The following is a 57671-nucleotide window of genomic DNA, read 5'->3' as shown; positions in this document are numbered from 1 at the left end:
GGCAGCGGAGATCCTTGCGATCGCCCGCTTAGTGGGGGCGGCTGTCACCCGTCACAGTGCCCATACCGGCCTTATCTCCGAGGGAGAACAAGGCCCAATGCTTGCCATTTCAGGAGTGAACCACGCGCAGTTGTCTCAGATCATAGACCAGAGCTGCCACGATATCCCACTGCATGAGCGGCCTCATATCGGGTTGAAAAATTCCCGCGATTCCTTCGTGCTCGTCGGACGCCCCGAGGATAATCAGCGAGTCAGGAACGCTATTATTCAAGAGGCTCAGGCCCAGGCGCAGGCCCGCGACAATAAGGAAACTGGCGGCGCTGTTTTGCAGCCGCAGATCACCGTGCTGCCGATTCTTGCCGGTTTTCACCATCCGCTTTTAGCCCCAGGTGTGGAGGACGTTGCCCAGTGGGCTGCACTTTGTGGCCTCGATGCGCAACGCGCCCGGGACATCGCGAGGCAGATTATGGTCGATCCTATTGATTGGCCCCATGTGGTGCTTGCTGCCTATGACCAGGGTGCGCGTTGGTTTCTCGATATCGGCCCCGATAGCGGCATGGTGCCCATGACCGAGAAAATCCTCGAAGGATTGTCGGCGCGCAGTTTCGCGGTTGCGCCTGTTCACGGTCAAGCTTTACTTTTTGATGCCGGTGCCGATATTCACCTCCCGCAGCCTTATTCCGACTTCGCCCCGCAGCTTGTCGAGCGCAATGGCACGCTGTGTGTGTCCACTAAATTTACTCGTCTTACGGGCTATTCACCCACCCTTCTAGCTGGAATGACACCGACAACAGTCGATCCAGAGATCGTGGCAGCCGCAGCAAATGCGGGTCACTGGGCGGAATGGGCTGGTGGTGGTCAGGTGACCGAGGAGATCTTTGCAAGCAATTTAGCTAAGCTCACAGCGCTCCTAGAGCCTGGGATCAACGCACAATTTAATGCTATGTTCTTGGATCCGAAGCTGTGGCGACTTCATGTGGCAGGTAAGGGGCTCCTTCTCAAGGCCCGTGCCGCCGGCGCTCCGCTCGATGGCATTACCATCTCCGCTGGAATACCAGAACCAGATGAGGCGGTGGAGGTGATCGCACAACTGCGTGCGGCAGGCTTGCCGTGGATTTCCTTCAAGCCAGGAGCCGTCAGGCATATACGCAAGATCCTCCAGATTGCTCGGATGGTCCCGGACACCGATATCATCATGCAAATTGAAGGAGGTAAAGCAGGCGGACACCACTCGTGGGAAGACCTCGATGATTTGCTCATGACAACCTATGCTGAGATCCGCCAGACTCCTAATATCACCCTCTGTGTAGGTGGCGGCATTGGTACTCCGGAACGCGCCGCGGAATACCTGACCGGCTCGTGGGCACGCGCTTATGATCTTCCCCTTATGCCTGTCGACGGTATTCTCATCGGTACCGCTGCGATGGCCACCTTAGAGGCTAAAACCAGCCAAGCGGTCAAGGAACTATTGGTGGCAACCCCTGGTATTTCAGGCTGGGTCGGTGCAGGCGACGCCCGGGACGGTATGGCCTCAGGTCGCTCGCAACTAGGTGCTGATATCCACGAAATTGATAATTCCTTCGCCCGCACCGCCAGGTTGCTCGACGAAGTCGCTGGTAATGAAGAGCTCTGCCAGGAGCGTCGTGAAGAAATTATCGCCGCACTCAACCGAACAGCAAAACCCTATTTCGGCGATGTGGAAGACATGACCTATGCGGCGTGGCTTAATCGATATTGTGATCTATCGGGGCCCTATCAGGGGCGCTGGGTTGACCACACATGGTTTAGCCGTTTCGCGCAGATGCTCAGTCGCACCGAGGCCAGACTCAGCCCCGTCGAGCATGGGGAATTCACCCCAACGATTACTGCAGACGCGGACCAAGACCCGCGAGAACTCATTGAACAACTGCTGAGCACCTACCCAATCGCCACCACCGAACTGCTGCATCCTGCGGACTGTGCATGGTTCTTTGACCTATGCGCTGGGCGCGGAAAGCCAGTAAATTTCGTTCCGCGCATTGACGCGGAGGTGCGACGCTGGTGGCGTTCGGATTCGCTCTGGCAAGCCCAGGATGAACGATACCCAGCCGACCAAGTAGCCATCATTCCAGGTATTAGCTCTGTAGCTGGGATCACCGCACTCAATGAGCCCGTTGCCCGTCTACTTGCCCGCTTTAATGCCACCACCATCGATCAGCTCCAAGCAGCAGGTGTTTTCGCCCAGCCGGATAATACCTGTGTGGTTGAGAAGGTACTGCGAAGCCCTGGTATTTTCTGGGCAGGGCACCACCATATTTCCCTCATCGAGCGCCTTGGCAACCGCGACCAGTGGGTGATGGGAGCAGATAGCGCTTACCACGAACCCTCCGGCGCCCACCTCGTGGCACTCGATCCTGAGCTTGCTCACCTGCGGATCCCCCTGGACACCAGCGGTACGCTGCGCCAAGAACTCGCCATTCGGATCACCGTTCCTAAAAACGCACCAGCGAGCAGCCTTCCCATAGTGGAATATGCTGACGCCGAAGCGGCTATGGAGCACCTCGCCAAGATTGCCTCCGGTGGGTTGTGGGGCGAGAAGATCGGCGAGACCTACCACCACCACGCACGCCTGAGTGCCCTAGACTGTACTGACTACCTCACCATCACCGCAGGGCATATCCGATCGCAGGTGAAATCGGGGGATATCCCAGGCACCATCAGTGGTACCCATCTTAATCCCGATATCCTAGTCGGCCCCGCATGGCCAGCTATTTTCCGGGCTTTGAGTGAAGCTAAAGTCCCAGATCATCCCTTATGGCGGGCAGTCGAGGGGCTGCTCAACCTCGTTCACCTCGACCACCATATTGAACTGCACAGAGAGTTAGTTCCCCCTACTGCAGGAGAGCACGTAGACCTCGATATATCGGCCACAATCCTCTCTGTGTCTGACACCACCAGTGGGCGCGTGATTGAAGTGCGCGCTGAGATTACTGAGCAGGGGCGCATACTTGCGACTCTGAGGGAACGCTTTGCAATTCAGGGCCGCACAGGTTCGCAGCCCCTGAGCCTCTCGCAGCCGGCTTTCCACCCCACCCCCTCTTCCTTCAGGGCCCATGCCCGTATTGTCGCTCCGCACTCTATGGAAGCTTTCGCAAAGGTGACTGGGGACCATAACCCGATCCACCTAAGTGATACCGCCGCCAAGCTCGCAGGCCTTCATAAGGGCGTCATCGTCCACGGTATGTGGACCTCAGCGATTGCGCAGCACATAGCGAGCGCGCAATTTACCGAAGGAAGTATTTCTACGCCCGCAGCAGAGATCCTGGACTACCACGTCTTTATGCAAAGCCCCCTCCTCCCCGGTGAAACCGTAGACTTCACCGTTGTACGCATCGGGGTCGATGAACGCGACGGTTATGGGGAAGTGCGAGAAATTACCGCCAGCGTTAACGATCGCCCCGTGCTCAAAGCTACGGCCACGATGAAGTCGCCGAGCACCTTCTATGCTTTTCCCGGCCAAGGCATCCAGAGCGTTGGTATGGGCATGGTTCAACGGCAAAAATCGGCAGCAGCCCGTCGCATCTGGGATCGCGCGGACCATCATACGCGCACCCAATTAGGGTTCTCGATTCTAGAAATTGTGCGCAATAACCCCCCTGCCATATCAGTGGGTAACGAGGTATTCACCCACCCTGAGGGCGTTCTCTATCTCACGCAGTTCACCCAGGTTGCTATGGCTTGTTTAGCAGTAGCGCAGATCGCAGAGTTGGACGAGGCGCACACCTTAGAAAATAACGCCTATTTTGCTGGGCACTCGGTTGGGGAATACACTGCGCTCGCTGCCTATTCCCATGTCATTACCCTCGAGAATGTTGTCGAGATTGTATATCAACGAGGCCTCACCATGCACCGCCTGGTGGAAAGAGACGAAAAAGGTAATTCCCAGTACGGATTAGCGGCTTTACGGCCTCATAAGATGGGGTTGAGTGAAGAAACGGTCTTTGACTATATCTCCACCCTGTCGCAGTCGTCAGGTGAGTTTCTTGAGATCGTGAACTACAACCTCGCTGGTAAACAATATGCCGTCGCCGGCACCATGAAGGGCTTGCATATCCTGGCAGCGGATGCGGAGCAAAAGGCCCCAGGCCAGCGGGCTCTAATTATCATCCCGGGCATTGATGTCCCCTTCCACTCCACGCATCTTCTCAACGGGGTAGCTGATTTCCGTGAGCATTTAGAGAGCCTCCTGCCTGAGGTGATTAATACTGAGGTGTTGGTAGGCAAATATATTCCCAACCTCGTTGCCCGTCCCTTTGAACTCACTCAAGAATTTGTGGGCGCCATATTAGATGTGGTGGATGCTCCAATTTTGCACACTGTCCTAGAACAGTGGGAGGATCGCATACACAATCCTGGGGCCTTAGCGCGCACCATTCTGGTGGAGCTCTTGGCCTGGCAATTCGCCTCTCCGGTGCGTTGGATTGAAACCCAAGATCTCATTCTGCGCCCCCAAAAGGCCCACGGCCTAGGCATCCAGCGGTTCATCGAAGTTGGAGTTGGCCATGCGCCCACCCTGGCTAATCTCATGGCGCAAACCGCAGCGATGGATAAATATCAGCCCACACACGTTGATATCCTCAACGTCGAACGTGACGCGGCGCAGGTTTTTGCCCGGGAAGAATACCCCGCACCAGCCATATTTACCGATGCTTCAGTAGAGGACAAACCAGAGACAGAAGCACCACAGCCTGCAGTCACCCCCGCGCCGCAAGCAGCCATCCCGGCACATTCCACGCAGCCGCGCCCTGAGGATTTGAATTTCGGTGCCGCAGAAGCAACGAGAACGCTCATTGCCTTATGGGCTAAGGTCCGCCCCGATCAAATGGCAGCAACCGATACCATCGAGCAACTCGTTGAGGGTGTCTCCTCGCGCCGTAACCAGCTTCTTCTCGATCTCGGCCTGGAGTGCAACTTAGGTTCCATTGATGGGGCCGCAGACTCAGAGCTCAGTGACCTCTATGCCACCACAACGAGACTGAGCAAGAATTACCAGCCCTTCGGTCCAGTGCTCTCAACCGCGATCGAGGATGCCCTCAGGCGGCTGACCGGTCCCGCATCCCAGCGTCCAAGCTATATATCCGAGCGGATTACCAAAGTCTGGGAGCTGGGGCCAGGGTGGGTTTACCACGCCACCGCCGCCTTAGTTCTAGGCGCCCGCGACGGTTCATCTATACGCGGCGGAGATCTAGCCACTCTTAAGCCCAGCTCGCCCAATTCCAGCAGCGAACTCGATCAGCTTATCGACGCTGCCGTGCAATCAGTGGCCACAGATCACGGCCTCACCGTGAGCATTGCACAATCGGATAATACCGCTGGGGCAGGAGTTAACCAGGAAGCAGTGCGAGAATTCACCGAGAGTATCACCGGAGATTCCGGGGTACTCGCCGCCACTGCACGCACTATCTTGACGCATCTGGGTCTAGAGGATCATTCCCACAGAGTCGACCTTTCGGCAGACGTGCCTGATCAAGAGCTTTTCGATCTAGTAGCCAGCGAGCTAGGCTCGGATTGGCCGCGCACGGTGGCTCCCCGCTTTGATCCTGCCACCGCCGTGCTCATCGACGACCGCTGGGCATCAGCTCGCGAAGATATAAGCCGCGTTCATTTGGGTCATATATCAGCTGAAGACCTCGATCTTCGGGGCGCCGGCGAGAGCGTTGCGCAGCAAGCCGAATATTTCGGCCTTGATGAGCTCGCTGCTCAAGCGCGCGATATGCGACCCCTACAGTGGGAAACCGACATTGCCGTGGTCACTGGTGCCTCCCCGCAATCAATAGCCGCGCGTGTGCTGGAAGGCCTCTTGCACCACGGGGCCACAGTTATCGCGACGACCTCCTCGCTCGATCACCAGCGCTTGGAGTTTTACAAAGAGTTGTATGCGCGCTCCGCGCGGGGGAGTGCGGCGTTGTGGGTAGTGCCAGCCAACTTGAGTAGTTTCAGCGATATCGACCAATTATCAGAATGGATCGCTACTCAGCGTACCGCCCAAGTCAACGGCGAAACGAAGGTAATCAAACCAGCCTATAAGCCCACCGTGCTCTTCCCCTTCGCTGCCCCGCGGGTGAGCGGAACCGTAGCAGACGCAGGCCCCGAAGCGGAGAAGCAAATGCGTCTCTTATTATGGTCCGTCGAGCGACTGATAGCCACGCTATCGCGCATTGGGATTGACACCCATATCGGTCAGCGCATGCACATTGTGCTGCCAGGATCGCCCAACCGCGGCATCTTCGGAGCTGATGGTGCCTACGGAGAAGCCAAGGCAGCTCTCGATGCACTGGTGAACCGGTGGGTAGTGGAAGATAACTGGAAAAATCACACTTCCCTCGCTCATGTCCTTATTGGCTGGGTACGCGGAACTGGGCTCATGGCACACAACGATCCACTGGTCAGCGAGGTGGAGCGCGCCGGGGTTAGCACATTTAGCACCACCGAAATCGCGTCCATTCTCCTCGACGCGATCAGTACACCAATCCGAGATAAAGCCTGCCACGCTCCCCAAATCATCGACGCGACTGGAGGTTTGAGCGATGCTAACCTGGATCTCGCAGCTCTGGCGCGCGCTCAGCAACGCGAGGACAAGCAGGAGATAAGTGATACGCCCTCCACGATCAAGGCGCTGCCTAGCCCCTATCGACCACTGGGAGCAATCCATCCCGACTTCACCAACCAAGTGAGCCAGAATCTTGATGAGATGGTTGTCATTGTGGGTGCGGGTGAATTAGGGCCCTTGGGCAGTTCCCGAACGCGTTTCGACGCTGAAATTTCCGGTGATCTATCCGCTGCAGGAGTCGTCGAACTAGCGTGGTCACTCGGACTCATCCATTGGGATCACGGCTGGCTTGACCAGGATGATCACGAGGTTGATGAGGCTGAGATCTACGAGCGTTATCACGACGAAGTCCTCGCACGCATTGGCATTCGTCGCTTCTACGACGATTTCGGAATGGTGGATAACCTCGCCCCCGAGCTCACCACCATCCACCTTGACTCCGATGTGAGTTTCCACGTTGCCGATGCTGCTACAGCTAAAACCTACGTTGACTCAGCGCCAGAGACGACCAGTGCAGAATGTGATCCTGAAACAGGGGAGTGGCGCGTTGTTCGCCACTCCGGATCGCCTATCTACGTGCCGCGGCGTATGGCGATGTCACGCTTCGTGGGCGGCCAAATCCCTGAAGGCTTTGATCCTGCCACCTACGGTATCCCCGCAGATATGATCGATAACCTCGATCGCGTGGCGGTGTGGAATCTCGTTGCCACCATTGATGCCTTCTTATCATCTGGATTTAGCCCAGCAGAGCTCCTCGGATCCCTCCACCCAGCTCGAGTCTCTTCCACCCAGGGAACGGGATTGGGCGGAATGCAGGCAATGCGCTCACTCTATATTGATGGGCTCCTAGCACAACCCCGAGCCAACGATATTTTGCAAGAGGCACTGCCCAATGTGATGGCCGCGCATGTGATGCAGGGATATGTTGGCGGGTATGGGCAGATGATCCACCCCGTTGCGGCCTGCGCCACGGCAGCTGTTTCGGTGGAAGAGGGCGTGGACAAGATCAAACTCGGCAAGAGTGATTTCGTTGTTGCTGGCGGATATGATGATCTCTCGATTGAAGGCATCACCGGTTTCGGGGATATGGCAGCCACCGCCAATAGCAAAGACATGGTGGCTCAAGGTATAGAAGAGCGTTTCTTCTCCCGAGCTAATGATCGTCGCCGTGGGGGATTCGTGGAATCCGCAGGAGGCGGCACCATCCTTCTTGCTCGTGCTAGCTTGGCCTATGAGATGGGCCTGCCGGTTCTCGGTGTTGTAGGCTTCGCAGAATCCTTCGCCGATGGTGCTCATACCTCCATCCCCGCTCCAGGACTGGGAGCGCTAGGTGCCGCCCGAGGTTCACAGGAATCTCGTCTGGTTACACAGCTTGCCGCAGTGGGAGTGAGTGCAGATGATATCCGCATTATTTCCAAGCACGATACATCCACCCACGCCAATGATCCGAATGAGTCCGATCTGCATGAAAAAATCGCTCATGCCATCGGCCGCAGTCCAGGCAATCCCCTCTACGTGATCTCGCAGAAGAGTCTCACCGGGCACGCTAAAGGTGGAGCCGCTGCATTCCAAATTATTGGGCTCACCCAGACGCTGCGCACGGGCATTATTCCGGCCAACCGCAGTCTCGACTGCGTAGATCCGGTCCTGCGCCAGCATCAACACCTAGTATGGTTGCGCTCTCCTCTTGATCTCAGCGAGCAGCCTGCTAGGGCAGGACTTGTGACCTCGCTCGGATTCGGGCACGTCTCGGCACTGATCGCTATTGTCCACCCCGCAGCCTTCGTGGAAGCGGTGCGACGACAGTATGGTGAAGATCGAGCAGAGCACTGGCAAGAAATATCCGAGGAACGAGAGATAATGGGCTTACGCCGGATACTCAATGCGATGCACGGAGGCAAGAAGCTCTACGAGAGGCCAGTTGACCGCAATCTAGGCGCCACCGGAGAGCACGCTAAACAGCGTGAGGCAGCGGTTTTGCTGAGTCCAACGGCGCGTCTTGTTAATGGAATTTTGGAGGTCTAGAAATGGGTAGCGGGTTTATTGGAATCGATATGGTGCACATTCCGGGCTTTTCGGAACAGCTGCACACAGTCGGTTCGCAGTTTTCCCGCAGCTTTTCACCGAGGGAATTACGTATTGCCTCCACCAAACCACTACGAGACGCCCATCTGGCGGGGCGGTATGCGGTGAAAGAAGCTTTTATCAAAGCGTGGTCGCAGTCGAATTATGGGCAACCCCCCACCATCGATTCCCTCGACTTCTCAGATATCGAAGTTGTTGTCGATGTTTGGGGGCGGCCTCGTCTCGAGCTGCAAGGCCGAGTCGCTGAGGTTTTCCCCTCTAGTGATATCCAAATCAGTATCAGCCACGATGGAGATTATGCGACGGCAATATGTCTCATTAACTTGTAGCAACCGCAAAGAGGTAGGCCACCGCCATGCGCTTAATCTCCCCTACAGTGCGATCAAAATCGGCTTCGGACACGTGGGGATCGTGGACCGCATAGTTGAGCAGCGATACCAACATATGCATGAGCAGCGCGGCAATGACGTGGCGTTCCTCAGCGGTGGCTGTGGGAGCCAAGGGCTTTAATACGGTTGCTAAAATATCCAAGATGGGCCGCTCCGTTTCAGCTGCGGTCGCACGCGTGGCTGGTGTGGATTGCACGGCGTGCCAAACGGCACGCCGAGAGGGGTCGGCGCGCCATAAATCTGCGAGGTGACCGATGAGCTCATTGAGGATATCGGGCCACTGCAAAGCGGGAATTTGTTCGGCAAATTTCTTTAATTCCACCACGCTTTTGGCGGTATCTTCTCGATCTAATTCGCAGATGAGGACATATTTGTTGGCAAAGAATTGATAGAGCGTACCAATGGGGACCTCGGCGCGCCGGGCAACTTCGTCAAAGGTGAAGGACTCGAAGCCGTATTCCACCAGAACAGTTCGTGCTACCTCCAAAATTCGAGAATATCGCTCCTTGGAGCGTTGCTGAGCCGGCCTTCGTCTAGGCTGCAGGATAGGGCCAGTGGGTGCGGGGGAGGAATCATTCATTGCGTAATTCCTTGAGTACTCGGGCGGCGTGTCCTTTAGCCCGCACATTGTACATGGCCTTTTCAATACGACGATCAGGCCCGATGATCAGGGTGGACCTGATCACGCCTTCGACGATTTTCCCGTAATTATTTTTCTCCCCATAAGCCCCGTATTGGCGCATCACCGTGGTGCTGGGATCCGAGAGGAGAGGGAAGTTGAGATTGTGGGAGGCTTTGAAAGAGCGCAGCTTATCAATGGAATCGGGAGAGACGCCCACCACAACGACGTCATCGAGATCAGCGACGAGATCGCGAAAATCTGTTGCCTCCACTGTGCATCCTGGAGTATCGGCTTTGGGGTAGAAGTAGAGGACCACCCGTAACCCCACAAAGTCAGACAGGCTGATCGTGACGCCTTCGTCGCTGGGGAGGGAAAAATCAGGAGCGAGGTCGCCTTCATTCAAACGGTTGTGGGTATCCATAGTTTTTAAGTTTACCTACTTCTCTGCAAAGCGAATAAGCTTAAAGCACGATATAGTGAGAATATAGTTATTAAATAGCAATAACCCCGATCAACGAGGAGTTTAGAAAAACCGTGGCTCGAAATATTGATGATATCCAGCGGGAAATCGAGCGTAGCCGGCGCCAGCTTGCCGCTACTCTTGACGAAATCGCCAACCGCACCAAGCCCGCCCACTTGGTCGAAGATGCAAAGCAGTCCCTGAGCGCGCGCCTTAATGATCCGCAAGTACAAAAAGTTCTCGGCGTTGCCGGTGCAGTTGTGTGCGGCATCGTCGTTGTGAGCTTTGTTGCAAAACGCCGGCGGAAAGCAGAAATTCGCGAGCTCAAGGAACTCCTTGCCACCCGCTAAAGATTAAAAACCCTGCCGGAACCGGCAGGGTTTTATTTCTTTGCCAGGGAGCACCCCAGGTGATGGCGATGTGCGGCAATAAAACGATATCCCGCCCCGGCGAAAGGGGTGTGGTCGACCACAGGGGCGAGATGCGGCCACGGGAAAACCATATGGCGCATCAACGCGGCGATAGCGTGGTTTTCTACTAGTTCGGCACCACCAGGCTCGGCTATATAAATGGCGGTCTGGCTGGGATCAGCGTTGAGGGGGTGGGGCCACGTGGTAGCAGGGATGAGAGCCATATCGTTTCTTGCGATGCGCTGGCGGGCGAAGTGAGCGAGCCGAGTGCACAATCTGCAGTCGGGATCATATAAAAAGCTAGCGGTCATTACACTAACTGAGCCCCGCGCGAGAGCATTTCTTTATAGGCGGCTGCCCCAGATTCTTCGCTCACAGGGGCACAGAGATCACTCAGGACGCGCACCTCGAAGTCGTGCGATAGAGCATCTAAGACCGTCGCTTTAACGCAGTAATCGGTGGCAATGCCGCAAATATCGAGGATCTCAATTTCGCGCTCGCGCAACCACTGCGCTAATGGCTGAGAGGTATCATGAGATTGGCCCTCAAAACCGGAATAAGCAGGCTCATACTGGCCCTTGAGAAAAACCTCATGAAGGTAGATCAGTACCGAATCGAGAGCCGGGTGAAATTCCGCTCCCTCGGTACCAGCCAAGCAGTGCACCGGCCACGTTTGCTCAAAATCGGGCTCGGCGGCGAAGTGTCCCGCGGGTTCAATATGCCAATCTTTGGTGGCAACCACCGCATCGTAAGTGCGGTGGCGCTCAGCGAGATGATCTGCAATGGCTTCTGCTACCAGCTCCCCCCGGGCGGTAGCTAAACTACCACCGGGGCAGAAGTCATTTTGAACGTCAACAATAATGAGGGCTCGTTTCATATCCCCCACTCTAGGTCAAAAGTCCCAGCTGGGGGTTAAAAAAACTAAGGAAGTTGGCAGAGAGGGGTAGTATCGGCTCGCCCGTTGATCGTCGGGGTAGTCAGGAATGCACACGACCACCAACCACGCTGCTCAATCAATTGACGAACCTCACGCCACTTCTCATCACTGATATGGGGGGTGCGCGAAAGAACGAAGCCAGAACTACGGTTCGGGCTACCGACAATAGCCATAGAATAATCAGGGGCTAAATAGGTTATCCGGTAATTCCCGGGACGATTGGGCCGCTGGAAGGGGATGCCACGGAAATCCACCCGGAGGGTGGCGTCGCTACGAATTTCGGCAGAGCCATCAACAATCGAGGGCCCGAAAACGGTCGAGCAGCGATTAACCACACTGACGGCATCCTCACGGATACGCTCATATGTGGCCGTGGTATCAGTCAGGCACATGATCGTATACGGCTGTGGAATGGCGGCTAGCTGATACCACGTTCCCTGATAGCGGTCGAGATCTACAGTGCCTCCAAATTCCGGTAGCGGGGGGCCGGGTGCGGGGAAGAGCTGCGCATAGAGATCGGAGGAGCCACCGGCGAAACGGCCCCCATTAAAAATGTCTTGAGCATGAGTTGGTGTGATTAGACCTGCGCTCATCACGAGGGCGGCACAGATACTCAGTAGGCGACGCTTCATAGAAAATCCTTTCGAAGGGAAAAGCTTATAAACCTTAAGCTTACACAAGATATGAGAGAAGACTCGTGCGTTAAACTGGCCACATGACTGTGACAATAGCGAGTGTGAACGTCAACGGAATCCGTGCAGCGAGTAAAAAACGCAATGAGTCCAATCACGGCATCAACCCATGGTTGAATGACACTGAGGCCGATATCGTCCTCATCCAAGAAGTACGCGCAACCGAGGCTCAAACCCGTGCGGCTCTCGCCCCAGCCCTCGAATCGGGATGGAATCTAGTTATGGCGGAATCCCTCCTACCCGGCACCAAGGGGCGCGCTGGGGTGGGTATACTCTCCCGCGGCGAGCTTACTAATACCTCGATCGGATTCGGAAACTTTAGTGAGGCGGGTCGCTGGATCGAGGCCGATACTCTGGGCATTCATATTGCTTCGCTCTATCTCCCATCCGGCGAAACCAACTCCCCGAAATTAGATGAGAAATACACTTTCCTTGATGAGTTTGCCGATATTCTCAGCGAGCGGGCCAAGAGCCACCCAAATATGGTGATCGGTGGGGACTGGAATATCTGCCACCGTTCAGAAGATCTCAGAAATAATAAGCCCAATGAGAAAGTATCCGGCCACCTCCCCGAGGAGCGCGCTTTTCTTGATCATGTATTTGGTTCCTTCCCCGATGCCACCCCTCAAAATAAAGAGCGACTATGGCAATGGCAAGGAACTGTGAATTACAGCGCAAAAACTATGTGGCAACCAGCACAGGATCCGCAATGGTTTGATATCAGTCGCCGCCTGGCTCCTGAGGTGCCAGGCCCATATACCTGGTGGACATACCGCGGCCAAGCGTTTAATAACGACGCCGGGTGGCGCATCGACTACCAAGCAGCAACGAAGGCAATGCTCGACCGAGCAGAAAAATGTTGGGTAGAGAAGGCCCCCAGCGTTGAGCAACGTTGGTCCGATCACGCACCCTTGCTGGTGCGATACGCATAAGGGCGGCATAAAGAAGTCCGCTCGGGCTCCAACCCAGCGGACTGTTTCTTTGGTGCGCCATCAGGGACTTGAACCCCGAACCCACTGATTAAGAGTCAGTTGCTCTGCCAATTGAGCTAATGGCGCAAGAGTGCGTAATTAATCACGCAACGAAGAAAGACGCTACACCACATATTTTTAATTAGGCAAATCCTCAAGATCGTCTCGGGCTGAATATAATGAAGACCTCGTTGGATTCATACCCAACGAGGTCTTGACGTATCTGGTGCGCCATCAGGGACTTGAACCCCGAACCCACTGATTAAGAGTCAGTTGCTCTGCCAATTGAGCTAATGGCGCAAGGTTGCGCTAAGCAACGAAGAAAAATATAACAGTTTCTTCCATTCCGCGCAAAAGTGCTCGTCAGAGGCGGTATTAGAGATAAGAGCGATAGCGGCTGGAAATGGGCCAGGGACTTAGAAGCTGCTATCGCCTCAACCTCGGTGTGCTTGTCCATCTTCACACCAGAGTAGTGGATAATAATAAAGTGCAGTTCATTGTTTAGGATGGATATCTAAATCAATAATCCACCTATAAACGCACTCTATTCGTCCAGTAAGTCCCACGTCGTCGAAGGAATCCCGCATTTTTATGGCTTTTACGCGCGCAATTTCCACCCTCTTGTTAGCAGGATTGGTGATGGTTCAGATCACTGCGTGCACCATTGATCAAAAGACCGATGGTGCAGCCCAGTCCGTCGCGCCCACCACGTCTGTCGTTGTCGCCCAAGCGCCCCAAGCGAGCGTTAAGGACGGAGCGAGTAAGGTCCCGCCCAATAAGCCCGTGTTGGTGAAATCACTCGGTGACGGACTCTCGTCGGTAACTATGACCAATGAAGAGGGGTATCAGGTCAAAGGCGAGATGGATGCAGATATGATGGGGTGGACCACAGCCGAAGATCTCGGATTCAACCGCGAATATACACTGGTTGCTACTGATAAAAATGGAGAAAAAACAACAGCTGCTTTCTCCACCATCAAACCCAACTCCCTGGTGAACACCTCTCTGGCCCCGCTCGACGGCGCCGAGGTGGGCGTGGGGCAAACAATCGCCGTCATTTTTGATTCCTACGTGGAAAACCGCAAGGCTGTGCAGGACGCTATTCGTATTACGACCGAGCCAAAGGTTGACGGGGCATTTTATTGGATCTCTAATCAACAAGTGCGCTGGCGACCCGAAACATTCTGGGAACCAGGAACCAAAGTGTCGGTGGATGCAAATCTCTACGGTATTGAGCTTGCCGATGGTGTCTATGCCAATAATGGCAATAAGGCTGACTTCACCATTGGTTCCCGAGTCGAAGCCATTGTCGATGATTCAACGAAGGCGATGACCATTTTCAAGGACGGTGAGGCTGTAAAGACGATGCCCGTCTCCTTGGGCTCCGATAAATGGCCGACCCCCAATGGCATCTATATCATCGGAGATCAGTATGAATCCTTGTTAATGGATTCATCAACGTTCGGATTATCAGTCGCAGACGGGGGATACCGCACCCCGGTATCCTATGCCACCCAAATGTCCTATTCGGGTATCTTCGTCCACGCCGCCCCCTGGTCACTTGGGGCTCAGGGAAATTCCAATGTTTCTCACGGCTGCGTGAATGTCAGTACCGAGAACGCTGCGTGGTTCCAGAACTTTGTTAAGCGTGGCGATATAGTCACGGTGAAAAATACCAAAGGCGGTATCCTCTCCGTCTACGACGGTCTGGGTGATTGGAATATCGAGTGGGAGCAGTGGAAGGCTGGCAACGCCTCCATCTCCTAGTACAAAACTCCCCCTTTAGAGATGAGGGGGAGTACAAAAGTGGCCCCCGTGCATATACGGAGGCCACTTCTATCTATTGGGGGTGGCTGACGGGGCTCGAACCCGCGACACCCAGGATCACAACCTGGTGCTCTACCAGCTGAACTACAGCCACCACGCTACCGTTTAAAGCAGCGAGGACTATATTAACCCGAGCCTTCTATTTTTCCAAAAATGACTGGTAGCGTGCGGTGGCAGCCTCCTGTGCGGCTGAAATATCCGGTGACGATAGATCGGTGCTCATCAAGCTGCGGCGGTAGTAATCTAGTTCTCGAATAGACTCCACGATATCGGCCAACGCGCGGTGCGCGAGCCCCTTTTTCGGCTGATGAAAATATACCGGCGGGGCCCAGCGACGGGAGAGCTCTTTGAGAGTTGAGACATCAATCATCCGGTAGTGCAGAGCTTTATCTAAGCGCGGCATATAGGCGCGAATAAAACTGCGATCGGTGGCAATCGAGTTTCCCGCAAGAGGTGCTGGGTGCTCTGGATCGCAGTGCTGAGCAATAAGGTCGAGGATGGCCTCCTCAGCTTCGGCCATCGTCACAGGGGAGTCCATGATGTCCTGAAGCAGCCCCGACTCGGTATGCATAGTGCGTACAAAATCATCCATATGCGCCAGTTGAGCGGAATCGGCGTGAACAACGATATCGACGCCGTCGCCGATGATATTGAGCTCGGCATCGGTGATGATCGCTCCAACTTCAACAATAGTGTGAAGGTTAGGGTCGAGCCCGGTCATCTCCAGATCGATCCACACCAAGCGGTTATTTTTCGCAGCTATTTCACTCATACTTTTCTACCTTAGTAACTTTGCCAGACAACAATGACATAGACAGCCGTTTCTTCGGCAACGAAGCAGGTAGGCTTAGGCAATGAGATTCCCATTGGCAAGAACCAAAAACCAAGAATCTAGAACCAAGAGCCAAGAACTCTGACACGTAGCGACACGTAGCTACACGTAGTGACAAATAGCCGAGACACCATATCAAGACCTCAAGGAGAATATAATGAGCTTACCTGCACCCACCTTAGAATCTCGGGCGCTCATCACCGGCGCAAGCCAAGGGATTGGGCGTCAGATGGCCAAAGATCTGGCCGCGCGGGGCTATAATCTCATCTTGGTTGCCCGGCGCTCAGATGTTCTGGAAGAACTAGCGGAATCTTTGCGTAAACAACACGCGATTACTGCAGAGGTCTATCCCTGCGATCTCTCCGATACCGCCCAGCGCGCCCAGATGATCGAAGACGTATTCACCCAGCCTATATCTATCGTGATTAACTCTGCTGGCATCGCCAGTTTTGGCCCTTTTATCTACCAGGATTGGGAATACGAGACTGCGCAATTTGAGCTCAACGCCCGAGCAGTATTCGAGATCACTAAGGCCGCCGTAGACAATATGCTCAAGCGCGGATCCGGAGCTATCTGCAATGTAGGCTCCGCGGCCGGCAATATCGCCATTCCCAATAATGCCACCTACGTATTCACTAAAGCGGGTGTGAATGCATTCACCGAGGCTCTTCACTATGAGCTTAAACCTCTTGGCATAAGCTGCACACTTCTTGCCCCTGGGCCGGTGCGGGAGGCCACTATTGATCCTAGTGAGCAGTCGATTGTGGACAAGGTCGTCCCCGATTTTCTGTGGACCACCTATGAATCGTGTTCGGAGGAGACCTTGGAGGCAATGGCGAACAATAAGCGTCGCGTTGTCCCGGGACCGCTATCTAAGGCTATGAATACGCTGTCTCAGATTATCCCGGGGGCAGTTCTTAGCCCCGTAATGGGATGGTTCTATTCCAAGATGGCTTAGCTTGAGACAAAAAATCCCGTGGGCTGAACCCACGGGATTTTTCTATGGTGCCCCCAGAGGGACTCGAACCCCCGACCAATCGGGTAGAAGCCGACCGCTCTAATCCACTGAGCTATGGAGGCAAACTCTGCTAGCTAGACTAACCCACAACCCGTGCGGAACAAAAACTTCCCAGCCCTAGATACCTAAAGCCACTCATTGAGATTAGGGTGTTAAGCATGCAGGAACAGAAATCGGGGGCACAGGTGCGCCCCATGTGGCCACTGTATGTGTTGTGCTTCTCTGTGGCGGGCCTCATTGGGGCGGTAATCGCTTGGGGGTTTCTTTCGGAATCGCTCGCGGCCCTCGGCATTCCGGATCCAGGCCCCGCCACCACAGCAGGATTTCCTTTCTTAAGGGCAGCGGCATGGTTTCTCGCGGCCCTAAGCTCTGGATCCTTCCTTTTCTCGGCCTTTTTACTCAGTCCCAGAAAGCACGATCTCTACCAAGCTCCGCTTACTGTAGACGGTGTAATCGCAGCCCGTACCGGCATGGTGGCGGCGTGGTGTTTTAGCGCTGTTGCTTTAGTGATGGTGCCCATGGTGCTCTCCGATATTTCGGGGCAACCCTTTATTGAGGCGCTGCGCCCTGCTAACTGGCCAGTGGCAATTTCCCAAGTAGCGGAATCCCAAGCGTGGTTGGGTTCAGCCGTTATTGCAGCGCTGGTGGGGATAGCAGCATTCTTCTCCAAGAATTGGCGCTCTCAACCGCTTTTATGCGCCGGAGCTCTCTTGATTGTCTTGCCACTCGGTTTGGAAGGGCACTCGGCCGCGGGCGGAGATCATGACTACGGTACTAACTCATTGCTGTGGCATTTGCTTTTTATGCAGCTCTGGGTGGGCGGGCTCATGGCACTCATAGCCCACGGCCGCAGACTGGGGCCCCAGATGGTCCAAGTAGTAGGTCGCTATTCCCATATCGCCCTCGTCTCGGTGATCATGTTGGCACTATCAGGCTTTATCAATGCCGCTATCCGGGTACGCCCTGAGCACCTTCTCACCACCGGCTATGGGCGTGTCATAGTAGCTAAGGCGGTATTAATAATCGCCCTCGCACTGTTCGGTTTCTGGCATCGTCAGCGCACCATACCTGCTTTAAGAAGTGGGGATCACACCCCGTTTCTGCGTGTGGCTATCGGTGAGGCAGTAGTCATGGCGGCCACCATCGGGGTGGCAATCTCACTAGGCCGAACGCCACCCCCGCCACCACGTGTTTTCGATCTCAGCCCTATGGCCTTGGAGATGGGCTACGACCTCACCGTCAAACCCACCATCATCTCCATCTGGACGGTCTGGCGTTTCGATATTATGTTCTCCTTCTTCGGCCTGGTGCTCATTGGCCTCTACCTCTGGGGTCTGGTTCGAGCCAAAAAGAAGCAGATTCGATGGTCAAAATTCCGCACCATGTGGTGGATGCTGGGCGCAGGAGCTCTGGTGATCTGCATGAGTTCTGGAATAGGGCTCTATATGCCGGCGCTCTTCTCCATGCATATGGTGACCCATATGTTGTTGTCCATGGTGATTCCTGTATGTCTAGTTCTGGGCGCTCCTTTGCGCCTGTTAATGAGTGTCACCGAGCCAGGGCACGGGGGAGTGCGAGAATGGGTTGAAGCGTTACTGCAATCACGTATTCTCACCGTAATCATGTACCCAGCCGTCAATACCATTCAGTTCACTGGATTCTTCTACGTGCTTTATATCACCCCGTGGTACGACTATGTGGTATCCGAACACGCCGGCCACCTATTGATGAACTGGGTCTTTCTCATCTCTGGCTATATTTTCTACTGGGAGATGATCGGTGAGGATCCCAAGCCGCGTGAAAATTCTGTGCTCTCGCGGCTCTTGTGGCTGGTTTTTGCGATGCCCTTCGATCTCTACTTCGGGGTATACCTCATGCAGCTATCGACCATTCTGGCCGAGGACTTTTATGCATCACTTAATCTTCCTTGGGGCGTGGACTTGATGCACGATCAGAATGTAGGTGGCGGTATCGCGTGGGGTTCCGGTGCCTTCCCGCTCATTATTGTTTTCGGAGCATTGTTTAGACAATGGCTCAAAGAAGACCGCAAGCAGCAGCATATCTACGACGAAAAGGCGGATCAAGATGATGACGCTGATTTAGAGGCCTATAACCAGATGCTGGCGTCGATACGCACGAACGACGGGAAACCCCAAGGCTAGGAAAATCTCAAGCTGGCATATTATCCACAGGATCCAGTCACACCTACTGACTCGCCGCGACGTGGGGATCACAATCAACGACACTGAGGGTATCGAAAACTCTGCTCAATCAGCAGCTCACGCAAGGGATGGCGCTGGGCAGTGTGGAAACGGGCAGGGACGGTGATCCACTATTCGTATCCCATGAAAGGGGATTAGATCCTTATGCTCAGCACAACCACTATCGTTGGAAATCTCACCAGCGATCCCACTGTCTATCATTTCCCGTCCGGCGCAATGCTCACCAAATTCCGCATTGCTTCCTCTCGGTATCGTCGCGACCCACACCACGCCGATACCGGCAACTCCGAGACCGCTAGAGATTCTGCTCAATCCGATCACAGCCGGGTCGAGAATTCTGGGTTTATCAGCTATAACCAGCTCTATATTGATGTAGAGTGCTGGGGGAACTTGGCCCATAACGCTCATCTCGCCCTAGGGGAGGGTGGTAAGGGCACTCAGGTGATTGTACTCGGGGATCTCATCCACAAAGAATGGGAGCGGGAAGGCAAGACCGAATCTCGGATTGTGGTTCGAGCAACGCATATCGGGGTGGATATGCGCAAATATGCCTGTCGCTATCACCGCAGTGAGTTGGATAAAGCCCGGAGAGCCGAAACCGTGAGCATTGAGCCAGAGAGCGAACAGATTGTGCGCGACGTCATTCAGCTCGATGAGGTTAACGCTAAGGAAATCACAACCCCTACGAGTAAAGGGAGAGCTCATACGCCAACCGTTGTGAGTGCCTAGGCATTGCCCATCTATAAGACCGACATGAGGTATCGGTCTTATAGATGATGTGGTGCGCTTTTTTGGGTAGTGATGTACTGTTTTGGGTGATCTGATAGTTATAAAACGATTGACATATAAGGGGCAGATAACGTGGGTGAATTCATCTATACGATGAAGAATGTGCGCAAAGCCATTGGCGATAAAGTCATCTTGGACAATGTGACCATGGCTTTCTACCCAGGCGCAAAGATCGGTGTGGTAGGACCTAATGGTGCCGGTAAATCCTCCATCTTAAAAATCATGGCCGGGCTCGACCAGCCCTCCAATGGTGAGGCATTCCTCGACCCAGGTGCGACCGTTGGTATCCTCCTGCAGGAACCACCCCTGAACGAAGAAAAGACCGTCCGCGAGAATGTGGAAGAGGGTCTGGGCGAGATCTTTGAAAAGAAAAATCGTTTCGAGGCCATCGCCGAAGAAATGGCCACTAATTACACTGATGAGCTCATGGAAGAGATGGGTAAACTCCAGGAAGCTCTCGACGCTGCCGATGCCTGGGAAATCGATTCTAAAATCGAGCAAGCTATGGAAGCTCTGCGCTGTCCTCCCTCTGATGCGCCCGTCACCCACCTCTCCGGTGGTGAAAGGCGCCGTGTTGCTCTAGCCAAGCTGCTCCTCTCTGAGCCAGACCTGCTGCTTCTCGACGAGCCCACTAACCACCTCGACGCTGAATCCGTTCTGTGGCTCGAGCAGCATTTGGCCAAATACCCAGGGGCCGTTTTGGCGGTTACCCACGATCGGTACTTCCTAGATCACGTAGCTGGGTGGATTTGTGAGGTCGACCGCGGCAAGCTCTACCCCTATGAAGGTAACTATTCCACTTACCTCGAGAAGAAAGCTGAGCGCTTAGAAGTTGCTGGTCAAAAGGACCGTAAGCTGCAAAAGCGCCTGAAAGAAGAGCTTGCTTGGGTACGTTCTGGTGCGAAAGCTCGTCAGGCGAAGAATAAAGCGCGTTTGGCTCGCTATGAGGAAATGGCTGCTGAGGCCGAGCAATATAAGAAGCTCGACTTTGAAGAGATTCAGATTCCTACTCCACCCCGCCTGGGTGCCCAGGTGGTGGAGGTCAAGGACCTAGTCAAGGGCTTCGATGGTCGCACCTTGATTAAGGATCTCTCTTTCACGCTTCCGCGCAACGGTATCGTGGGTGTTATCGGCCCCAATGGTGTGGGTAAGACTACTCTCTTTAAAACTATCGTGGGCCTCGAGAGCCCCGATGCTGGTGAAGTAAACGTGGGCTCCACCGTGCAGCTGTCCTATGTGGACCAGGGACGTGAAAATATCGATCCAGAGAAAACCGTATGGGAAGTAGTCTCGGATGGTTTGGACTATATCCACGTAGGCCAAAACGAGATGCCCTCGCGAGCCTATCTCTCCGCATTTGGTTTCAAGGGCGCCGACCAGCAAAAACTTTCTAAGGTTCTCTCCGGCGGTGAGCGCAACCGTCTCAATCTAGCGTTGACTCTTAAGCAGGGCGGCAACCTGATTCTGCTCGACGAGCCCACCAACGACCTCGACGTTGAAACCCTATCCTCTCTGGAAAATGCTCTCCAGCAATTCCCAGGCTGCGCCGTGGTGATTTCGCACGACCGCTGGTTCCTAGATCGCACCTGTACCCACATTCTTGCCTGGGAAGGCAATGTTGCCGAAGGCCAGTGGTTCTGGTTCGAAGGTAACTTCGAAGACTACGAAAAGAATAAGGTGGAACGCCTCGGCCCCGAGGCCGCCCGCCCTTCGCGGGTAACGCACCGCAAGCTTACCCGCTAATGGATAACCGCCGTGAACACCCACGGCGGTTCTTTTTAAACCCAATCAGCCTCAACACTGTTAGCCTAGAGAGAGATTAATAACAGATGAGAAAGGCTCCACCTACGTTATGACGAGTGATAGTCACCACGGTGTACATATTGAAAAAATACCCACAAGATGGGGCGATTTTGATCAATTCCACCACATCACAAACTCTGCCTATATTGAATTGGCTCAAGAGGCTCGCCTCATTTACGCACAACGCGAATTTGGCAAGCGCGGACTCGATATTCCAGCTGCATTTGTGCGCAAGATTGAAGCTGAATACCTCCGACCCATCCTTTCCAATACCAAAGAGGTGACAGTAGAAACTCAGGTCATCGAGATTGGGAATACCTCCTTTTGTACTCGGCAAGTCATTAGAGATGCCGATGGGACAGTGGCATGCACCATCGACGTTGTTCAAGTGGCCGTCGATATTGTCACGGGGAGCCCGCGTCAGCTTAAAGATAGCGAAGTTAAGGTTCTTTCTCTTGCATAACAGCAATATATCCCTCGTTGTTACCGGAGGTTTAGGGGGACTTCGGTCCCTCATTGAGCGAGCGATACTTTTTGATGAGCACACATTCGTACGTCTTCAGCAAGTTGAATCAGGTGTCGAAGCTTTTGTACCCACGGGTTTTGGGGTACTTATCTCCAGAAGGGTGTCGGGCAGTATTAGCCGGAGTGGGGCGGTGCTGCGCGCTGCTGACCTTTTCGGGCAAGGACCATACCCTACTCACGATGCCTCCTGGTCCGCGGGTGCGCTGCCTCGCGTCGAGGATTTTCAGCTGATCGACGAGATCCCCGCCGCTGCGGTTTATCAGCTCGCTACTCAAGGAAGCGCGCTGGCCCGACAATTCTCTGGTCCGCTTGGGCCACCACAATCGCTGATGAATCAAACCGTTATCACTGTGAGCAATGCCCACACCCAGGTAGAGATACCAATGCGAATGATTTTTGCTCTCCAAGCATTCGGACTCATTCCCACTGATAGCGCACCTATTGATATTCCGCGACACCTTCGCGTCTCCGGCTTAGGGGTGTGGATACGAGTAGACGCCCCCTATGGGAGCGCCTACTATACCTCTGCCGCAAATCTGTTGGGCCTTTAACGTTGGTTGATCAGCATATATGCTACCCGTGTCATATGAGAGTCGATAGCTTCACGAAGAGTGGGATCCAAATTTTCTTCTTCGTTAAGAGCCTTCGTCATCATCTCTAACCAACGTTTAGCCTCGACCTCTCCTATAGCAAAAGGTGCGTGACGCATCCGCAGCCTGGGATGTCCGCGGTTATCGCTATAGGTAGTGGGCCCACCCCAGTATTGTGCAAGGAAGGTCCTCAGACGCTCCTCGGCGCCCTCGAAATCGTCTGCAGGATACATTGGTCCGATGAGATCGTCAGTGCAAACCTGTTGGTAGAAGCGGCGCACAACACGGGTGAAAAACTCATTCCCACCCACTGCCTCGTAGAGAGTGCGGGGGTCTGTGTGGCTTGAGGGAGTATCGAGAGGAGAGGACATATTATTCATCTTCGATCTGATAGAAGTGACGGTAGGGTAGGGCAATATTGGCGGACCTTAGATTATTGAGTACACGTTGGTGAATATAGCGTTCGACGGTCCACTGCTTATCGGGGAGGGTGCGTACCCGGATGCGTAACTGGATATAATCCGCACCAATTTCGTTGACACCATCGATAAGCGGCTTATCCAAAATGAAACCCTTTAATTTCTCGGACTCGATGGCCTCGAGGGTGGTAGCCGCGAAGATCTCCATAGCACGCTCGATATCGGCGCGGTAGCTTATCGGCGCTGTGAGGTGAGCGATGGAATAATCTTGGCTGTAATTACCTATTCTCTGAATTTCACCGTTACGGATAAACCACAGTGTACCTTTGACATCGCGCACGGTAGTAAGGCGTAAAGATACCGCCTCGACTGTTCCGATTACTTCACCAGCATCGATAAAATCGCCCACCCCATACTGGTCCTCAATGAGCATGAAGATACCGGAAATAAAATCCTTCACCAATGTTTGGGCGCCAAAACCTAAGGCAACACCCGCGATGCCTGCAGAGGCAATAAGCGGGGCCACATTAACCCCGAGGATCCCTAAAATCGAAAGAGCCGCCCATGTCCACACGACAATACTCACTGCGCTTCGTGCGACGGAACTGAGAGTGCGGATCCGTGACTCACGCTGAGCCTGCTTCGTGACTTCCAGGGAGCTAAGAGCTTTGGTGAGCGCAGCGTATTCGTGCTGCGGTCTCGTCGAGCGGCTTAAGTGTACTTTCGCAGCTTTTTGGATGGCAAAGCGTAGTCCAGCGTGGAGAGCAACAGCTGCCACCAAGGTCAATATGATCTTGAGGGGAGCATTGACGAGCCAGTGCCAGATCACCGGGTGATCGGCTATAAATTGAGAAATTGTGTCCATGATTTACGCCATAGTAGTAAATATTCCCCGCCGCTTCTTAATAAGAGCAGCGACGGGGGAGTACGAGCTAGGCGGCATCGACAGCGCGATTTCTTATGGCGCGCTCCACCAGAGCCTGCTGCTCGGTAAGAATACGCCGGATACCGGCACTGATCGTATGTGAGTCGAGGAAGTTCTGGGTGCGCTTGACCCCTTCGGGGCTGATATCCCACGCGGGATACAGACCTGCGAGCACACCCTGGGCCACCTCGGAGGTGAGGTTATCCCATAACCATGGCACCTTTTCGAAGTATCGGTCATTGAGTTGCTGGAGCAGTTCTGGGCGGGCAAGACCCGTGAGTCCGGCCATTTTATAGCGCAGGGTGGTATTACTCAGCCGGTGGCCCTCTTCGGTGATTTCAGTAAAAACTGCAGCTTTATTAGTGGCTGTATTTTCAGATGCCCGCACTAAATGCGCATATAGTTTGCCCGTCGCCGAGGGATCAATGGTGCTCAGGGAAAGGATCTCTGCCTCCAGATCTGCCACTGCACCCGCCGCAACAAGCGCACGCAAGGCGCGCCACTGGAGTTGGTGATCGGCTACGAGCCCATTTAGTTCTGGTTCACCGTCGACGATGCTGCGCATGAGAGCCCGCCCCCTATCGTCTAAGGGGTTGGCGCACAGCTCTTGAACGAAGGCGAGTTGGGTATCAGATCCCGCTTCAGCGGCAGCAGCGGCGTCGATCAGTGCATTGCTGAAACGCTGTGCACCGGTGTCCTTAACCCACTGTGGATCGGCATAGACTTCGAGTGCCTGGGTGGCTTGGCCGAGAACGCGCTGGAGGACCGAGATTTCCGTTTCAATGGGAGCGCCGGTGATCACCAGGTCGACAAAGTCGCGGGCGCGCATGTCGCCTGCTCGTACCATTTCCCAGCACGCCGACCAGATAAGGGTGCGTGCCATGGGATCTGCAATTCGGTCGATATTTTTGGCAGCAAAGTCTCGAGAGTCCGCATCGAGCTTCATGAGACAGTAGGTGAGATCGTCGTCGTTAACGAGGACGAGATCGGCAGCTTGGTGGCCTATTAATTGGTCGAGTTCGACGCGCTCGCTGTCGATATCGACCTCGAGACGATCGGTGCGTACTACCTGCCCGTCGATCAACGAATAGAAGCCAATGGCAACGCGGTGTGTACGATATTCGCCGGCCCCTGGGTGCGCCCCGGACTGGGTAAGGGCGAAAGAGGTATAGCGATTATCCTGGACACTAAAATCCGCGCGCAGTTCATTAATTCCGGTAGTTTTGAGCCACTGCGCGGCCCAATCAGAGAGATCGCGTCCGGAACTGGCACTAAGAGCGTGTAAAAGATCAGCGAAAGTAGCATTACCGAAGGCATGATTGGCAAAGTGTTGGCGTACTCCAGCGAAGAACGCCTCACGGCCTACGTAGGCTTGGAGCTGCTTGAGGACGGATGCGCCCTTGGCATAAGTTATGCCGTCAAAATTCTGTTCGGCGGTTTCCATATCGCTGGCATCGGTGGATATAGGGTGGGTTGACGGCAGCATATCCTGCTTATAGGCCCAGGCCTTGGTGTCGGTGGCAAAGGTGACCCACGCGGTATCGTATTGGGTGGCTTCCGACTGGGACACGCACGCGGCCCAGGTAGCAAAGGACTCGTTGAGCCAGAGGTCGTCCCACCACCGCATAGTAACCAAATCCCCAAACCACATATGAGCCATCTCATGCAGAATAGTTTCGCAACGTCGTTCGTAGGCGGTTCGTGTATTCTTCGAGGTGAAAATATACTCGTCGCGGAATGTGACAGCTCCGGCATTCTCCATGGCTCCCGCGTTGAATTCGGGGACAAAAAGCTGGTCGTATTTGCCGAAGGGGTACGCCATCCCAAAATTCTCATGGTAGAAGTCGAAGCCTTGCTTGGTCTCGAGGAAGATAGCGTCGGCGTCCAGGTGATCACTTAAAGATTTCCGGCAGTAGATGGCCAACGGTATCTCTAACTCGGTGTGCTCAGCAGCAGGTGTCTCTGGGTGGTGGGTGAGAGTGCCGTGCCAGAGATCGGAGGCCATATGATAATCACCAGAGCATATGGCGACGAGGTAGGTAGACAGCGGGTAATCAATCTCGGAGGAGAAGGTTGCTACGCCCTTATCCGCTTCACTCATGACTTGCGGTGCATTGGTGATCACCTTCCAGTGCGCTGGGGCCGTGACATGGATGGAATAGGTGGCTTTTAGATCGGGTTGATCGAAACACGCGAAGACGCGCTTGGCATCGGCTGGCTCAAACTGGGTATAGAAATATACTTCCTCGTCAACGGGATCAACAAAGCGGTGCAGACCTTGACCGGTATGGGAAAACTCCATGGTGGATACCACTGTGAGCTGATGGCTGCCCACCGAGAGATTATCGAGGGAGAGCCCGTTGGTAGCGTCGTACACGTTATCATTGCGCACAGCTTGGCGAGTGATATCCTCCCCATCCAACGTTACGCTGGACACCTCGGTTGCAACCAGATCGATGAAGGTGGATCCTTCCTCTTTGACCTCGAAATCAACAGTGGTGGTGGCGGGGAAGTGGGTATCACCAGTGATATCGATGTGGAAATCATAGTGCTTAATATGCAGCATTCGTGAGCGTTGAGCTGCTTCTACTTGAGTGAGATTGATAGAGGACATGATTCCTTCCACGTGGCTGATTATTAGTAGTCATTCTATTCTCCTCTAGGCGGGGTGCAAAGACTCGACGGTCATCGCTCGCCTGAGGCAAAAGGTCACTAGAGTGGTGATATACCAAGAAAATATTGAAAATACAGAAAATACAAGGATCAGAAAGGTCCCCTATGTCTACTCAATTGCTAAGTTTTTGGTTCGATGTCTCGTGCCCCTTCTGCTGGATCACCTCGCGATGGATCAAGGAAGTGGAAAAGGTTCGAGATATCGAGGTGACCTGGATTCCTATGTCGCTCTCGGTTCTCAATGAGGGCCGCGATCTCGACCCCGCATATATGCGCAAAATGGAGGCCAATTGGGGTCCTGCGCGCGTTTTTGCACAGGTTGCGGATACTCAACCTGAGAAAGTCGATGCCCTTTATACGGCACTCGGCACACTGATCCACCCAGGAGGTGAGGGTGCTAAGGAAGGTGACGGTGCCTACGATGAGCTCATTGTCAAAGCCTTGGAAGACGTTGGCTTAGATATATCTCTCGCCGATATTGCCCATTCCACCAAGGCTGATGAGAAATTGCGCGCCTACCATCAGTCGGCGATGGATGAGGTGGGCAATGATGTAGGGACCCCGGTAATCAAGTTGGGCGAGACTGCATTCTTTGGGCCAGTGTTGACGCGAATTCCACACGGGGAGGAAGCTGGCAGGGTTTTCGACGGTGCAATGGCGTTAGCGAATTACCCCCACTTTTTCGAACTGAAGCGCTCGCGGACAGAGTTCCCCGATTTTGATGAACGAAGAGGTTAGACTCATCGATATGCGTATTTATCTCGGAGCAGACCATGCTGGTTTCGCTATGAAAACACTCATCATTGACCATCTTAAGAATAATGGGCACGACGTCGTCGACTGTGGCGCCTTCGAATATGATGCCCTAGACGATTACCCTGCCTTTTGTCTCGCTGCGGCTAAGGCTGTGGTGGATGATCCAGGTTCCCTCGGCATTGTCCTTGGGGGGTCTGGAAATGGGGAGCAAATTGCTGCTAATAAGGTACCGGGTGCGCGCTGTGCTTTAGCGTGGAGTGTGGAGACGGCTAAGCTTGCCCGCGAGCATAATAATGCGCAACTCATTGGCATCGGCGGCCGGATGCATAGTGAACAAGAGGTTCTAGCCATCGTAGATGCTTTCCTAGCCCAATCATGGAGCGAGGAGCCCCGACATCAGCGCCGTATTGATATCCTGAGCGAATTTGAAGCAACCGGGCATTACCCAGAAGTGCCAGGAGCATAATAAAAAACCTCGAAGAGTAGTTCTTCGAGGTTTTTATTAAAAATCGAATCCGCCGCCGTCGAAAAATCCGCCGCCCATATCTCCGTCGAAAAATCCGCCATCGCCATCGCCATCGTCGGGGAGAATATCGCCGTTACCTACAGTATCGCCACCAATATCGTGGCCGCCGTCGTAGGCGGCAGCGTCGGCGCCTGCCATTCCCCCAAACATGGACGAGAAGAGGACAGCCGAGCCCACGGCCCACATGCCCGTGTGTAGTGCACCCGCCCACCATGCGGTGGAGTACCAGCCGGCGGGAACCGGGCGCCCAGCCACCACACCACCTGGATAGTAATTGGGGGTGCGGTGCGTCGGGCGTGGGGAGGCGGTAATAGCCTGCCCCTCAAAGGTAATGGTACGCTCCTCGGTCACGCGACCGGCCTTTTGTTGCCCTTCGAGCAATGGGAGCGCGGGTCCAGCCGGTAGTTCCATGATCTCTCGAGCAGCTTGTATATAGTACAGACCCTCGAGGGCGGCCTCGCGAGCTAATGCTGCCTGTCTGGGAGTTTGGGCGGATTGAATTTGAGCGCTAGAGGCAGTGTGGCGCTCGGAGGCATCTGCAAGTGCTTGGGTGGAAGCCTTATCGGTACCAGATAGGGTCAGTATCTGGGAGCCCAGACGCTCATTCCAGTGCCGAGCTTCTGCGATGGCGTCGGAAAAGTTGGTAGCACTCAGTTTTGTGCTAGCGCTATTGCTGCGTAGGAGGACAACGATGAGAGCAATTATGAAGCCTAAGAGAATGGCGAATAACACAAATAATTCCTTGGATTGGTGTGAAAATCGTCTATTAATAAGAAGAACGTTTAACAGATAAAAAAGTTCCCCAAACGCGCCCAGTAGCACCGTTCGGGGATCGGATCAATTATAGGTTCGTCCTAAGAAACGCTATCCTTAGAGGGCTTCGCCGATTGTCGTTGATCGGTCCACTGCCTGATCTCCTCAGAGTCCCAGAGCGTGAGGCCGTGGTGCTTAGTCACTGGTTTGGGTGCGCGACCGCGACCGGCATAGCTTGTGAAGGTGCCCCTGGCGGTACCAGAAAACTGGGCGCACTCGATTGCGGTCCAGAGTTCGCGACCCGTATCAGCGTCAATGATGGTTGGCTTCATAGGAATAAATAATAATCCATCAAGGTCAAAAATAATAATACTTTACTAATTTATTATTTACTTCCCAGCTCAGCGAGATATATTCAGCATCGAGTGGTCTTTTTAGTGATTTTGCAGCGGTAGTAGCGGCAATGAGCAGTGCACGCCTGTGATGTAAAACGCCTTTATATGCGCCTACGTGTGCGCGTGGGCGTTAACTCGGCGGATACTGGGAAGGGTGGATGTGGCCGGTCGTGGGTCGCCCACCTTTACTCGGTCTTGTCGCGCGTGCTGCGTCCTCGAATTTTGCAAAATTTTCCGCTGTCGTTTAGGCTATTTCTGTGTTGCACAGAAGCGCAGCAAGTATATAGCAGAATATGGGAATGTCGTATAGTGGCTATTACCCCAGTCTTCCAAACTGGTGACGCGGGTTCGATTCCCGTCATTCCCTCCATAACTTAAGCCGCCTACAAGTAGACCACCGTCTTAGTAGTCGGCTTTTTTCTTTGCGCAACCCTCTTGGGCTATGAGGAAATAGCCCGCGTCAACGCCTGCAGTGTCGTCGAGGTTGTCAGGTCGAGAGGGACTATCCACAGGGTGGTTAGTGTATCAGCGGCCAAATATCACCGTCTGCGGCTTATCCCTATCTGTGTATTTAGGTGCGAGTCGTGGAGGCGGAAAGTACGGCGCGGCACGACATGCAATTCTCAAGTCTAAAATCTTCAAACCACTCCAGAAACTGTGGAGAAGTGGATCAAAACTAAAGTGCACGATGAACAGCGGTTTTGGTTTTTAATCTAATCCGTGGCACAATTCTTTACGTCGCTCAAAGCGGCTTGTCTGTTTAGGCAATCGGGACGTGGCGCAGCTTGGTAGCGCACCTGTTTTGGGTACAGGGGGTCGCAGGTTCAAATCCTGTCGTCCCGACCATAACCCCCGAGGAGCATATTTAACGAAATGCACCTCGGGGGTTTATAGTCAATATGCCCATATAATCTATATATAACAGGAGAGATCGCTCGTGAAGAGTTCCGTCGAAAAGCTGAACGATACCCGAGTCAAGCTGACTGTCGAGGTTCCGTTCGAGGAACTAAACAACGAGATCGACAAAGCTTATAAGGCTCTGGCCGCTCAGGTGAATATTCCCGGTTTCCGTAAAGGCAAGGCGCCACGCAAGCTTATCGACGCTCGCTTTGGACGCGGCCCAGTTTTGGAGCAGGTCATCAACGATATGCTGCCCGTACGCTACCAGCAAGCTGTAGCAGACAATGATCTGGCTGTTATCGGTCAACCCGACGTAGACGTTACCAAGATGGAAGACGGCGAACTCATCGAGTTCACTGCTGAGGTTGATATCCGCCCAGAGATCTCCCTCCCAGACTTCTCCGCTATGTCTGTTGAAGTACCAGCATTGAGCGATAACGCAGCCGAAGAGGCTGTGGAGGCGGAAATTGATCGTTTGCGCGAGCGCTTCGGCGAGCTTAGCGATACCCGACGCAAGCTCAAGACCAACGACTTCGCGATCATCAACCTGGTAGCTAGCGTTGACGGTAAGGAGATCGAGGAGTCCAAGGCTGATGACCTCACCTACCAGGTAGGCCAAGGCGATCTCATCGACGGCCTCGATACCGCTCTGCGCGGACTGAAGACCGGCGAAGAAGCCGAGTTCACCACAACACTCAATATCGCCGAGTATAAAGACCAAGAGGCCACCGTGAAGGTGACTGTCGTACAGACCAAGGAGCGCAAGCTGCCTGAACTCAATGACGAGTTCGTGCAAGAAGCCTCCGAATTTGACACGGTCGATGAGTTGCGCGAATCAACCGCTTCCCAGGTAGACGATCGCCTGAAGGCAGAGCAAGCCTCCGCCATCCGCGACGCTGTCTTAGAAGCAGCACTCAAGCAGTCAGAGTTCCCATTGCCTGAGTCCTTGGTTAAGGAGCAAGCCGAGAACGCTCTGCGCGGTACCTTCGGAGAAGCTGCTTCCAACGAGGCTGTTATCGATGAATACCTCAAGTCACAAGGTTCTTCCCTGGAGCAGTTCAAGGCAGAGGCTCATGAGAACGCCGAGAAGAATGTTCGCAACCAGCTCTTCCTAGACGTGTTGGCCGAGCAAGAAAATCCTGAAGTATCCCAGTCCGAGCTCACCGATCATATTCTGTTCACTGCGCAGGCCTATGGCATGGACCCGAACCAGTTCGTGCAGTCCTTACAGCAGGCTGGCCAGATCGGAGCGCTCTTTGCTGACGTCAAACGCGGTAAGGCCCTTGCGGCTGCTATCTGTCGTGTCACCGTCACCGACGACTCCGGCGCCAGCATTAACCCCGAAGACTACTTTGGTCTCGAGGACGAGCCCAAGGAAGAAGAAAACTAAAGCTCTCCCCATAGCCCGGAAGATTTCCCATTACCAGTAGCTGGGAAATCTTCTGGGCTTTTTCCTTAGCTATCCGCTTATAGCGAACAAGGAGGTGTATTACCCTTCTTGGGCGGTAAGGTGGAAGAAACTAGAGAAATTTCACGATACAAGGAGTTTAATCATGAGCGAGCAGTTAACGACGATGTCCGCCCAGCCGGGTTTAAATTTAGGCGATTCCGTATTCGAGCGTCTCTTACGCGAGCGGATTATTTTCCTCGGTACCGAGGTGAACGACGAGATTGCCAATAAGCTCTGTGCGCAAATTCTGCTGCTCTCCGCAGAAGATCCCACGCGCGATATTTCGCTCTATATCAACTCCCCTGGTGGCTCCGTCACTGCGGGTATGGCCATCTATGACACCATGAAATATTCGCCGTGTGATATCGCAACCTATGGCATGGGGCTTGCAGCTTCGATGGGTCAATTCCTGCTGTCCGGTGGAACCCCAGGCAAGCGCTATGCGCTGCCCCATGCGCGTATCATGATGCACCAGCCATCGGCAGGTGTTGGTGGTACCGCTGCTGATATCGCTATTCAAGCCGAACAGTTCGCCCAAACTAAGCGCGAAATGGCAGAACTGATTGCTGAGCACACGGGCCAGTCCTTTGAGCAAATCACCAAGGACTCGGATCGTGACCGTTGGTTTACTGCCACAGAGGCTAAAGAGTACGGCCTCGTGGACCACGTCATCACTCTGGCACAGGGCCCGATTGCTAACTAGAAGCACACCGTAAAAGGAAATTGGAGAAATGAATTCTATGAAACACGGCCTCGAGATGCCTTCCGCCCGTTACGTGCTTCCCAGCTTCGTGGAGCAGTCGGCCTATGGGACAAAAGAAACCAACCCCTATGCCAAACTGTTCGAGGAACGCATTATCTTCCTGGGCTCGCAGGTGGACGATACTTCAGCTAATGATATTATGGCGCAGCTCCTCGTCCTTGAAGGTATGGATCCGGACCGAGATATCACCATGTACATCAATTCGCCCGGCGGTTCTTTTACCTCGCTGATGGCCATTTATGACACCATGCAGTATATCCGACCCGATGTGCGGACCGTGTGCCTCGGCCAGGCAGCATCCGCAGCCGCGGTACTACTCGGTGCCGGCGCCCCAGGTAAGCGTGCAGCCCTACCAAATGCCCGTATCCTCATTCACCAGCCCGCTACCGAGGGCTCACGCGGCCAAGTTTCTGATTTGGAAATTCAGGCTGCCGAGATCGAGCGCATTCGAACCCAAATGGAGCAGACGCTAGCCCGTCACACCGGACGCACACCGGAACAGATTCGCATCGATACAGACCGAGATAAAATTCTCACCGCAGCAGAGGCCAAGGATTATGGTCTTATTGATGAAGTCTTCGACTATCGCAAGCTCAATCCGTAGACTCTTGCTAGAGCCAGCCCGCCACGTGGATATTCCCGTGGCGGGTTGTTTCGATGCTGCCTCATCCAGGTAGCATCGACTAAAGTAAGTAGAGCACCCTTCAACGATGTGAAAGCGAAATCTTTATCTCTTATGACAACGCACAAGCACAGTAGCTCTGACCTCCTCAAGTGCTCTTTCTGTGGAAAGAGCCAAAAGCAAGTGAGAAAACTCATTGCTGGCGGTGGCGTATTCATTTGTGATGAATGTGTGGAGCTGTGTAATGAAATCATGGAGGAGGAGCTAGGATCCGGCCATGAGAGCGAGGAAAAGGATTCCAGTCTACCTAAGCCCTCGCAAATCTCTGCCTTCCTCGACGAATTTGTGATTGGACAAACCGCTGCCAAGCGCACATTGAGTGTGGCAGTGTATAACCACTACAAGCGAATCAAAGCAGAGGAAACCCGCTCGCTGTCTTCGCGCAAGGCTGAAGAAGAGACGGAGCTCGAGAAGTCGAATATTCTCCTGCTTGGCCCCACCGGATCCGGTAAGACATATTTGGCGCAAACCCTGGCGCGCAAACTCGATGTGCCCTTTGCTATCGCCGATGCCACAAGCCTGACAGAGGCTGGCTACGTGGGCGAAGACGTTGAGAATATTTTGCTGAAATTACTGCAAGCGGCTGATTTCGATGTGGAGCGGGCTCAACGCGGAATCATCTACGTTGACGAGATTGATAAGATTTCACGCAAATCCGAAAACCCCTCAATCACCAGGGATGTGTCCGGTGAAGGCGTCCAGCAGGCATTGCTAAAAATTCTCGAAGGAACGGTGGCTGCCATTCCGCCCCAAGGTGGACGCAAGCACCCCAATCATGAACTTATTCACATGGATACGTCGAAGATTCTCTTTATCGTGGCAGGTGCTTTTGCCGGCCTCGACAAGGTCATTGAGGAACGAGTATCTAAGCGCAGCCTAGGCTTCGGCGCTGATATTAAGAGCCGGGAGGAACGGGAGAACTCTGATATTCTGCGCCAGGTTCAGCCAGAAGATCTGGTTAAATTCGGCCTCATCCCAGAATTTATTGGCCGCTTGCCCATCGTGGCTTGGGTCGATCACCTTGATAAGCAATCATTGGTAGATATCCTTACCAAGCCGCGCAATGCTTTAGTTAATCAGTACCGTCGTCTCTTCGAGATGGATGGTGTCAATCTTGAATTTGAGCCGGAAGCCTTAGAAGTTGTGGCTGAGCAGGCTCTAGAGCGTAAAACCGGAGCTCGTGGCCTGCGCGCCATCATGGAGGAGATCCTCGGGGAAACTATGTTTGAAATTCCCGACTCCTCAGATATCTCTCAAGTTGTGATCACAGCAGAGGCGGCCCGCAAAGAGGGCTCACCGAAGATCGTCAACGCCGATCCCTATCAGTTCATCGCCTAAAAGAGATCAGATCCGAAGTTGTAGTTTTCGCTCCCAGTGTCATAGTGAGGAAAATCCAATACCTCGCCGGTCTCCAAATTGGCACTGGAGCTTAAATAAGAGGTTTGCTCTGGGGTTTTGAGATGTGAGGTGAGGAAGGCCAACACGCTGTCAGCGGCCATGCGCGCCATTCCTTGAGTATTAGCTTCGTTGAGCAGATCCACGTTATACAGATTAATGGTGGTCTCATGGGTGATCACGCGGAAAACGGCGAGCGAAGAAATGAGCGTAAATACGTCCTGGGCTGAGATACCGGGGCGGAATGCTCCGGCGTCCTGACCGAGCATCAGGAGTTTGTCCAATTGGAGAGTGATCGCTGATTGGTCCATGAGTGGGGGGAGTTCATGGATATGGAGGTAGTGCATGATATTTTCCAGGCACAGAAGGCGAATTGCCTCCGGGTGCTGACAGAAGCGAGTAAATACTGCTTCTACCACCTTGCGAACGCCGTCGACTGGCACCTGAGAATCTAACTCGAGCTCCTCAACGGGAGGTCGGAGGTAGTGGATGCAGAGGGCGAGGCTGCGGTGGTAGAGCCCCTTTTTATCGCCGAAGTGATAGTGGATCATGCGCTTGGACATGCCAGATTCTTTAGCAATAGCTTCGAGTTTCGTATCGGTAAACCCCAGTTCGGAGAATTTCTTTAGAGCGATATCGAGAACGAGTTCAGGTGTAGCTTCGGAGACGGAAGAATCTGAGGCCGCCTGGGGCTCCGAGGGATGAGTGATGGCCTTGTCCTTGGACACTCCGGATCTCCTTGGGTTGAATGGGATATAGATGATAGTCAGAGAGAAGCGCAATAATCGTGGATTATCCCTGATAATGCGGTGACATAAGTCGATGCGATCGTCGAAGCGATCGCGAAAGAGATCACCGTAAAAACTAGGCTTCTGCCCTAAATGTAATTTAGCTGATGAGTCTTCTTTTGTACTTATGGGAACCGTTGCGTCCTATTATAGGACGTCTTTCGGGGGTGATTTTCAACTTTTCGGCCGGTAGTTAAGAAATTTTTGGGAAATAGTTCTTCGTTTCTCAGATAGCATGTTTTATTGACAATGGGGTGTGAGCAATCTCTTAGCGGCAATAGCTGGCATTCGGGGCTTCTTCTAGTTTTTCCCTCACCACACTATTAGGCTGAAAGTTGTCATGTGCGCGCCAACTATGCGCCGACGCCTTATTGCCTAAGACAGGTAGATCAACCAGTCTTTAACTATTTTCCCAAGGAGTATCCATGAGTCATCAGACTAAGAAGATCGCCGTTACTGGTGGAGCAGGCCAAATTTCCTATTCGCTTCTGTGGCGCATTGCCAACGGCGATGTCTACGGCCCCAACACCCCTATTGAGCTGAACCTTCTGGAGATCCCACAGGCAGTCGGTGCCGCTGAGGGCGTAGCTATGGAGCTCAACGACTCAGCCTTCCCCCTACTGAAGAAAGTGACTGTCACTGATAAAGCCGACGTGGCCTTCGACGGCGTCAGCGCAGCCTTCCTGGTTGGTGCTAAGCCACGTGGTGCCGGAGAAGAGCGCGCTGATTTGCTCGCTGCCAACGGCAAGATATTTGGACCACAGGGCAAGGCCATTAACGACCATGCTGCCGATGATATTCGCGTTCTGGTCGTGGGTAACCCCGCCAATACCAATGCGCTCATCGCTATGCATGCCGCCCCTGATGTCCCCAATGACCGCTTCAATGCCATGATGCGCCTCGACCATAACCGCGCTATTTCTCAGCTTGCTGAGAAGCTCGACTGCGATAAGACCGAACTCGAAAAGGTCGTTGTGTGGGGTAACCACTCCGCTACTCAGTTCCCGGATATCACCTATGCCACCATGGGAGATAAGAAGCTCACCGATCTCATCGACCACGAGTGGTACGTTGACCAGTTCATCCCACGAGTAGCTAAGCGCGGCGCTGAGATCATCGAGGTTCGCGGCAAATCCTCAGCCGCCTCTGCTGCATCATCCGCCATCGACCATATGCACGATTGGATTAACGGCTCCAAGGGTTGGGCTACCGCCGCAATTCCATCCGATGGCTCCTATGGTGTGCCCGAGGGCATTATCTACGGTTTCCCCACAATCTCCCACAATGGACAGTGGGAGATTGTGCAGGATCTCGAGCTGTCCGAGTTCCAAAAAGAGCGCATTGCTGCCAATGCCAAGGAGCTGCAAGAAGAACGCGACGCTGTCGCTGACCTGCTCAAGTCCTAGCGAGTAGATGAGATGGTGCCCAGGGTTTTCCTCCTGGGCACCTTTTCTTTGTCCCCCATAGGGAATTATCTAAGATGGTGGGCATGGCTGAAAATAATCGTGCAGATAAGTTGCCCAAAAATTGGGACCCGCAAGCGGTCGAATCCGAGTTATATGAGAATTGGGTCAACAAGGGATATTTCACCCCTGATGCCCACTCTTCAAAGCCCGGCTACTCCATTATGATTCCGCCGCCCAATGTCACCGGCCAACTGCATATGGGCCATGCCCTCGACCACACCCTGATCGATGTGGTCGCTCGCCGCAAGCGCATGCAAGGCTATGAGGTCCTCTGGATGACAGGTATGGACCACGCTGGTATTGCCACCCAGTCCAAGGTGGAGGCCAAACTCTTCGAGGAGGAGGGGAAGAAGCGCTGGGATTATGAGCGCGATGAGTTTATCGCCAAGGTCTGGGAGTGGAAAGAGCAATTCGGCGGAACCATTGGCACCCAGATGCGCGCCTTGGGTGACTCAGTTGACTGGTCGCGCGAACGCTTCACCCTAGATGCGGGGCTATCGCGCGCTGTGCAGACTATTTTCAAAAGCCTTTTCGATCGTGGCTTGATTTACCAAGCTAATCGCCTCGTCAACTGGTCTCCAGTACTGGAAACAGCTATCTCCGATATCGAGGTCGTGTACAAGGACGTCGAGGGTGAATTAGTGTCCATCCGTTATGGCTCACTCAACGATGATGAACCCCACGTTATCGTAGCCACCACGCGGGTAGAAACAATGCTTGGCGACGTCGCCGTGGCCGTACACCCCGAAGACGAGCGATACCGAGAGTTGGTGGGCACCACTTTGCCTCACCCATTTCTCAACGATCGCCAATTGATCGTTATCGCCGATGACTACGTCGATCCTGAATTTGGCACCGGCGCTGTCAAGATCACCCCCGCTCACGATCCCAACGACTACGCCATGGGTCAGCGACATGATCTTGAGATGCCCAATATTTTCGACTCCACGGGGCATATTGCTCATACTGGCACTGAGTTTGATGGCCTGGATCGTTTTGAGGCGCGGGTAAAAATCCGTGAGGCACTTGCCGCACAAGGGCGCATTGTCAAGGAGCAACGCCCCTATATTCACTCGGTAGGTCACTCCGAACGCTCCGGAGAACCCATCGAGCCGAGGCTGTCACTGCAGTGGTACGTCAAGGTTGATGAACTTGCTCTCATGGCGGGCGATGCAATTCGAGAGGGCGATACCGTTATTCACCCGAAGTCAGCGGAGCCGCGCTATTTCGAGTGGGTCGATGATATGCACGACTGGTGCATTTCCCGCCAATTGTGGTGGGGCCACCGTATTCCCATCTGGTACGGCCCGAATGATGAGATTGTCTGTGTTGGTCCCGATGAGCAACCCCCAGCAGGCTACACACAGGACCCCGATGTTTTGGATACCTGGTTCAGTTCGGCACTGTGGCCGTTTTCCACCCTAGGTTGGCCGGAAAATACCCCAGAATTGCAGAAATTCTATCCCACCTCGGTGCTCATGACCGGTTACGATATTCTTTTCTTCTGGGTCGCCAGAATGATGATGTTCGCGACCTTCGCATCGTCGATAAGTGAAGAGACCCTCAATGGTGGGGCAGCGGGGCGCCCGCAGATACCATTTACCGATATCTTCTTACACGGACTGGTGCGCGACGAGCACGGCCGCAAGATGAGTAAATCGCTCGGTAATGGCATCGACCCCATGGACTGGGTGCGCGATTACGGCGCCGATGCACTGCGCTTTACCCTAGCTCGTGGTGCCAACCCTGGCGTAGATTTGCCTGTTGGAGCCGATTCCGCTCAAAGCTCGCGAAACTTCGCCACCAAACTCTTCAACGCGACCAAATTTGCACTCCTCAACGGTGCTCGCATTGGTGACCTTCCCGCCCGCGAGGAGCTGACAGACGCCGATCGATGGATCCTCGACCGCCTCGAAGACGTGCGCGACCACGTTGATTCCTATCTTGACCGCTATCAATTCGCCAAAGCTCACGAGCTGCTGTACCAGTTCACGTGGGGAGAGTTCTGCGACTGGTATCTCGAGATCGCCAAGGTGCAGATTCCGCGCGATTTCTCCCAGGCAAGTCCTAGCGAGCAGCAGCGTGGCAAGAATACCCAGGTAGTTTTAGGTCGCGTTCTCGATGCCGTGCTGCGATTGCTCCACCCAGCTATGCCGTTCGTGACTGAAACCTTATGGAAGGCTCTCAGCGATGAGGAATCACTGGTTATCAGTGCCTGGCCCACCACAGAGCTCACCAATGGGGGAGCACCGCGGGATGATATCGCAGCTCGTCGGATCGCAGATATAGAAAAACTCGTCACCGAAATTCGCCGCTTCCGTTCCGATCAAGGCGTTAAACCGAGCCAAAAGGTGCCCGCTGCTGTCGATTTCGCCGCCGCTGACCTGATTGATCAAGAAACCGTGGTGCGTACCCTCGCTAAACTCGATCACCCGAATGAGGATTTCCAGGCCTCCGCCACCCTCGAGGTGCGCTTAGAGGCGGGAACAATAACGGTCTCCCTCGATACCTCTGGAACCGTGGACAAGGAAGCAGAGTGCAAGCGCTTAGAGAAGGATCTCGCCTCAGCTACCAAGGAATTGGAAGGAACCACGAAGAAACTCTCCAACGAGGCCTTCCTCGCTAAGGCTCCAGATGCTGTGGTGGAGAAGATTCGCACTCGCCAGCACCTCGCTGCGGAAGAAGTAGCTAGGATCAGCCGCAAACTGGAAGAGCTACGCTCATGAGTTCACCCTCCGACCAGCCAGATACCAGCCAAGAAGCGGGCTATGCGCACCTTGCTGAAGCAGATTTAGGGGGTGAGGATTTCCAGGTCAGTGCCGCGCTTGCCGGTGAGGAAGGCGAGCCTGTGACCTTAGGTGATCTCACCCTTAAGGAGTCGGGCCTCGAGTTGCCATTGACGATCGCAGCGAAACCCGAGCCGCCAGCCCTCGAGATCACTCATGAGGATATGCGCGCGCTTAAAGAGGTCGAAGCCGAGCTTGACCAGCGTTTCAATGAAACAATAATCGATCCGACCTTAGATCGGATCGAATTCCTCATGGATCTCCTCGGACACCCAGAGCGCAGTTTTCCAGCTATCCACATCGCTGGCACTAACGGAAAAACCTCCACAGTTCGAATGGTGGAATCACTACTTCGGGCTTTCCACCGGCGCACTGGGCGCACCACGAGTCCGCATTTGCAGTTGGTTACTGAACGCATTGCTATCGATGGACGCCCGATCCACCCCCGCGATTATGTGCGTATTTTCGAAGAAATCCGCCCCTACGTGGAGATGGCTGATGCCCACAGCGAGGCAGCTGGAGGGCCAAAGCTCTCCAAATTTGAGGTCCTCACAGCCATGGCCTATGCAGCCTTTGCTGATGCTCCGGTGGATGTGGGGGTAGTAGAAGTCGGTTTGGGGGGTCGGTGGGATGCCACCAATGTGATCAATGCTGAGGTGGCCGTGATCATGCCCATAGGCATCGATCACACAGAATACTTAGGGGACACCATCGCCAATATCGCCCAGGAGAAAGCGGGGATTATTAAAACTCGATGGGATCTCGACGATCTACTCGCCCCTAAAGAAAACGTTGCTATTATCGCTGAACAAGAGCCCGAAGCGATGCGGGCGATCTTGGAGTATGCCGTAGATATCGACGCATCAGTCGCTCGGGCAGGGCAGGAATTTTCGGTCATAGAATCCCGCGTTGCTGTCGGAGGTCAGCAACTCACCCTACGCGGACTGGCGGGAGACTATGAGGACATTTTTCTACCACTCTCAGGTGAGCACCAAGCTCGCAATGCAGCTGTAGCCCTCGCCGCGGTGGAGGCCTTCTTTGGGGCCGGCCCTGGCCGCAGCCTCGATCTCAACACGGTAAAGGAAGGCTTCGCCACAGTTCAAAGTCCGGGTCGGCTGGAGCGGGTTCGATCGGCCCCCACAGTATTTATCGACGCCGCCCATAATCCCCACGGGGCGCGTGCACTCGCAACCGCTCTCGAGCGAGACTTTGACTTCCAGCGTCTTATCGGAGTGCTAGCGATCTTAGGCGACAAGGACGCCCGAGGAATTCTTGCAGCTCTAGAGCCCCACCTCGATGAGATCGTCGTCACCCAAAACTCCAGCCCAAGGGCCCTTGATATGAGGGATCTTTACGACCTCGCGGTGGGAATTTTCGGCGAAGAGCGAGTCCATACGGCTCGCGGTCTCGATGGTGCCATTGAATTAGCCGTAGGATTGGCTGAAGACGCCGATATCCAATCTGGTTCAGGGGTTCTTATTACTGGATCAGTTGTGACCGCCGGTGAGGCACGTACCCTGTTTGCAAAGGAGCCTATCTAATATGGCAGAAAACCCCGCCCCCGTTGGCCCCTTAGGAATGGGGCACAAGCCCGTCAACGATCCCCTCAAAGGCCTTCGCGGCGTGATGGCGGGGGCCATGGGGATGGAATCTATTACGTTCTACCTCGTCCTCACCGTCATTCTACGGGTGGATAACGGGGCCTACTGGACCACCTTTAACTGGGTATCGGTTGTGGTTGTCGCCACGGCGATGCTGGTCATGAGCTTCTTGCAGGGGAAGACATGGGCAATTCCAGTCAATATTGGGCTTCAGGTGCTGGGCATTCTCGGATTCTTTATCCACCCATCAATGGGCATTATTGGTATCTTCTTCGCTCTCGTGTGGTGGTATATTCTGCATCTGCGCAAGAATCTACTTGAACGTATGAAGCGCGGACTCTTGACCACCCAGCACCTTTAGCATTCCCTAGAATAGTGTTTCCTAGAAGCGGAGAAGCTGGGGGTTCCGCTGAATAAAAGCGATGATGCCACCTATCAACCCCAGCCCCGACAGAACGCTCAAAATGATGCCGATAATGCTCGAGGTTGAGGAAGTCTGGGCTCCAGGCTTCTCACCACGTCCATCGTCTTCATTCTTGTCCTCCGGCTCCGACTCCGGGCGCCTATCCAGAGTGAAGGCATCAACGAGCGAAGCGTCTGCACTGTTATAGGTGCTCAAAGTCAGCGTCTGAGAATCCACCTCAAGATGGGAGAAATCCGGGGTGGAATCTTGATTGCTGATCGCAATAAATTCCTCGCTTCCTTTCGGCTGCGCAAAATTCGCACCAGTAGGGGAATTTAGCGTCACATAGATGACCTCATTAGCCTCACCAGGTTCAGCGTTTTTGGCAACTCGCAGTGTCTGTCCGGGCCGTGGGGCAAAGCCAGGAGCTGGAGGAACCACCTCAGCACCCTTTAAAAGATGTGTGCGGGTATAGATATCCGCACCGCCAGAAAGCACGAGATCCACGTTGAGCTCCTCGAAGAGAGGACCAAGCTCGGCGCGAACCCGAGTATCAGAGGTTGCGGCAGAATATGGGGGACGCTGGAGCCCAATAATGATCCACTCATGCCCAAACCCGTGGGCTGTGACGGTTTGGCGCAGCCACCCCTTCAGCGTTGCCCAGTCATTGCCAGTCAGAGGTTGATTGCTTAGGTTGAGGCCGATATAGAGGGCGGGGCCGGCGGAGAAATAATAATTTCGAGTGGAGCGCCCCACGCCATTAAAGCTTTCATGAGGGAGCGAAAAATAATAATCAAAATCGGTATTAGGGCTAGACGTGTCGTCGGCAAGCGGCGCAGTTTGCAGACGTGGCATTACCGAGTTGTCGAGAAAGGCTGGGTATTGGGTGCGCGCATAATTCGGATTATTAACTTGGTTACCCAGTGTGAGCAAGGTCGTGGCATTCTCAGCAAAGCCCTCCGCGCGGGCTAATGCCTGCTGCCATTTAGTTCGATCAACGTCGATATCCCGGGCTCCGATTTTAACGTCGCCGAAAACGAGAGCATTAAATTGATCGGCTGAGCCCGTCGTGAAGTAGCGCACCTCGGTCCACTTCGTAGCGCCAAAACCAATGCGATAGGCGTAGCGGGTATCAGGCTGCAGTCCCTCAAAAGTGAAATAGGACTGCGCGCCCAAGAGCTTTTTCTGCGCGTCGCCGTACGCTGCACTGGGGCGAAAATACCCGTTATATAAGTTTGAGGCTTTATCCCACTGAACCTGGATGCGGCCGGTTTCGCCATGTTGGAAACTCAGGCGTGCTGAGGAAGCATTAGTGCCAGGTAGTAAAACCAAGGACGATACCTCGGGGGCTGGTGCCGCCTGGACGGGGGTGAGCAGGGAAGAGCTGAGCGCAAAGCTCGTGAGCGTTGCGGTGAAAAGACGCGTGCGCATAATTCCTTCATATTCGCTATGGGTGGCTGGACGAGGTGAAATAAGGATATCTTAATTGCTCTGGAAAAGACCAGGAAATACCCCATCCTACGATTCTCGAACTCACCATTAAAAAAGGCTAAAATCATAACGCATGAACGAACGTACACTCATTCTCATTAAGCCCGACGGCGTCGCCCATGGCCATATCGGTGAGATCATCAGTCGCATCGAGCGCAAAGGGCTAAAGATTATAGCTTTGGATTTGCGCTTGGCCAGCGAGGACACCGCCAAGCAGCACTATGCAGAGCATGCGGATAAGCCCTTCTTTACCGAGCTTGTCGATTTCATTACCTCCGGCCCCCTGGTTGCTGGTGTCATTGAGGGGCCGCGAGCAGTGAGCGCCTGGCGACAATTAGCCGGTGGCACCGATCCTGTGGCCAAGGCAACGCCCGGTACAATCCGCGGTGACTTTGCCCTCGAGGTGAATTCCAATGTCGTTCACGGCTCCGACTCGGTTGAATCGGCAGCCAGAGAGATCAAGATTTGGTTCCCCCACCTCTAGAAAGATAAAGCCCAGGATTACCCTGGGCTTTATCTCTTCTTGAATATCGAAGTTAGCTGAGAATAACCTCTGCGAGCATAGTACCTGTAGGTTGTTCCGAACCCGTCATGGGTTCCTCCGTGAGGATCACTTTGACCGTGTGACCATCAAGGGGCATCCACACAGACTGGTGGTCTTCCGGACCAATGACTCCGGCGCTGATCATTTCACCGGCCTGGGTTTGGCTCCACACCTGAATACCCATACCAGGTTGTGTCGCCGCCGCCCCCTGCACCATGGCGCCGGCTTTTTCCATCTGCTTCGAGGCCACAATATCGAGCTGAGCACCGGCCGCATTGACGGTAACCTTCGCCATATCTTCAGATTTCATGATTTCATGCATCTCTGCATGTGGATCTCGGTAGTCCACGGGGGCGGTGGATGGGTTTGTCGACTGGGTTATAGTCGGCACGATCAGCGAGCCGCCGATCACCAGCACGCTCACGGCTGCTAACGAACCCGCGATCATGCCAGAACGATAACGTAGTCCGCCAGGCTTTAGCGTCCGAGGAAGGGGGAGAGGGGCAGCAGGTCTGGTCTCTCGGATCACCGATATATCGGTATCGGCTGGTTCTGAGGCATCCTCACGTGCCAGTTCCGCAAAAATAGCAGCTTTTAGCGAATCGCTCGGCATATGCGGAGGAACCGCTTCAAGAAGAGTTTCGTCTAGAAATTCCTCGTCTGAAGATCGGAGATCTTTATCGCACATAGTGTCCTCCTTCCGGGGTTGAAAGCAGTGCTTGACGGAGTTTCTTAAGGCCATCGCGCACTCGGGTCTTAGCAGTCCCCAAGGGGATATTGGTATGGGCGGCTAGTTCGGGATTGGAAAGGCCACCGAAATAAGATAGGAGCAGAGCGCTACGGTGGGGCTCGCCCACCCGATCGATTGCCCTCCTCAAACGTACAGCTTCGACGCTTGCCAAAGCGGCATCCTCGACACTGTCGAAACGAGTAACGGCATTAAGAGTGGCATCTTTGTGCTCTCGTGACATCTCAGCAGTCATGGAACGCAAACGATCAATCGCGCGGGACCGAGCCATTCTGAGTACCCACGTGCGGGCTGCCGCTTTTGCTGGGTCAAAGCTACCGGCTTTCCGCCATATTTCGATAAAGACCTCTTGAGCGACTTCTTCAGCTAACTGCGGGTTGCGCAATATATGCATACAGACACCCATGACATTCGGCGAAAGTTCGTCATAAAGATCACTGAAGGCACGTTTATCGCCTGCAGCAACGCGCTTAAGCACATCGTCATGGGTGGGGTGCATAGTTTCTGATTGTAAACTCAGATCTGCTAACTCGCCTATCGACGCGCGCACAGACCTGAGATCCTCGCTGGCTGGAGGGGTATAGATCTATTTTTCTTTATCCATTTTGTCGGACTCCATCTTATCCATTTTGTCCATCTTGTCGGACTCCATCTCATCCATCTTGTCCATTTTGTTGGAGTCCATTTTGTCCATCTTCTCCATGGTATCTGACTCTGTAGTGACGGCGGGTGTGCTGGTTGCATCATCACCACAGGCGACGAGCCCAGTGGAAGTGATGGCCATGGCGATGGTGGTTGCTGCAAATTTACGTGAAATCATGAAAACTCCTTAGAGAGCTAACGAGGTGGGAATAGTGGTACGAAGTTTTCTCTCAGCCTGTACGTGCAGAGCAAGGACTTTCTAAGAGAACAAGCACAGCACGGAAAGTGCTTGCCTTTTAGGTAACTTCATATCTATAGGTACGGAGAGCTCGGCACAACGGATTGCGCTTGTGTTAAAAAAAAGTTCTTCGCTTTCGCACTTAGGCTCCCATAGGAATGATTGAACAGCGGTGGAGCATATATTTTCTCGTCTTCTATTCATCCTATAAGTGCACGTCAATAAGGTTCTTCCGAAGGGGGCCTGGAAGGGGTCTTGCAACGAGAATCAATCTCTTTCCTTTAGTTCTCCGAATATATGGGTAACGGCCTTTCACAACGATTCTCGTTATTTGGGTGAAAGCTACGTTGAACCATCATCTTCACCATATAAAAGGACACCCTATGATTTTCTCCATGGTCTTTATTGGCCTCCTCGGCGGTATTCTCACCAGCCTGTCGCCATGTATTTTGCCCGTGTTGCCTTTGATCCTTGCTGTCAGTGGCGGCAATAGATGGCGTCCTTACCTCGTTCTCAGTGGGTTGGCCACGAGTTTCGCAGCGCTCACCTTAGTGGGGTCCGTAGCACTCAACGCCTTAAGTTTGCCAGGGTCCACGGTGCGTTGGGTTGGTATCAGCCTGCTCGTTCTTGTTGGTATCGGTATGCTCATCCCTCGTCTTGGCGAGTTGATTCAGGCTCCTTTTGATAAAATCCCGAAGCCGTATTTCCTGCAAAATAAGGTGCGCAACCGCGGCGGCTTCGCTGTTGGTCTTGTTCTTGGAGCTGTGTATGTGCCATGTGCAGGCCCCGTACTGGCAGCGATAACAGTAGCCGCTGCCACAGGGGAGCTCGATGCTCGCATCTTCGTTCTCACTATTTCTTTCGCAATCGGTGCGGCACTCCCTCTTCTAGCTTTCGCGATCGGTGGCAATAAAGTAGGGGAGCGCGTGGATTGGTTCCAGCGTCACCAGGCGGGGATCCGTCGCGGCTCTGGCTTATTAATCATCCTGCTCGCTGTTGCACTGATCTTCAACGCCCCCGCCGCTATTCAACGCGCCCTCCCGGATTGGACCTCTTCAGCACAGCACGCTCTCGGGGAGCAGGTTGATAAGGTTCGAGAATCAGGCAATACACCGCGCCAGAAGGGTGACCTTGAGTACTGCCGTCGACAAGAAGACGCGACCCACGCTCACGACTGCGGCAAGTTACCCGCCTTCGAGGGGCTAGAGAACTGGTTCAACACTCCCGGTCCGATCGACCCGCACACATCCGGCAAAGTCACCTTCGTCGACTTCTGGGCCTATGCATGTATCAACTGCCAACGCGCAAACGAGCACATAACGAAACTCTATGACACCTATAAGGACTATGGCCTCGACGTGATTGGCATTCACGCCCCCGAATACTCCTTCGAGGAAGATATCAACAATGTTAAGGCCGCGGCTCGCGATACTGGCATCAACTACCCCGTCGTACAAGATAATGATTTCCGTACGTGGAAGAATTTTAATAACAGGTACTGGCCAGCCCACTACCTCACCGACCACACGGGTACTGTGGTGCAGATCCACGAAGGCGAAGGCAAGTATGCCGAGACTGAAACCCTGATTCGCCAGCTCCTTGTGGATCGTGACCCCACCATCACACTGCCAGAACCAGTAGAGAATAACGTGGTGGAGGCTCTACGCGAGCCGAGAAGCCCAGAAACCTATCTCGGTGCCCGCCGGTCGAAGTACCAAGCTAACCCGAGTGCTGGAACTGGGCTCATCGACTATGGGTCTGCTCAGACGCCGCAGCTTGGCTTTTATTCCCTCGCAGGGACATGGGACATAGGGCCAACGAGTATCAAGCCCGCATCACCCGAGGCAGCAATCAAGTTGAACTTCCAGGCCAAGTGGGTCCAGCTGGTGCTCTCTGGCACCGGAACAGTAACGGTCGAGCGCGAAGACGGCACAGTTAAAACCTTCACTATCACAAGCGATGGCAGCCTCGATATAGTCCGGGATCCTAATAACCACACGGAGCTCATCACTATTACCCCCACCGCAGGTCTGGAGCTCTACTCGTTCACTTTCGGTTAGATAAAAAATTTTAGGGGCGTGGCGTGGATACGATCACATCACGCCCTCTTGTGGTCTCTAGACACGTGCGCATGAGGTGTAGTTTCTCTCAGGAAGAGTGTTAGCTGCACAAAATTTTTGGTTCTATGGAACAATAGGCACTGGCGCATCACCACTGCCACTTTCTAATTAAGGAAAGGGACGAGCCTGATGGAAATAATCATCAGGGATTCCGAGGAGATCGCTTTTATAACTGAATATGACCACAACGACCGTGTAGTAGCCGAGGTGACAGAATTGCTCGGATGAGCACAGCGTTGGAAAAAACTTATAAAAATATAGGCTTCGAAGTGTGCAAGCTGCTCTGCGATGGCTGCAGATTCTGAGATAACTAGCAGGATTTGCGCCCGGGGAATTTAAGGCGGCACATTCATTCCTAGCACTCAAGAATACGGTGCCGGGCTATGGGCGCGAGAATCATCGCGCTAGTTGGATGAGTTTTTGCTCCCGCGCGCACCAGTTGCTCAATCCCCGCTAAGGCTACTCCCACACAATTAATTTCGGGAGAACGTCAATCGTGATTGACCTAAAACATATTAACGAATCTGCACTGCCAGAAAAGATTCGAGTCTACGCACTTGCCCAAGAACTAGGATTAAAATCCGGCGAGCTCATCAAGGAGCTCAAGGCCGTGGGCGTGAACAAGGCTGCTCAGTCTAACCTGTCACGTGCTGAGTACACGCAGCTTTTCGCTGCCCTGCGCTCGGGCGGAAACCAGGGCGAAAGCTCAAAGGACAAGACCGACGATTATACCGACGAGGAAAAACTGCGCTACCGCGTTGAGAAGAATGTAGAAAATGAGATCCACCAGATCGAAGAGAAGGTGGATAAGGAACTGCAAGAATCGCTACCGGCCACCGAGGAAGATGATCTCAGCACCATACTCGCCGATATCGACTCCGAGGTTAATTCCGGGGTTGATCTAGAACCGATTATCACCCCGCCACCAGCGCGTGTGGAGTTCCAGGTTCCGCAGTTCCTAGCACCCGCTGTCGAAGTAGACGCTGAGGTAGAAGATGTAAGTACCGCTGACACCGAGGACGACGAGGATGCAACCTTATCGAAGAAGCGTCGCCGTGGTAAGCGAGGTACCGGCCGTGGGCGCAAAAATGCCAGCCCAGAATCAGTAGAGGTCGATGACGATGATGTGGAATTAGCGGATGAACCGACAGCCCTGAGAGGATCTACACGTCTCGAGGCGCAGCGCCGCCGACGCGTGGAAATGCGCGAAGAATCCCGCAAGAAGCGACATATTGTGTCCGAGGCTGAATTTCTAGCGCGCCGGGAATCCGTCAAGCGGACCATGGTGGTGCGTGAACGTGAACGCTTCGATGCCGTGGGTATGGTAACTCAGGTAGGCGTACTAGAAGACGAGCTGCTCGTGGAGCATTTTGTGACCTCTGATGCGCAGGCCTCCATGATCGGGAATATTTATCTAGGACGTGTTCAAAATGTCCTACCATCAATGGAAGCGGCATTTATAGATATCGGACGAGGCCGCAACGGAGTGCTCTATGCAGGCGAAGTAGACTGGCGCTCGGCTGGACTTGGGGGGCGTCAACGCAAAATCGAGCAAGCCCTCAAATCCGGCGACCAGGTGCTCGTGCAAGTGGTCAAAGACCCTGTGGGCCACAAGGGTGCGAGGTTAAGCACTCAAATTTCGCTCGCCGGACGCTATTTGGTCTATGTTCCAGGCGGACGCTCAGCAGGAATTTCGCGTAAACTTCCAGCACCGGAGCGCAAACGTTTGAAGCATATCCTGCGCAAGGTGGTCCCTGGTGACGGAGGTGTCATTATTCGCACGGCCGCCGAGGGAGTATCCGAAGAGGCAATCTCAGCCGATGTGAAACGTCTGCACCAACTCTGGGAGCAGATTGAGCACACCACACAGGCTGAAAAAGACTCGAAGGGAGCCAAACCGGTAACGCTCTATGAAGAGCCAAATATGCTGGTCAAGGTAGTCCGAGATCTCTTCAACGAGGATTTTTCCACGCTGGTGGTCGACGGTGCGAAGGCATGGAATACCGTTCACGCTTATATTAAATCCGTAGCCCCTGATCTACTGGATCGGCTAGAAAAATTTGATCGCAATGCTCATGACGGTAACGATGCTTTCGAAGCTTTCCGTATTAATGAACAGATTCACAAGGCCCTCTCTCGCAAGGTGTGGCTGCCTTCTGGCGGCACTCTCGTCATTGACCGCACCGAGGCGATGACTGTCATCGACGTGAATACCGGTAAGTTCACCGGTCAGGGCGGCAATCTTGAAGAAACCGTAACGAAGAATAATCTGGAAGCCGCTGAAGAGATTGTGCGCCAGATGCGGCTGCGTGACCTCGGCGGCATGATTGTGGTTGATTTCATCGATATGGTGCTTCCTGAAAACCAGGATTTAGTCCTCCGACGCCTTACTGAGGCACTCGGGCGTGATAGGACGCGCCACCAAGTCTCCGAGGTAACCTCGCTTGGCTTGGTGCAGATGACGCGTAAGCGGCTTGGCACCGGTTTGTTGGAAACCTTTGCTACAGACTGTGAGCACTGCGAAGGTCGTGGTGTCATTGTCCACGATGACCCAATTGAACACCGCGAATCGGTTCACGAATCCCGCGGCTCTCGCAGCCCTAAACAGCAGGATCCGAAGCAACACCCCGCAGTGGTCGCAATGGACCACCACGAGGAGACGGAAGATCACGCGCCAACTATCGAGGAGCTAGCTGCCGCGGTAGTGGCTGTGCCCATGGAGGACGAAAAGCCTGCAAAGACCAGGCGTCGTCGGGGCGTTAAAAAGCATGCTGAGCCGGAGATCGAAGAATTCGAGGCCATTATCGAAAGCGCCATCGATATAGCTGATGCCGAAGATCCCGATCAGCCGACGGGCGCAGACTACCTGCCGCACACTTACGAGGAAGCGATCGCTGATTTTGAGAAATCGCCGCGCCGGAAGCGCAAGGTGCGTGGGAACTCTACCAGCGACACTCCGCCGCAGCGTAGTGACTTCGCCAGTGAGCTCGCAGCCCAGGCCGAAGAACGAGACCCCAAGGAAGTAGTCCAAGAAAAATCCACACCTCAGCCTTCGCGCGGTCGGCGCCGGGTGAAGAAAACCCACCTAAATCCGAGCGCAGAGAACTCATCGGTAGCCGCAAAGACGACGCAATCTGCGGAGACCGCTGAGTCGCATGACGCCACCCAGGCACCAGACTCACATCATGATGATGCAGTGGTGAGGCGGCGGAAAACGAAGCGAAGAGTTGTCAAAACCCAGCGGCCTCAAGAGTCCCTGCGCGAGGAGTCCAGTTCCACCCGCGAGGAGACCAACTCCAGCCAAGACAAGTCTCAGGCAATGGTGGCGGATGAAAGTGAGGTGCCAACTCACACCAAGCGTCGCGGGAAACGTCGCGTGGTGCGAAAGAAAGCAGAGATGAGTACTCCTCCAAGCCCAGGTGTGAAGGAAGAAGAAACGGTGACAAAGAGCGCCCATACCCGCGGCCGCCGACGCGCTGTGCGTCGTGGGAAGCGCTAGAGTGCTATTTGTCTTTTACTGCCTCTAAAGGGTAGTCTTTGACAGTCGCTGTTTTGAGAATACAATACGACTTGCAAGACCCTCACCTTTGCGGTGTAAGTCCTGTTAAGTAGTGAAAAATCGAAACAGATAAATAAAACGTTAAGTTCACTAGGGGATCTTATCCTCTAGTCCGAGAGAGATAAGGGGTAGCCCTCGTATGTACGCGATCGTCAAGACCGGCGGCAAGCAGTACAAGGTTGCTGAAGGTGACCTCGTCAAGGTCGAGAAGATCGAGGGTGAGCCAGGTTCGTCCGTGGCTCTTACCCCGATTCTGCTCGTCGATGGCGCATCTGTTGTGTCTAAGCCCGAGGAGCTCGCTAAGGTGAGCGTTAATGCTGAGATTGTGGACCTGGTTAAGGGTCCAAAGATCAAGATCCTCAAGTACAAGAACAAGACTGGTTATAAGAAACGTCAGGGTCACCGTCAAAAGTTGACCGTGTTGAAAGTAACCGGCATTAAATAAGGCTCACCGGCCTTTCTAGATTCCTAAAGGAGGGAAACCACATGGCACATAAGAAGGGTGCATCTAGCTCCAGTAACGGTCGCGATTCAGAGGCAAAACGCCTTGGTGTTAAGCGATTCGGTGGCCAGCGGGTCAACGCCGGCGAGATCCTCGTTCGCCAGCGCGGAACCAAATTCCACCCCGGCGAGAATGTCGGACGTGGTGGAGACGATACCTTGTTTGCTTTGGCAGCAGGCTCCGTCGAATTCTCTATCAAGCGTAACCGCCGCACTGTGAATATTGTTCCTGCGGCTGAGACTGTCAGCGCGTAGTATATTTTCTTCATAAAAGCCAAGATCGCCGTTAACCGCGGAGATCTTGGCTTTTATCCTTGCTAGACTATGGGGCGCGCATAGTTATGGATAGTTAAAGGAAGATACCGCCTAGGCCCCTCGTAAGATAGGGGAGCAGGCGATTAGAACGCGCGCAGCCGATAATGCGTTCGCAAACGAAAAGGATGAGAGTTTTTCCATGAAGATCAACCGTGTGGTTCTCAGCACGCTCAGTGCCATTGCCCTCGCTTTGCCGATCTCTACCACTCCCGTTACCGCTGAGTCTATAACCACTTATGCCGCGCAGGCTTCAGGTAGCCACAAGGCTGGCAGTAGCGATAGGCCCCGTACCGACAACGGTAAAACCTTAGAAACTGTTCTTTTAGCACTGGGGGGAACCGTCGGTGTCTTAGCCTTCCTCGCTCTTTTTGCTGCCCCCATTCTCAGGATTATCGGCGTTCGCATTTAAATCGTAGAACGCGAAAGAACCAGCCTAGCGCTGGTTCCTCCTCGTATTTGGCGCTTGACTCACTCTAACTTTGTCTGACCTCGCCTGAGCAGGGACTAGTTTTATGTGCCAGCCCTGTATCCGTCACGTTCTCATGCTCGGCTAGGGGAGAAAGTAGCTGAGCCGTGGATAGCTGAAGTGTGGGAATTCATGGGCCTATCAGGCAACCCTCAGTTGTCGTCCATGTAACATAGTAGGTATATACCTCGACTTATTAGTTAATCCACTATGGAATTATCTTCCAAGAAAAGACGTGATGCCCTATGCATTCAGCTCGATCTCTCTTCACGGCTATAGTTTCGGTGAGCGCAGTAGCTGCCACTCTCTCCATTCCAGGAGCGAGCGCGGCTGTGCGTACATCGACAGTACCCGTGACTTTCCACTGCGATGCTCGTCCGAGTAACGGAGGTCTCTATTTCCCCGTCATGGGCAATTATCCTAGCGATGATTATCAATTAGAACTGCAAGCTACAGTGACTGCTCCCAGTGCTGTGCGTGTGGGGGAAAGCTTCGAGTACACCATCGACCCTACCGTGGCTGGCATCCCCGATCCGCTATATATTCCCTATTTGGGAAGCAATGAAACTCTTGAATTGACCAAGATTTCTCGCGGTAAGATGAATATCACGGTACCCTCTGAGACATCGCTTGAATCAGTAGCTCTCGGGGTGAGCCCCATTGGAACAGTGTCTAAGTTCGATCAGTCTTCGCATACGGTCTCTATCCAAGGCGACAGCGATATTGATGGGATCAATTTCGATCGCCCAGCAGCCTTGATCACCTCGTATGCGGTGAGCAAGTTGAAGCACGCTGGCTTTGAAGGCGCATCCAACGGGAGTTACTCCGGTGTAGATTTTCCAGCCGTGAGCTTGCGGCTTACCGCCAATTCAGCCGGCACGATCGCACCCGCCTTCCCGGTGGGGACGAGAGTCATGAATGGGTACACGAGCGATAATTTCTTTTCTTTCTTCGCTTCAGCGTCGTTGCGCAGTCCTAATGATCGTCGAAGCGTGGGAACTGTCGCAGTTCGCTGTGGCGTAGCCCAGGGAGAACTCCCCGCGGTAGAAGTAGTAGAAACCCCTGCTAGGCAAGTTGTTCAGCTCCAGGTGGATGCTAAGGAAAAGGCTGTTAAAGGGGAAACTCTTGCCATGTCGGTGCTTGCTACCGACGCTGAGTCCAACCCCCTAGCCGGTCAAGACGTTTCCCTTATGGTCGGGGAAGTAATACTCACTGGAGTTACAGGTAGTGATGGGCGTAGTACCTTCGATTACCGCGCAGATGCGGTCGGTTCCTTCCGCGTTACTGCTACCAGCGATAAAGTAACGTCTGCTGCCCGTACCTTGAATGTTGAAAAGCCTGTTCTCACATTGAGTGTTCCCACCAATTCGGCAACAGTGACTGATTTTATTCCGGTAACCGCGAATGTCTACCAGGCTGACGGTTCGACACCAGCACACCTAGATTCTCTGGATTTATGGGTCAATGATCAGAAAATAACGCTTCATCGTGCGCCCGATGGCTCCTTTAAGTATCCTATTTCGTCTCGCACTCCGGGTCGGGTTATCCTTCGTGCTCAATCAGGTGACTCCTCCAGCGAAGAGTTGGCGCTCTATTTCGATCCACGCAGTGGGATCGTAGCTACTAAGCTCATCCTCGAGGTACGGCCCGACGTTCTCTTCGCAGGTCAGCCCGCTACGTTTATCGCGCGTGCAACCGATGATTACGGTCGTCCGGCGACCCCTCGGAGCGTTAGCTTCTATATAGATGGTGATGAAATCGCGGAAGTAACGCCCAATAGTGATGGAGAGTATCGGTATATTTACTCCACCTTGCCCGCCCGTAGTTTCGAGCTCATTGCTCGAAGCGGCGATCTAGCATCAGCACCGTATTCGGTCGTACCAACGATCCCGCGGCGAGATCCGAATATCCCCCTCGACGAGGCGAGCGAGGTTGAAGTAACGCAACAGATCGGTACCAACTACCTTTCCTATCGAGGAACTGTGCTAGGTCCGAACGGAACTCCCTTGAGCGGATACCGCGTCGATGCCTATGTAAACGGGGCAATTGTCGATAGCTTTAATACCTCCGCAAGCGGTACCTTTAGATATCGTGTGCCGATCGTCGCAGGGGAGCAGTACACCGTGAAATTTGTATCCGGAACAGTCTCATCGAAGGAATTTACCTACCCAGATTCTCAGGCTAGCGATCCCTCTGACTCTTCATCGCAGGAGTCCTCCACAATATGGGCGATTCTCGGTTCCCTTCTGGGGGCTGGGGGATTGTTAGCAGCGATCTACGCTGTGGCACGTCACTTCGGATTAGTAAACTAATGAATAGGAAGGTTATCCACGAGTGAAAAGGATCCTAAGCGCGAGTATCTCATCTTTGCTCGCCGGCCTCTTGATCGCGGCCCCACAGGCTCAGGCCGTAGAGAGTACCACCGATGTAGATTTTGGGTGCCACTTATACAATCCTTCAACCTTATTGCTTAACGGATTCTGGGGCGAGAAATACGGCTTTATATTTCGAGCAAAGGTCTCAGCCCCACAGACCGTCGCAGTAGGAGTACCCTTCACCTATACGGTTGAGCCTGGACGGATAGAATTACCGGCTACGTGGTCCTATTTAGCCGAGCGGCCTCAGGTCACAGAGTTTTCTCGAATTTCTCTAAAGATAGCAGCCCCCTCCCAAGCAGAGCTCGTCAGTGTGGAAAAATCTGCGGGCGGAACAAAAGGCTTAGGGATCACCACCGAGCAAAGAGAAATAACAATTGGAGGCGACCTGACTGTTGCCGACGACGATGCCTTTTCTCGTCTCGATAGCTACGAATCGGGGGGAGTATATGCTAGTGACACCGGTTCGAGCTTTGCCGTGGACATCCCCCCGATTTCCCTGACAATGAAAGCTACTCAGCCGGGTGATCTCGCTCCGGCATTCCCCAAGGCCGCCGACAACCGAAATATCGGACCGGGAAGCTTTTTCAGCGGTTTAGCCAGAATGAATTACCAGGGTCGCCAACAGAATTTCCTAGTCCGCTGCACTCCGATAGCAGCTAATCTTCCGGCGGTAACCGCGGTCGAGCAAGATACCCGCCGCGCGGTTGCCGCAATTTCCTTGGAGTCATCCCTCGATACCCTCGAGGCTGGAAACGAGCTCATGCTCCGTTCGCGGGTGACAGATGCCGCGGGTGGCGGAATACCCGGGCGCTCGGTTGAGTTTCATATCGGGGGGCGTATATTTACCGAAACCACCGATGCCTTAGGGTACGCCCAGTACCAGTTCCGACCCCTCATCCCAGAAGACTACCGCGTGCTCGCTCGCGCTGGCGGTAAAGAGGCGTCGGTAACCGTGAAAGTTCTGCCCAACAACGCAGTAAAACCCAAAGCTGCTCAGCCCGCACGCCTCCACCTAGACCCTCCACAATCCAGTTACGAATTTGGAACTCGCATCGAGCTCTCTGCCGACCTAACCTCAGCAGATAATCAGCCAGTTACCAACTATCCCGTCTATTTCAATATCTACCGCGCAGAAAGCGGGGCGGTGTATAGAAGCTTTGTGTCCCGCTCGGACACGTTCGGGATGATTTCTCAAGCCATTGAACTCGGTATACCTGGAGCCTTCGAAGTTCAGGCAGTAGCGGGCCTGCAGGGCGAAACCACTTCTCAGGTACTCAGCGATAGGTACGCCTTTACCATTCGCAGCGGAGAAGCCCCCGCACCACCCGCGGTTGAAGGCTCTCGCGAGCCTAGCGCGAGATATACCTCACCACTGGGAAAGATCCTTATTAGTATTGGGTCAATTCTGGGAATTTTAGGAGTGGGAGGAGTGCTATTTGCTATCGCGCGTCACTTCAACCTCGCTCTGCCTAATTTCCCACAGTTGCCGCCTCTGCCACCATTATTCCCCTAGGCAAAAATCAGCGGAAAGAGGGGTACAACTACGATGAAAGTTGTACCCCTCTTTCCGCTTTTTCTTTGACTATTCAAAGGAAGTTTCTGCTGTTTAAGCCTATAATAAGCGCAAGAATCGTCCAGTAGAAAATGTGATGAAATAAAATTCTTCAGCAGTGTAATAAAAATGCCCAATCTAGTGATTAATGTATATGAGGGAGCTTAAGAATTTTGCCCCCGAAATTATCTACGAGAAAGCTAGGTTGTGGCCTCATTGAATACCCCCAAAAAAATTCTCGCCGCACTGCTGGGACCGGTTCTAGCAGCCGGAGTAACCGCGGTACCTGTTCACGCTGATAGTGTCAGCTCCTCACTCGAGATTCCTTTGCGATGTCAAATGAAAGCCGACGCGACGGGTCGTAACCTGAACTCTGGACTTTCCGGCAACTACTCTTCAAGTATCATTTCTTCGGCCACGGTTGATATCGAAGCTCCAGAAACGGCACGTGTAGGTGTGCCTTTCGAGTACAAGTACACCGTCAAAGATCTTGCGGTGACTAAGGAGTATAAATTTGCTGGGTCATTCTGGACCACCAAGTTTGACCTGATTCCAACGGAGATCTCGCGAGCCAGCATCAATATTCATAATCCTTCTGATACGTCTGCGAGTGCGGTTGTGGCCCAAAATGCAGATGATATTAGCGCCACGGTCACCCCTACTGCGGTACGGGTAGCGGCCTATGTCGCTAATGAAAACAACAGTGTCGACGGCCTCACGAGCGCCCCACTGCGCGGGACTCGCAACAGCGACGGCGCTTTGCAGCTTGACTTCCCTGAGACAACTGTCACCTACACCGCCGCGGAAGCTGGAGATGCTACCCCATCTCTACAGCCTTCGTCAGCGTCCTATGACAATGCTTTCTTTACCGCAATGCTGAGTGCCGATGTGAAAAATGGTGGAGCCGATGCGGTACCCATCAATTTCCTCCTGTGGTGTACCCCCGGAAGCGGGGCCCCAGCGCTGCCGAGCGTCAGTATCCAAGCGGCAGCAACCCCTGAGAAGATCACCCTCGAGGCTCCAGAGTCAGTGGTGACGGACGATCCATTTACGGTCAATGGCCAACTCTTCGATGCGGCTGATCAGGCCGTGGCTGGAGCTGGGGTTACCATCCGCTACGGCACAGAGGAACAGCAAGTACGCAGTAACGATCAAGGTGAGTACACCGCCGAGTTCACAGCGCAAGGTGAAGGTGCTCAGCAAATAGAAGCCGTTGTCACCGATCACCCCACCGTAACCGAGCAAGCGACGATCACCGTCAAAGCTAAAGCTGCTGTGGAGTCGGTTTCAGTGACGGCAACACCAGACCAAGTGGAATCTGGTTCTCCCGTAACGCTACGCGCCGAAGTGACTTATACCCCTGGCGACATCGTCCCAGCGGACAATGTCAGCTTCCACATTGGTAGCACGAAAGTTTCTGCCACCCGCGCGGGCTCCGTGTACACCGCTACCTGGACTCCTCCGCGCGCTGGCACATTTGACGTTAAAACTACTATCGGCGGTGTCGAATCGAACACGGTGTCGTTAGTAGTAACTGGAGGGCAGACTCCTGTTGTTCCTGCGAGTGTTGTGGGGTCTCAGGTGGAGTCTGCGGATTCGTCGGTTGTGACTTTTGTGGTGGCGGATAAAGATGGTGCGCCGCTTGCGGATCAAGAGGTTGTTGTGACTGTTGGTT

The 57671-nt window shown here is 53.9% G+C and carries 46 protein-coding genes and 6 tRNA genes (1 of these 52 running past the window's edge); 32 read left to right on the top strand and 20 right to left on the bottom strand.

All coding sequences use genetic code 11. The annotated features are described in order from the left end of the window. On the top strand, window positions 1–8614 hold the 3' portion of the coding sequence (locus N7326_RS08825; protein WP_263088506.1) for a type I polyketide synthase. It extends 437 nt beyond the left edge of the window; only the last 8614 of its 9051 coding nucleotides appear in the window; its start codon lies off the left edge, out of view; the stop codon is at window positions 8612–8614. Window positions 8615–8616: 2 nt separating this feature from the next. Further along, on the top strand, window positions 8617–9003 hold the full coding sequence (gene acpS / locus N7326_RS08820; RefSeq protein WP_259080180.1) for a holo-ACP synthase AcpS: 387 nt from the start codon (window positions 8617–8619) through the stop codon (window positions 9001–9003). Here acpS and N7326_RS08815 read toward each other — a convergent pair. Both N7326_RS08815 and bcp read right to left on the bottom strand, forming a co-directional pair. After that, window positions 8993–9643 carry a TetR/AcrR family transcriptional regulator gene (locus tag N7326_RS08815; RefSeq protein ID WP_259080182.1) on the bottom strand — a complete coding sequence of 217 codons (651 nt, stop codon included), beginning with the start codon at window positions 9641–9643 and terminating at the stop codon, window positions 8993–8995. The two genes, acpS and N7326_RS08815, sit on opposite strands and share 11 nt — an antisense overlap. Beyond that, a complete protein-coding gene (bcp, locus tag N7326_RS08810; RefSeq protein WP_259080184.1) occupies window positions 9636–10106 on the bottom strand; it encodes a thioredoxin-dependent thiol peroxidase in 471 nt (156 codons plus the stop codon). The genes N7326_RS08815 and bcp overlap by 8 nt, the downstream gene beginning before the upstream one ends. 113 nt (window positions 10107–10219) lie before the next feature. Here bcp and N7326_RS08805 point away from each other — a divergent pair, with 113 nt between their 5' ends. Beyond that, window positions 10220–10495 carry a DUF3618 domain-containing protein gene (locus N7326_RS08805; RefSeq protein WP_259080186.1) on the top strand — a complete coding sequence of 92 codons (276 nt, stop codon included), beginning with the start codon at window positions 10220–10222 and terminating at the stop codon, window positions 10493–10495. A gap of 32 nt (window positions 10496–10527) precedes the next feature. On the opposite strand, the gene N7326_RS08800 is transcribed toward N7326_RS08805, so the two are convergent. Genes N7326_RS08800 through N7326_RS08790 form a run of 3 tightly spaced genes read right to left on the bottom strand, consistent with a single transcriptional unit; the run spans window position 10528 to window position 12124 of the window. Further along, window positions 10528–10866, bottom strand: coding sequence for a DUF393 domain-containing protein (locus N7326_RS08800; RefSeq protein ID WP_259158750.1), 339 nt, complete (start codon window positions 10864–10866; stop codon window positions 10528–10530). After that, window positions 10866–11432 (bottom strand): nicotinamidase, encoded by a 567-nt coding sequence (locus tag N7326_RS08795; RefSeq protein ID WP_263088504.1) that lies wholly within the window; start codon window positions 11430–11432, stop codon window positions 10866–10868. The genes N7326_RS08800 and N7326_RS08795 overlap by 1 nt, the downstream gene beginning before the upstream one ends. Before the next feature lie 44 nt (window positions 11433–11476). Then, window positions 11477–12124: a lipocalin family protein gene (locus N7326_RS08790; RefSeq protein ID WP_259158752.1), complete on the bottom strand. Its 648-nt coding sequence runs from the start codon at window positions 12122–12124 to the stop codon at window positions 11477–11479. An 83-nt stretch (window positions 12125–12207) separates the two neighbouring features. Here N7326_RS08790 and N7326_RS08785 point away from each other — a divergent pair, with 83 nt between their 5' ends. After that, window positions 12208–13116 carry an exodeoxyribonuclease III gene (locus N7326_RS08785; protein WP_263088503.1) on the top strand — a complete coding sequence of 303 codons (909 nt, stop codon included), beginning with the start codon at window positions 12208–12210 and terminating at the stop codon, window positions 13114–13116. A 50-nt stretch (window positions 13117–13166) separates the two neighbouring features. Here the strand turns inward: N7326_RS08785 and N7326_RS08780 are convergent. Both N7326_RS08780 and N7326_RS08775 read right to left on the bottom strand, forming a co-directional pair. Beyond that, window positions 13167–13242: transfer RNA gene (locus tag N7326_RS08780), tRNA-Lys, on the bottom strand. A gap of 137 nt (window positions 13243–13379) precedes the next feature. Further along, a tRNA-Lys gene (locus N7326_RS08775) sits at window positions 13380–13455 on the bottom strand. A gap of 291 nt (window positions 13456–13746) precedes the next feature. Between N7326_RS08775 and N7326_RS08770 the strand changes: the two genes are divergently transcribed. Continuing rightward, the gene (locus N7326_RS08770) at window positions 13747–14922 is read left to right on the top strand and encodes a L,D-transpeptidase (protein ID WP_259080194.1); all 1176 of its coding nucleotides are present in this window, start codon (window positions 13747–13749) and stop codon (window positions 14920–14922) included. An 81-nt stretch (window positions 14923–15003) separates the two neighbouring features. Here N7326_RS08770 and N7326_RS08765 read toward each other — a convergent pair. Next, window positions 15004–15076: transfer RNA gene (locus N7326_RS08765), tRNA-His, on the bottom strand. Window positions 15077–15121: 45 nt separating this feature from the next. Next, window positions 15122–15754, bottom strand: coding sequence for an oligoribonuclease (orn, locus tag N7326_RS08760; RefSeq protein ID WP_259080198.1), 633 nt, complete (start codon window positions 15752–15754; stop codon window positions 15122–15124). 217 nt (window positions 15755–15971) lie between these two features. Here orn and cmrA point away from each other — a divergent pair, with 217 nt between their 5' ends. Further along, a complete protein-coding gene (gene cmrA / locus N7326_RS08755) occupies window positions 15972–16772 on the top strand; it encodes a mycolate reductase (RefSeq protein ID WP_259080200.1) in 801 nt (266 codons plus the stop codon). A gap of 45 nt (window positions 16773–16817) precedes the next feature. Here the strand turns inward: cmrA and N7326_RS08750 are convergent. Beyond that, a tRNA-Arg gene (locus tag N7326_RS08750) sits at window positions 16818–16894 on the bottom strand. Between the two features lie 96 nt (window positions 16895–16990). Between N7326_RS08750 and N7326_RS08745 the strand changes: the two genes are divergently transcribed. The 5 genes from N7326_RS08745 (at window position 16991) to N7326_RS08725 (ending at window position 22722) form a co-directional block, all read left to right on the top strand. Continuing rightward, on the top strand, window positions 16991–18994 hold the full coding sequence (locus N7326_RS08745; RefSeq protein ID WP_259080202.1) for a bifunctional copper resistance protein CopD/cytochrome c oxidase assembly protein: 2004 nt from the start codon (window positions 16991–16993) through the stop codon (window positions 18992–18994). Window positions 18995–19198: 204 nt separating this feature from the next. Then, window positions 19199–19783, top strand: coding sequence for a single-stranded DNA-binding protein (locus N7326_RS08740; protein WP_259080203.1), 585 nt, complete (start codon window positions 19199–19201; stop codon window positions 19781–19783). A gap of 132 nt (window positions 19784–19915) precedes the next feature. Continuing rightward, complete coding sequence (gene ettA, locus N7326_RS08735) at window positions 19916–21586, top strand: energy-dependent translational throttle protein EttA (RefSeq protein ID WP_263088499.1); 1671 nt, start codon at window positions 19916–19918, stop codon at window positions 21584–21586. Between the two features lie 109 nt (window positions 21587–21695). Then, window positions 21696–22109 (top strand): acyl-CoA thioesterase, encoded by a 414-nt coding sequence (locus tag N7326_RS08730; protein ID WP_259080205.1) that lies wholly within the window; start codon window positions 21696–21698, stop codon window positions 22107–22109. Then, the gene (locus N7326_RS08725) at window positions 22102–22722 is read left to right on the top strand and encodes a hypothetical protein (RefSeq protein ID WP_259080206.1); all 621 of its coding nucleotides are present in this window, start codon (window positions 22102–22104) and stop codon (window positions 22720–22722) included. The genes N7326_RS08730 and N7326_RS08725 overlap by 8 nt, the downstream gene beginning before the upstream one ends. Here the strand turns inward: N7326_RS08725 and N7326_RS08720 are convergent. The 3 genes from N7326_RS08720 to pepN form a co-directional block, all read right to left on the bottom strand. Beyond that, window positions 22719–23132: a globin gene (locus tag N7326_RS08720; RefSeq protein ID WP_263088498.1), complete on the bottom strand. Its 414-nt coding sequence runs from the start codon at window positions 23130–23132 to the stop codon at window positions 22719–22721. The genes N7326_RS08725 and N7326_RS08720 overlap by 4 nt on opposite strands. A 1-nt stretch (window position 23133) precedes the next feature. After that, window positions 23134–24045: a mechanosensitive ion channel family protein gene (locus tag N7326_RS08715; protein WP_259080209.1), complete on the bottom strand. Its 912-nt coding sequence runs from the start codon at window positions 24043–24045 to the stop codon at window positions 23134–23136. Between the two features lie 67 nt (window positions 24046–24112). Further along, complete coding sequence (pepN, locus tag N7326_RS08710; RefSeq protein WP_263088497.1) at window positions 24113–26719, bottom strand: aminopeptidase N; 2607 nt, start codon at window positions 26717–26719, stop codon at window positions 24113–24115. Between the two features lie 164 nt (window positions 26720–26883). Between pepN and N7326_RS08705 the strand changes: the two genes are divergently transcribed. Both N7326_RS08705 and N7326_RS08700 read left to right on the top strand, forming a co-directional pair. Next, window positions 26884–27516, top strand: coding sequence for a DsbA family protein (locus tag N7326_RS08705; RefSeq protein WP_259289632.1), 633 nt, complete (start codon window positions 26884–26886; stop codon window positions 27514–27516). Between the two features lie 10 nt (window positions 27517–27526). Then, on the top strand, window positions 27527–28000 hold the full coding sequence (locus N7326_RS08700) for a ribose-5-phosphate isomerase (protein ID WP_259080216.1): 474 nt from the start codon (window positions 27527–27529) through the stop codon (window positions 27998–28000). Window positions 28001–28036: 36 nt separating this feature from the next. Here the strand turns inward: N7326_RS08700 and N7326_RS08695 are convergent, their stop codons facing one another. Beyond that, window positions 28037–28753, bottom strand: coding sequence for a DUF1542 domain-containing protein (locus N7326_RS08695; protein ID WP_411512298.1), 717 nt, complete (start codon window positions 28751–28753; stop codon window positions 28037–28039). Window positions 28754–28914: 161 nt separating this feature from the next. Beyond that, window positions 28915–29145: a helix-turn-helix transcriptional regulator gene (locus tag N7326_RS08690; RefSeq protein ID WP_259080218.1), complete on the bottom strand. Its 231-nt coding sequence runs from the start codon at window positions 29143–29145 to the stop codon at window positions 28915–28917. A gap of 358 nt (window positions 29146–29503) precedes the next feature. Between N7326_RS08690 and N7326_RS08685 the strand changes: the two genes are divergently transcribed. From N7326_RS08685 to clpX, 6 genes are all read left to right on the top strand, one after another. Beyond that, window positions 29504–29578: transfer RNA gene (locus N7326_RS08685), tRNA-Gly, on the top strand. A 399-nt stretch (window positions 29579–29977) separates the two neighbouring features. Further along, window positions 29978–30054: transfer RNA gene (locus tag N7326_RS08680), tRNA-Pro, on the top strand. Window positions 30055–30145: 91 nt separating this feature from the next. Further along, window positions 30146–31498: a trigger factor gene (tig, locus tag N7326_RS08675; protein WP_263088493.1), complete on the top strand. Its 1353-nt coding sequence runs from the start codon at window positions 30146–30148 to the stop codon at window positions 31496–31498. Window positions 31499–31661: 163 nt separating this feature from the next. Further along, the gene (locus N7326_RS08670) at window positions 31662–32261 is read left to right on the top strand and encodes an ATP-dependent Clp protease proteolytic subunit (RefSeq protein ID WP_259080223.1); all 600 of its coding nucleotides are present in this window, start codon (window positions 31662–31664) and stop codon (window positions 32259–32261) included. Window positions 32262–32298: 37 nt separating this feature from the next. Beyond that, a complete protein-coding gene (locus tag N7326_RS08665; RefSeq protein ID WP_259080261.1) occupies window positions 32299–32925 on the top strand; it encodes an ATP-dependent Clp protease proteolytic subunit in 627 nt (208 codons plus the stop codon). 132 nt (window positions 32926–33057) lie between these two features. Next, window positions 33058–34341, top strand: a complete 1284-nt coding sequence (gene clpX / locus N7326_RS08660) for an ATP-dependent Clp protease ATP-binding subunit ClpX (RefSeq protein ID WP_259080225.1) — start codon at window positions 33058–33060, stop codon at window positions 34339–34341. On the opposite strand, the gene N7326_RS08655 is transcribed toward clpX, so the two are convergent. Beyond that, the gene (locus N7326_RS08655; RefSeq protein ID WP_259080262.1) at window positions 34338–35108 is read right to left on the bottom strand and encodes a TetR family transcriptional regulator; all 771 of its coding nucleotides are present in this window, start codon (window positions 35106–35108) and stop codon (window positions 34338–34340) included. The genes clpX and N7326_RS08655 overlap by 4 nt on opposite strands. 503 nt (window positions 35109–35611) lie before the next feature. On the opposite strand from N7326_RS08655, the gene N7326_RS08650 reads away from it, so the two are divergent. The 4 genes from N7326_RS08650 to N7326_RS08635 all read left to right on the top strand — a co-directional run bounded on the left by N7326_RS08650 (window position 35612) and on the right by N7326_RS08635 (window position 41400). Then, on the top strand, window positions 35612–36592 hold the full coding sequence (locus N7326_RS08650) for a malate dehydrogenase (RefSeq protein WP_259158759.1): 981 nt from the start codon (window positions 35612–35614) through the stop codon (window positions 36590–36592). Between the two features lie 83 nt (window positions 36593–36675). Then, window positions 36676–39378 (top strand): valine--tRNA ligase, encoded by a 2703-nt coding sequence (locus N7326_RS08645; protein ID WP_259080230.1) that lies wholly within the window; start codon window positions 36676–36678, stop codon window positions 39376–39378. Further along, a complete protein-coding gene (gene folC, locus N7326_RS08640; protein WP_259289629.1) occupies window positions 39375–40979 on the top strand; it encodes a bifunctional tetrahydrofolate synthase/dihydrofolate synthase in 1605 nt (534 codons plus the stop codon). The genes N7326_RS08645 and folC overlap by 4 nt, the downstream gene beginning before the upstream one ends. Before the next feature lies 1 nt (window position 40980). Continuing rightward, on the top strand, window positions 40981–41400 hold the full coding sequence (locus N7326_RS08635; RefSeq protein ID WP_259080233.1) for a DUF4233 domain-containing protein: 420 nt from the start codon (window positions 40981–40983) through the stop codon (window positions 41398–41400). 21 nt (window positions 41401–41421) lie between these two features. Here the strand turns inward: N7326_RS08635 and N7326_RS08630 are convergent, their stop codons facing one another. After that, window positions 41422–42873, bottom strand: coding sequence for a purple acid phosphatase family protein (locus N7326_RS08630; protein ID WP_263088490.1), 1452 nt, complete (start codon window positions 42871–42873; stop codon window positions 41422–41424). A 133-nt stretch (window positions 42874–43006) separates the two neighbouring features. Between N7326_RS08630 and ndk the strand changes: the two genes are divergently transcribed. Further along, window positions 43007–43417 (top strand): nucleoside-diphosphate kinase, encoded by a 411-nt coding sequence (gene ndk, locus N7326_RS08625; protein ID WP_259080237.1) that lies wholly within the window; start codon window positions 43007–43009, stop codon window positions 43415–43417. 52 nt (window positions 43418–43469) lie between these two features. Here the strand turns inward: ndk and N7326_RS08620 are convergent, their stop codons facing one another. The 3 genes from N7326_RS08620 to N7326_RS08610 all read right to left on the bottom strand — a co-directional run bounded on the left by N7326_RS08620 (window position 43470) and on the right by N7326_RS08610 (window position 45045). Further along, window positions 43470–44165, bottom strand: coding sequence for an anti-sigma factor (locus N7326_RS08620; RefSeq protein WP_259080239.1), 696 nt, complete (start codon window positions 44163–44165; stop codon window positions 43470–43472). Continuing rightward, window positions 44155–44724, bottom strand: coding sequence for a sigma-70 family RNA polymerase sigma factor (locus tag N7326_RS08615; protein WP_259158762.1), 570 nt, complete (start codon window positions 44722–44724; stop codon window positions 44155–44157). Before N7326_RS08615 ends, N7326_RS08620 begins: the two co-directional genes overlap by 11 nt. 87 nt (window positions 44725–44811) lie before the next feature. Then, window positions 44812–45045 carry a hypothetical protein gene (locus N7326_RS08610; protein ID WP_259158763.1) on the bottom strand — a complete coding sequence of 78 codons (234 nt, stop codon included), beginning with the start codon at window positions 45043–45045 and terminating at the stop codon, window positions 44812–44814. A 446-nt stretch (window positions 45046–45491) separates the two neighbouring features. On the opposite strand from N7326_RS08610, the gene N7326_RS08605 reads away from it, so the two are divergent. From N7326_RS08605 to N7326_RS08570, 8 genes are all read left to right on the top strand, one after another. Further along, a complete protein-coding gene (locus N7326_RS08605; RefSeq protein WP_259080263.1) occupies window positions 45492–47165 on the top strand; it encodes a cytochrome c biogenesis protein CcdA in 1674 nt (557 codons plus the stop codon). Between the two features lie 556 nt (window positions 47166–47721). Next, window positions 47722–50724, top strand: coding sequence for a translation initiation factor IF-2 N-terminal domain-containing protein (locus tag N7326_RS08600; RefSeq protein ID WP_263088489.1), 3003 nt, complete (start codon window positions 47722–47724; stop codon window positions 50722–50724). Window positions 50725–50923: 199 nt separating this feature from the next. After that, window positions 50924–51229: a 50S ribosomal protein L21 gene (rplU, locus tag N7326_RS08595; RefSeq protein ID WP_259080247.1), complete on the top strand. Its 306-nt coding sequence runs from the start codon at window positions 50924–50926 to the stop codon at window positions 51227–51229. Window positions 51230–51270: 41 nt separating this feature from the next. Next, window positions 51271–51540 carry a 50S ribosomal protein L27 gene (rpmA, locus tag N7326_RS08590; protein WP_259080249.1) on the top strand — a complete coding sequence of 90 codons (270 nt, stop codon included), beginning with the start codon at window positions 51271–51273 and terminating at the stop codon, window positions 51538–51540. Window positions 51541–51739: 199 nt separating this feature from the next. Next, complete coding sequence (locus tag N7326_RS08585; protein ID WP_259158765.1) at window positions 51740–52009, top strand: hypothetical protein; 270 nt, start codon at window positions 51740–51742, stop codon at window positions 52007–52009. A 302-nt stretch (window positions 52010–52311) separates the two neighbouring features. Continuing rightward, on the top strand, window positions 52312–54378 hold the full coding sequence (locus N7326_RS08580) for an Ig-like domain-containing protein (protein WP_263088487.1): 2067 nt from the start codon (window positions 52312–52314) through the stop codon (window positions 54376–54378). 22 nt (window positions 54379–54400) lie between these two features. Next, window positions 54401–55957, top strand: coding sequence for a carboxypeptidase-like regulatory domain-containing protein (locus tag N7326_RS08575; RefSeq protein WP_263088486.1), 1557 nt, complete (start codon window positions 54401–54403; stop codon window positions 55955–55957). Between the two features lie 246 nt (window positions 55958–56203). Continuing rightward, window positions 56204–57671, top strand: a 1468-nt coding sequence (locus N7326_RS08570) for a hypothetical protein (protein WP_259289625.1), incomplete at its 3' end; no start/stop codon positions are given.

The sequence above is a fragment of the Corynebacterium sp. ES2794-CONJ1 genome, from assembly GCF_025660615.1.
Taxonomy (GTDB): domain Bacteria; phylum Actinomycetota; class Actinomycetes; order Mycobacteriales; family Mycobacteriaceae; genus Corynebacterium.
This window is presented reverse-complemented; position numbering and strand designations above follow the sequence as displayed.

Excerpts from the sequence above, each read along its gene's own strand:
- N7326_RS08585 (WP_259158765.1), top strand. The coding sequence starts at position 51,740 with ATGAAGATCAACCGTGTGGTTCTCAGCACGCTCAGTGCCATTGCCCTC.
- clpX (WP_259080225.1), top strand. The coding sequence starts at position 33,058 with ATGACAACGCACAAGCACAGTAGCTCTGACCTCCTCAAGTGCTCTTTC.
- N7326_RS08705 (WP_259289632.1), top strand. The coding sequence starts at position 26,884 with ATGTCTACTCAATTGCTAAGTTTTTGGTTCGATGTCTCGTGCCCCTTC.
- N7326_RS08745 (WP_259080202.1), top strand. The coding sequence starts at position 16,991 with ATGCAGGAACAGAAATCGGGGGCACAGGTGCGCCCCATGTGGCCACTG.
- rpmA (WP_259080249.1), top strand. The coding sequence starts at position 51,271 with ATGGCACATAAGAAGGGTGCATCTAGCTCCAGTAACGGTCGCGATTCA.
- N7326_RS08720 (WP_263088498.1), bottom strand. The coding sequence starts at position 23,132 with ATGTCCTCTCCTCTCGATACTCCCTCAAGCCACACAGACCCCCGCACT.
- folC (WP_259289629.1), top strand. The coding sequence starts at position 39,375 with ATGAGTTCACCCTCCGACCAGCCAGATACCAGCCAAGAAGCGGGCTAT.
- N7326_RS08785 (WP_263088503.1), top strand. The coding sequence starts at position 12,208 with ATGACTGTGACAATAGCGAGTGTGAACGTCAACGGAATCCGTGCAGCG.
- N7326_RS08610 (WP_259158763.1), bottom strand. The coding sequence starts at position 45,045 with ATGATTTCACGTAAATTTGCAGCAACCACCATCGCCATGGCCATCACT.
- N7326_RS08790 (WP_259158752.1), bottom strand. The coding sequence starts at position 12,124 with ATGAAGCGTCGCCTACTGAGTATCTGTGCCGCCCTCGTGATGAGCGCA.
- N7326_RS08635 (WP_259080233.1), top strand. The coding sequence starts at position 40,981 with ATGGCAGAAAACCCCGCCCCCGTTGGCCCCTTAGGAATGGGGCACAAG.
- N7326_RS08580 (WP_263088487.1), top strand. The coding sequence starts at position 52,312 with ATGCATTCAGCTCGATCTCTCTTCACGGCTATAGTTTCGGTGAGCGCA.
- ndk (WP_259080237.1), top strand. The coding sequence starts at position 43,007 with ATGAACGAACGTACACTCATTCTCATTAAGCCCGACGGCGTCGCCCAT.
- N7326_RS08800 (WP_259158750.1), bottom strand. The coding sequence starts at position 10,866 with ATGACCGCTAGCTTTTTATATGATCCCGACTGCAGATTGTGCACTCGG.
- pepN (WP_263088497.1), bottom strand. The coding sequence starts at position 26,719 with ATGTCCTCTATCAATCTCACTCAAGTAGAAGCAGCTCAACGCTCACGA.
- N7326_RS08650 (WP_259158759.1), top strand. The coding sequence starts at position 35,612 with ATGAGTCATCAGACTAAGAAGATCGCCGTTACTGGTGGAGCAGGCCAA.
- N7326_RS08665 (WP_259080261.1), top strand. The coding sequence starts at position 32,299 with ATGAAACACGGCCTCGAGATGCCTTCCGCCCGTTACGTGCTTCCCAGC.
- N7326_RS08715 (WP_259080209.1), bottom strand. The coding sequence starts at position 24,045 with ATGGACACAATTTCTCAATTTATAGCCGATCACCCGGTGATCTGGCAC.
- N7326_RS08815 (WP_259080182.1), bottom strand. The coding sequence starts at position 9,643 with ATGAATGATTCCTCCCCCGCACCCACTGGCCCTATCCTGCAGCCTAGA.
- N7326_RS08615 (WP_259158762.1), bottom strand. The coding sequence starts at position 44,724 with ATGCACCCCACCCATGACGATGTGCTTAAGCGCGTTGCTGCAGGCGAT.
- orn (WP_259080198.1), bottom strand. The coding sequence starts at position 15,754 with ATGAGTGAAATAGCTGCGAAAAATAACCGCTTGGTGTGGATCGATCTG.
- N7326_RS08630 (WP_263088490.1), bottom strand. The coding sequence starts at position 42,873 with ATGCGCACGCGTCTTTTCACCGCAACGCTCACGAGCTTTGCGCTCAGC.
- N7326_RS08730 (WP_259080205.1), top strand. The coding sequence starts at position 21,696 with ATGACGAGTGATAGTCACCACGGTGTACATATTGAAAAAATACCCACA.
- N7326_RS08690 (WP_259080218.1), bottom strand. The coding sequence starts at position 29,145 with ATGAAGCCAACCATCATTGACGCTGATACGGGTCGCGAACTCTGGACC.
- N7326_RS08795 (WP_263088504.1), bottom strand. The coding sequence starts at position 11,432 with ATGAAACGAGCCCTCATTATTGTTGACGTTCAAAATGACTTCTGCCCC.
- N7326_RS08670 (WP_259080223.1), top strand. The coding sequence starts at position 31,662 with ATGAGCGAGCAGTTAACGACGATGTCCGCCCAGCCGGGTTTAAATTTA.
- N7326_RS08645 (WP_259080230.1), top strand. The coding sequence starts at position 36,676 with ATGGCTGAAAATAATCGTGCAGATAAGTTGCCCAAAAATTGGGACCCG.
- acpS (WP_259080180.1), top strand. The coding sequence starts at position 8,617 with ATGGGTAGCGGGTTTATTGGAATCGATATGGTGCACATTCCGGGCTTT.
- bcp (WP_259080184.1), bottom strand. The coding sequence starts at position 10,106 with ATGGATACCCACAACCGTTTGAATGAAGGCGACCTCGCTCCTGATTTT.
- cmrA (WP_259080200.1), top strand. The coding sequence starts at position 15,972 with ATGAGCTTACCTGCACCCACCTTAGAATCTCGGGCGCTCATCACCGGC.
- rplU (WP_259080247.1), top strand. The coding sequence starts at position 50,924 with ATGTACGCGATCGTCAAGACCGGCGGCAAGCAGTACAAGGTTGCTGAA.
- N7326_RS08620 (WP_259080239.1), bottom strand. The coding sequence starts at position 44,165 with ATGTGCGATAAAGATCTCCGATCTTCAGACGAGGAATTTCTAGACGAA.
- N7326_RS08770 (WP_259080194.1), top strand. The coding sequence starts at position 13,747 with ATGGCTTTTACGCGCGCAATTTCCACCCTCTTGTTAGCAGGATTGGTG.
- N7326_RS08700 (WP_259080216.1), top strand. The coding sequence starts at position 27,527 with ATGCGTATTTATCTCGGAGCAGACCATGCTGGTTTCGCTATGAAAACA.
- N7326_RS08740 (WP_259080203.1), top strand. The coding sequence starts at position 19,199 with ATGCTCAGCACAACCACTATCGTTGGAAATCTCACCAGCGATCCCACT.